We start from the raw sequence: 57,671 nt of genomic DNA on the forward strand, positions 1-57,671 counted from the left end.
GAACAACATGCCAATACAACCCCTCATCTCGAGCAAAAGAATAATAAAATAGTTGATATTGAAAACCTTCAAGAAGAAGAGCTTAGCATTAACGAACAACAAGTATCTTCAAATGAAATTGACAAGGAAGAAGAACAACATGTTAATACAGCTCTTCATCTAGAACAAAAGACAAGTAGTGAACAGTTCAAAGAAGAAATGACTAGTAATTCTTTTGTTGAAAATGAAAGGGGAAAAAAACAACAGACAATAATTGAATCATATGAACAGCCTAGAAACGAAGAGTCTAATGAAAATAATAATGCAAATGATGAAGTGATGGATCATAAAAATCAAGACAATTTAGACCCACAACAACTTCAAAATACTGAAAATATTGAGGATACAATTCATATTAATAATTCAACAGCTACTTCACAACCTGCTCTGAAATCTAATGAAAGTACAGACCAAGCTGAAAATACTGTTGGTACAACAACAAATCATAAGATCTATACTAGTAAAGAACAGTTTAAAGATCATGTTGATGAAATAGATCAAATACAAACGAGTCTTATCAATAAGGAACTAGTTAAAAGAAGGGAAGATAATCTATCAACTGACAACCCAAATAATAGCTCTCAAGAAAATCAAAACAAAAAATCTTGGTTTATTTCATTCTTAAAAAAAATAAAAATATATAACAAATAGTTTTTTAGATTGCCTCTTTGCCTTGCCATTCTTAATTTAATTAGAAAATTGTTTCTGAGACTGTACCATCCTCTTTTGCTACAGATGACAAGGTACCAAAATTACTATTAAGTTAGCTTTAAAAAATAAAGATAAAGCAAAGGTGAAATGAATGTTAACTGTATTTGAATTCGTTATATTATTTCTTGCAAGCTTTCGGCTTACAAGATTAATCATTTATGACACAATTACAGCATTTCTTCGTAAACCATTTCATGAGGTGGTCGAAGAAGAGCAACCAAATGGAGCTATTGTAACGTATTTGCAAGTGAAGGGGACTGGGTTACGAGCCTGGATAGGAGAGCTACTTAGTTGTTATTGGTGTAGCGGTATATGGTGTACGACCTTTTTTTATGTAGGTTATTTGTTCTGGCCTATTTTATTCGAACCTTTAATTTTTATTTTTGCCATTGCAGGCTGTGCTGCTATTATCGAAGTTATTATTTCGAGACTACTTGAGTAGAGAAAGAGTATTAAATACTCGTTTTCACTACAGCAGATTTATTTGTTAAGCATATAATATTACACAAAGAATTTGGAGGTGTTTTGGTGAAAAAAATCATAATGAAGCCAGTAAATAAACCAACACAAGGTAAATACGTAGCTTCCCCACCTCCTGCGACTCCTGTTTATAAAAAAACTGGTGGTTGTGGTTGTGGGAAGCGAAGATAGTCTGATAAAGCTTAACATAAAGTGTAGGAGTGAAAAAGGTAGAGTGAGCTCTAGCTTATTTAATAAATTTACGAAATGTTTTTAATATGTTGCTGTCGAATATGAGCTTTATTACTATTATTTCAAAATTCCCAAGAAAAAATGTGCTAAACGCTTGTTACTATAGGTGAGAAAAACAACGATCAAAGCAAAAACATTCAAAATATAAATTAGTTAGATCTGTTTAATTGAAAAGCCTATACACTAATATCATATATTGCATATGTTAGAAGCGAGTAAAGATTTTTTCTCAGGAGGGTAGAAAATGGCAGAAAAAAAACGGAAACCGAAAGAAATTCATGTAGAAAATTTAATCATTAAGGCAAATGAAGTAATTATCCAAGATGAAGGTAGTAAGTCGCAACAGCCACAGGAAGAAAGAAGGCCTTTCCGTGATCCTTGGGGATTTCGTCCAAGAAGACAACAAGAAGTAGCAACTGAAGAAGCAGATGAAACTACAAATGATACAGAAGAAGTTAATGAAGATGACCAAGGTACAGAAGAGGAAAATGTTGAGCAACCACAACAAAGAAGACCGTTTTCTTGGTTTTAATTTTGAAACAGAGCTCCTTACAAGAGCTCTGTTTTACTTTTTATATGAAGGCATGATGGTAAAAAAAGTTATTATAAAAAATGCGTAATCGATACAAGATAAGCAGTGAAAAGAAATTTCCAGCATAGGAGGATATTATTTTGACCGTTGCAACTCAAGTTAAGCAGACGATAGCTGGTTTAAAAAGTGCACAAGCGAGCTTTGAGCAATTTGCTCTACAAACTGAAAATCAACAAGCTAAACAATTATATGAGCAAGCTGCACAGCAGGCACAACAAATCGTAGACCTTGTCAATCCACGCATGCAAGAAATCGAACAAGAGGAACCTCAGTACAAACAATAAAGGTTGGTTAAATACCAGCCTTTTTAGGAAGAAGTGCTTGCACATACTAATTAAGCATTACATAAAGAATGGATTGGTTTTGAATGAGAAAAAGTAGACTGCTTTTTTTAATGATCATTACCATAATAGCATCAAGCTGTACAATGACGGAAAAAGAGTCAAACGAAGATAACCAAATGATAACAAAATTAAGTAGCACATCTAAGGAAAGACCTCCAGAACAAATTGTGATTGATCAAACAATTTCGCAAAGAGTTATGAAAGAAATAGTAAAACAGGATAGGATTACGCAAGCTATTGCTGTAAATATTGATGAAGAAGTTGTCGTTGCGTTCAAGGTAAAACATGTTCACAGATGGTTTTTAGCTGATATAGAAGATAAAGCTAAAAAAGCGTTAAAAAAAGAGTTTCCAGATTACAAAATTACCGTTTCTAGGGATTTAAAAATCTTCATTGAATTGACGCGGCTAAAAAAGAAAATTAATGAAGATAAGCTTGATAAAAAGAAAGCTGAAAAAGAATTAAATGACATAACATTATTATCAAAAGAAGAAGCTTAAAAGGTGGTGATATATGGTGGCAAATAAAAAACTAAAAAACTTGACACCGACACAACAGGAATATCAACAATTTGAGAAGGTAAGAGAGACGAAGCGTCCTATTTTGATGAATTGTATTAAAGCTTTTTTCGTAGGTGGCTTTATTTGTATCATTGGTCAAATGATTCAACTTTTTTATATTTACCAATTTAATTTTACCGAGCAAACCGCTGGACATCCTACAGTTGCAACTATGGTTTTTATATCGATGCTTTTAACGGGTTTCGGAGTTTATGATAGAATTGCACAGTTTGGAGGTGCCGGAAGTGCAGTTCCGGTTACGGGATTTGGTAATGCAGTTATTTCTGCGTGCATTGAGCATCGTACGGAAGGTTTTGTTCTTGGTGTAGGTGGGAATATGTTTAAGCTTGCAGGATCAGTTATTCTGTTTGGTACATTTTCCGCATTTGTCGTTGGGTTAATAAAAACGATTGTTACACAATGGGGTGGGCTATAAATGCTGAAAGGTCATCGTACATGGGTGTTTGATCATAAGCCTGTCATCATATCAACAGGTACAGTAGGTGGACCATTCGAAGCAAACGGGAAGATAGCGGATCATTTTGACTTATTACACGAAGATTTGTGGCTAGGTGAGGATTCTTATGAAAAAGCTCACAAAATATTATTTGAAGAAGCATGCTTTAAAACACTTGAAAAAGCTCATTTATCAAAGGACAAAGTACAGTTTGTTATAGGTGGTGATTTAATTAACCAAATGACTCCCACAACATTTGCAACACAGTCTATTGGTGCACCATACTTAGGTGTTTTTAGCGCTTGTGCAACTTCAATGGAAGCATTAGCATTAAGTGCTTTTCTTGTAAATTATCAAGGTGCAAATTACGTGTTAACCGGTGCTACTAGTCATAATTCTGCCGTTGAAAAACAATTCCGTTATCCTACTGAATATGGAGGACAAAAGCCTCCAACAGCACAGTGGACTGTAACTGCATCTGGTGCTGCATTAGTAAGTAAAGAGGGGAAAGGACCGCGAATTACTTCAGCTACGATAGGAAGAGTCGTCGACATGGGGTTAACTGATCCCTTTAATATGGGCGGAGCAATGGCACCTGCTGCTGTTGAAACGATAGAGGCTCATTTTCAGGATATGAACCTTAACCCAGATCATTATGATTTAATTATTACAGGTGATTTAGCACATATCGGAAGAGAGATTTCGCTGGATCTATTAAAAAAACATGGACTAGCTATCGAAGACCATAAGTTTCAAGATTGTGGGTTACTTATATACCGTGAAGGTCAACCTGTATTGGCAGGCGCAAGTGGGGCAGGCTGTTCAGCTTCTGTTACGTACGGTTATTTACTTAATCGTATGAAAGCAGGAGAACTGAAAAGAATACTAGTTATTGCTACAGGTGCATTACTATCTCCTCTTTCATTTCAACAAGGAGAAACGATTCCTTGTATAGCACATGCAGTAGCCATAGAGAATGGAGATGAGATGTGAATGATTGCAACTTTCTTTTGGGCCTTTGTGATTGGTGGCTTAATATGTGTTATCGGACAAATTATGTTTGATGTGTTTAAATTAACTCCTGCACATACTTTAAGTATTCTAGTTGTTGCTGGAGCTATACTTGATGGCATTGGTTTATACGAACCGTTCATTGATTTTGCAGGTGCAGGTGCAACTATTCCAATTACAAGTTTTGGTAATTCTCTCGTTCACGGTGCGTTACAAGAAGCAGAAAAACATGGCATCATTGGAGTGCTGACAGGTATGTTTGAAGTAACTAGTGCGGGGATTTCAGCAGCTATTATATTCGGATTTATCGGAGCTTTACTCTTTAAACCAAAAGGATAGGGGTGATAGATATGACCGTTGGATCACAAGTAAAGCAAAGCTTAGCAAGCTTAAAGGGTATTCATGCAGGATTACAAAGTTTAGCACTAACATCAGTAGAGGATGAGGCTAAACGTAATTTTCATGAAGCGATGCAATTAACTGAAGACATTATTAATGATATCAAAGTACGTGTAGGAGAGCTAGAAGGAGAAGAGCCTCAATATAGAGGTTTTTAATATTTACGAGAAGGAGCTAACACTATGCTTGATTGGATAGAGGTTGTCATCCGTTCTTTTTCAATCATTATTGGTTTATTTGTCATCACAAAAATACTAGGGAAAAAGCAATTATCCAAATTATCATTTTTTGAATATATTGTTGGGATTACAATTGGTGATATTGCCGGAACTCTTTCAATGGATCTTGGCCTAAACGTCATGCATGGATTAATAAGCATTTTTATTTGGTCAATGTTTCCTGTAGCTATTTCATTCCTATCTTTACATAATAAAAAGTTCAGAGATTTCGTAGAGGGAAACTCTACAGTTTTCATTAAGAACGGAAAAATCATGGAGGATAATTTAAAAAAGGAAAAATATACTCTAGATGAGCTATTAGAGCAACTTCGGAAGAAAGATGTCTTTAAATTTGCGGATGTTGAATTTGCTACATTAGAAACGAATGGAGATTTAAGCGTTTTACTAAAAAAGGAAAAGCAGCCACTTTCAGTCGAGGATGTTATTAATAATCCCCCTGCTATAAAGGAGCCCCAAACTGTTGTTATGGATGGACAAATCTTTGATGAGCCCCTTACTACGATAGGCTTAAATAGAAGGTGGTTAAAGGAAGAACTAGATAAAAAAGGAGTAGCTATAGAAAATGTGTTTCTTGCACAGGTCGACTCCTATGGGCAGCTTACCATAGATGTTTATGACGATAAAATAGAAATTCCTAAACCACAAGAAAAGCAATTGCTATTAGCCTCTATAAAAAAATGTGAAGCAGATTTTGAATTGTTTGCACTACAAACTGGAAATCGTACAGCAAAAGACATGTATGCTAGAAATGCACAAAAGCTTCAGGACATGCAGATAAAATTAACAGCATATTTAGAACACTAAAGCTGTAGGTCTGAGTTCATAATACACCAAATAATTTCACTCAAAAAAAAAGCGCCTTATGAAGTTAAGGTTTATGATGATAGGCGCTTGCACGATTCCGTTAATATTCTATATCTTCATAATCTTTAGGCTGTGGAGAAGGTTGTTTTGGGCTTTTTGTGTATGTTTGTTGAATGAATTGTTGTTCTTGGTCCACTTTACTGTTACTTTTTTTATTATCCTGATGTCGATCCATTATTTGAGCAACCTCCTTAGTAAGCATTACTTGTAGTATGAGAAGAACAACAAAATATATACTACAATAAAGCCACTGCATAAATCTGCAATGGCTCTACTCATTATTATTCATTTAGGAATTGTCTTACTTGTTCAGGTGTTTTAGCATTTGCACTATGCAGATGACTAAGTTTGTCACCGCTTTTAAATATTAGCAAACTTGGAATTCCCATTACATCATATTTTTCCGCCAGTTCAGGGAAATCATCTTTATTTATTTCGAACCAGTTTAATGAAGGATTTTCGTCAATAATTTCACCGATAAACATGTCCATACGTCTGCAATCTGGGCACCAATTTGTATAAAATTTGATGATTGATTTTTCATCCCTCGTTGTAATATCGTTGAACTGATCAAGTGATGTGATTTTCTCCATGTATGATCTCTCCCTTTCATAATTAAATGACTTATTCAATGTACCACAAATAGATAAGATAAAGAACAAATTTTATTTGTGTTTGTTCTTCCTCCAAAGTATATCCTTAGATAGGTGGAATGTATGTAAGCTGTCTTACTGAAAAAGAGTAATGATGTCATTAGAATTGACATTGTAAGGAGGGAATGACAGTTGACAACGGTTTTATATACAATGGATGGGTGTTCGTCTTGCCAGTATATAAGGAATTTTTTACGAAAGCAAAATATACAATTTACCGAAAAAAATATATTTCATCATAAAGAGTATTTACTTGAGTTACAACAACTCATTAATGATATAACATTACCAATATTACATCTAGATGATAAAGTGATTATAGGTAAAGACATTTTGAAAATGTTTCCTACAACGCAGGAGAGGTTTTAATAAATTGTTAATATATTCGTTATATATTCATAAGGTTCTTTTTTTAATCTTTTATTAAGGTTGTTGTCGTAAAAGATGTTGTTTTGTTAAATGTATTAGAACAACAATGCAAATTGTAAACAAATAAGATAATCTAGTAAAGAAAGATGCCACAAAGTTAGTAGTAAACGTGTTCAAGCCCTGCGCCTTATTCAGAGTAATAATAGTCAATGCGAAAACAACCTTTAACAAGGCTCTTGCCACAAAATTTTGTTACTATTTGCACTAAATTAGGGCAGTAAATAGTGATGTTATTCAATTGTTATCATTTTAATGGCTAAAAATAGAACTGGCTTTATACGTATTATTACCTTTATACGAAACAGCCGAAGAGAAAAGAGTCATTAACCATGGACTCTCAAGCATCAATTATAAAGCAGTAAATGTCATGTACAGCTACTCTAATATATTGAACAAATTGCAGAGAGTGGTAGTGTAAAAGCTAGACTCTTCTCGTAAACTTTGTTGCTATTGTTAACAAATTAGCACCATCCAACATGGTTTTATATGTTAGTCATCGTTGTAAAGAGGAAAAGCTGCCACGAACTCTAGTTATGTGCGTGTTTAATATTTAATACGAAAAACAATTATGTGAAAATAACCAAAAGATAACAGGAAAATCAGGGAGAATTCCGAGTAAAATCCTCCTTGAAAGTGAAGATATTATATTTTTCTAGGAGGACAATATATGAAAAAATTGAATATTTTGTCAATTATCTTTCTCTTTCTACTATCTGCATGTAACAACAATCAACCTAACCAACACGGAGCTGAAAATTTACTTCAGCAAGAATGGAAAGATATTATTGAACTTACCAGTGGAACAGAAGTGAATATATTTATGTGGGGTGGAGATGAGGGGATTAATTCTTACATTGATGATTGGGTTGCACCTAGATTACTTGAACAGCATGATATTATTTTAACCCGCACACCGATGGATACAGAGAATATCCTTCAAAAATTGTTAACTGAAAAAAAAGCAGGAAAAGATTCAGGAACAATTGATGTTATATGGGTTAACGGTGAAAACTTTAAAAATGCTAAAGAAAATGGGTTATTACTAGGAGCATTTTCTAATAAACTACCGAATGTCCAACAATATGTCGATTTAGAAAGCTTAGATGTGCAATATGATTTCGGTACACCGACAGAAAATATGGAAGCTCCATGGGGGAAAGTACAATTTGTATTAGCTTATAATTCAGCAAAAATAACTGAGCCACCAAGAACTTTTGAGGAACTAAAGGTGTGGGTGAAGGAGAACGAAGGAAAATTCACATATCCAGAAGCGAGTGACTTTACAGGTAATGCGTTTTTACGCCATTTAATGTATGAAGCAGCAGGTGGAGTAGATCAATTGTTATCTCGAAATTTTGATGAGCAATATATTAATAACCAAAGTCAAGAAATGTGGACTTATTTACGAGATATTAAACCTTTTTTATGGAGGTCAGGAGAAACTTACCCTCAAGACTTAGCTGCATTAGATCGATTGTACAGTGATGGTGAGGTATGGATGACAATGGGCTATAATGAAGCACGTGTTGAGAGCTTAATCGAGAAAGGCATCTTTCCAGATTCAACAAAAACTTTTGTGTTTGACTCTGGATCGATTGGGAATACACATTTTTTAACGATTCCATACAACAGTCCTAACAAGGGAGGAGCAATGGTCGCAATTAATTATTTATTATCACCTGAAGCACAACTAAAGAAAATGGAGCCTTCTATGTGGGGAGAGAATATGGCACTAGACCCTACAAAGCTATCGGGCGACTTACAAATGCAATTACGACAAGTCAACAGAGGGGATTCTGTACTATCTTCAGAAGTCTTGAAGAATCACTTATTACCAGAAGTAGATTCTCTATATGTGAATTGGGTGAAGGAGACATGGCAAAATGAAGTGGTACAAACGCCATAACAAGACATTATTATTATTTTTTCCTGTAACGGTGTTCTCAATTCTCTTGATATCGTACGGGGTTCTTCATGGATTTATCGAATCGTTACAGTCGACTGATGGTGGAGTATCACTGCACATATATCAAGACCTATTTAGCAATACAGTTTTTATACAATCAATCAAGTTCAGTTTAAGAATAACTATGGTATCAACTGTCATGTCATTAATCATTGGCCTTATTAGTGCAAAGTTCATTTATCATTTTTTGCAAAAAAGTCACTTAAAGTTACTCGTATGGATGCCGATGATTTTTCCGCATTTCGTAGCAGCTTATATGGTATATAGTCTATTTTCATCTAGTGGTATTATTGCTTCTATTTTTTACTCAGTTGAGCTCATTAGTGATCAAAGTCAATTTCCAGTATTGACGATGGATCGAGATGGTTTAGGTATAATGATGACTTATATATGGAAGGAAGTTCCCTTTGTTATTCTCATGCTCATTCCTGTTTTTTATGAAATTGACAATCGGTATGAGGATGTTGTACGTACTCTTGGTGGTAATAGTTGGAATGTATTTTGGACAGTCGAATGGAAATGGCTTCTCCCAGTTATCGTTGAGACATTTATTATCTTGTTTGCGTTTATTGTAGCAGCTTATGAAGTACCCTTTCTAGTCGGAGCAACAAACCCGAAAATGATTGCAATTATTGCTTATCAATGGTTTTTCGAAGGTGATTGGAGTAATCGTCCGCTTGCACTCGCTGCTTTTATTATTATAACTTTACTTATATTGCTCACAACAGCCGTAAGTTTTATGAGTATACAAAGGCTCAGAACTAGACTTATAAGAGGAAAAATATAATGACAAAGCTCACTAAAAATATCGGATTACTTATTATGATATCGCTTGTATGTTTACCGGTTTCCTTAGTTGTGTTAAACAGCTTTTCATACGGTTGGCGTTTTGGTCAAGTTGTACCTGAACATTTCTCAGCTAGAGGCTGGATGATTTTGTTTAAAGATCAAAAACTGATTGAGGCGCTTCAGACGACTATTAAAATTGGAATAGGTGTATTAATTCTAAACTTGATCATTGCGTTTCCTGCTGCTAAAGGACTAGCACAAAAGAGTTTTTTTGGTAAGTCAATTTTTGAAACACTGCTATTACTTCCTATTCTAATTCCAAGTTTAGCGGTTGCAATGGGATTACACATTACTTTTATTAAATTGGGGTTAGCCGACCATTGGTTAGGTGTAACGATTGTTCATTTAATTCCAACTGTTCCTTATACTGTTAGAATTTTAAGAGCTGGATATGAACGTATTGGAGTGAAATGGGAAGAACAAGCGAAATCGTTAGGTGCATCACCATTAAAAATATTTGCTACGATTACTTTACCATTACTATATCCTAGTGTACGTACCGCGTCATTTCTCATATTTGTCATTTCACTAAGTCAATACGTTTTAACAGCACTTATCGGAGGTGGTACGGTAGTGACGTTAGCGACGATTTACTACCCTTATTTTAATACAGTAGATGATGCGGTAATTGCTAGCTTTTCTATTCTATTTGCGATTCTCCCTATCGTGTTTATGTTATGTATTGAATTAGTCATAAGAACAGTTATATATGTTGCTAAAAGATAAAGAGGTGCTATGAAATGGATGAATCATTTGTATCTTGCATAAACGTGTCAATGCAGTATGGTAATACTTCAGTTATTGATGATATTAATTTTCAACTTGATCAAGGGGAGATACTTAGTTTAGTTGGGCCATCTGGTTCAGGGAAAACAACGATACTCCGTAGTATTGCGGGATTAGAGCAAGTATCTAAAGGAGAAATATGGGTAGATGGTATAAATGTAACTCATGCCAAAGCGGAAGATAGACCTATTGTAATGATGTTTCAGCAAGCGCTACTTTTCCCACATTTAACAGTACTTGATAACATCATGTACGGTGCAAAAAAGCTGTATAAACAAAGAAAAAGCCGTATGTATCATGCGAGACAACTTCTAGAAAAAATTGAATTAATGGATTATGAAAAGAAATATCCTTATGAATTGTCAGGTGGCCAACAACAGCGTGTAGCATTAGGACGGGCACTAATGACTAAACCGAAGCTGCTATTATTAGATGAACCATTTAGTAGCTTAGATCCTGAACTGCGTTCATCTATTAGAGAGTGGGTAGTTTCTTTATTGCAGAAAGAAAATATTACGACAATTTTTGTTACACATGATAAAGAAGAAGCGATGACAATTGGTAATCGGGTGGCGATTGTTATGGAAAATAAAATCCAGCAATTAGGTGCTCCACTAGATGTTTACACTCATCCTGTAAACGTGGAAGTAGCTAGATTTTTCAGTGATGGTCTTATCACAGATCATAACAAGTTTATACCTATCCAAGAATTGGAACTACTTCCGAGCAATAATCAAATTGATCATCACAAGCTAGCTTTTAGTGGAATGGTGATTAATAGATTTATCAAACATGGTCAACTTTTTGATCAAATAGAAGTAGATAAAATAAATAAAAGTGTAATAATTCCTTCAAATAGTCGTGTGAAAATAGGAGAAAAAGTAAAGCTAGTGACTAATCGAAGTAACGTACACACATTCCTTGCTTAGAAGTATATTTTTTATGCTGTTTTCGTATAGAATGTTGCTTTCGTACTAAGAAATAAACACGAACACAACTAGGTTTCGGAGTATCTTTTCTTAGGAACTATAGCAACAAAGTTTACAGACAAAGCTTTCTTTAAAAAACGAAATGAACGGAGGGAGCAAATGAAAAAGCAAACGATTGTAAAAATCATATTATTAATAGCTGTTCTTATTACTTTAATATGGATTAATAACAAATATTTAAATATTACTCCGACGTTAATAAGAGAATGGATATTATCATTTGGCCTGTTTGCGCCAGTTATTTATGTCATTTTATATACTGTACGTCCACTTATCCTTTTTCCAGCTTCTATTCTTTCGTTAGCTGCTGGATTGGCTTTTGGGGCTGTTAATGGCACCATTTATACAGTAGTAGGGGCAACATGTGGTGCCGCTTTATCATTTTGGGTTGCCCGTAAGCTAGGAAAGAATATTAGTAATAAAGAATGGACTGGAAAGGCGAAATCTATTCAAACTCAAATTGAAAAACAAGGATTTATATATGTCTTATTGTTACGCTTGTTGCCAATATTTAATTTCGACATGATTAGTTATATCTCAGGTATTTCAAAGGTTCGGTTTAAAGACTTTGTCTTAGCAACGTTTATTGGTATTATTCCCGGAACATTTGCTTATAACTTTTTAGGCTCAAGCTTTGCTCATGGAGATATGAAAATTGTTATTATTGCAGTGATCGTATTTCTACTCGCATTAATTATTCCGATTTTTACAAGTAAGAAACTTAAAAAAAGGTTAGGTTTAACGAAGTAATCAAATTCAATTAATGAATGGAGGTGTAATCATGCTTGATACACATGCGAGGAAGTACGTACAACCTATCTTTCAAAGATCGGCAAAAGGTTTGTTGAAAATAGGTTTGACTGCAAATCAAACAACAGTGATTTCGTTTGTAATTGGTATAACAACTGGTGTTTTCATTTATTTCGATTATACCGTATTAGCACTGATCGCTTTATGGATTTCTGGTTTTTTAGATGCAGTTGATGGCACAATGGCACGATTAACAAAACCATCGCCATTTGGTACAGTCCTAGATGTAACATTCGATCGCATTGTAGAGATTAGTGTTATTTTAGGTTTGGCACTTCGTTACCCAGATGCGATGTGGAGCCTTTTATTATTAAGTGTGTCAATCATTGTTGCAATGACAGTTTTTTTAACAGTCGGTGCAGTTACGGAGAAAGCAGGTATTAAATCTTTTTATTACCAACCTGGCTTAGCAGAGCGAACAGAAGGGTTTTTACTTTTTTCAGCAATGATGATATTTACGAATGTGCTTGTATGGTTGACATTACTTTTTCTAGTGGTTGAAATTTTTACAACAGCTCAGCGATTATTAGAAGCAAAAAGAATTTTATCATAAGGTGGGAAGAGCAGTGAAAAAATACGACCTAGTAGTTATTGGTGGCGGTGCAGGTGGACTAACAGTTGCAGCGGGTGCTAGTTCATTAGGAGCAAAAGTAGCGTTGATTGAAAAGGAAGAACAACCCGGTGGAGATTGCTTGCATTACGGCTGTGTTCCATCGAAAGCACTAATAGAGTCAGCTAAGATCGTTCATCATGCAAAAACGCAAACAGATCAATTTGGACTTCAATTACAAGGAAAACCATCGCTAGACGCAGCAATGACTAGAGTAAAAGTAGCAATTAATACGATAGCAAAACATGATGATGCCGATAGATTTCGGAGTATGGGAGTAGACGTATATATCGGTATCGGAAGCTTTCGATCTTCTCACGAAATCGAAATTAGTACAGGAGAAGTCGTGTACGGGAAGAGAATTATCATATCTACTGGATCAAGGCCATTTATTCCACCAATCAAAGGAATGAATGATATTGATTATATAACGAATGAAACAATTTTTTCTTTGAAGGAAGCTCCTGGTCGATTATTAGTCATTGGTGGAGGCCCTATTGGTTTAGAGCTTGCACAATCTTTGGCTCGCTTTGGTAGCAAGGTTACTGTAGTTGAGCGAAGTGAGATACTGTTATCAAAAGAAGATGAAGAAATCGTTCCGTATGTTCAAAAACATCTTGAAGATGAAATGACGATTTATACAAATGCATCAGTAGAAGAGGTTAGTAAACAGTCTGGACATATATCCGTTTCTATAAAAAAGGACGATAGTCAGGTACAATTACAAGTTGACCAAATTCTCATTGCCTCTGGAAGAATTCCAAATACAGCAAAGCTTAATTTATCAGCTGCAGGTGTACAAGTTGATCAACGCGGGACTGTTGTCGTAGACGATTATTTACGTACAAATATTAAACATATATTTGCGGTTGGGGATGTGAATGGAAGGTTTCCATTTACACATGTAGCCGGTATGGAAGGTAAGTTAATCGTACAAAATGCTGTGTTAGGAATTTCAAAAAAGGTCAATTATGATAACGTCCCATGGGTAACTTATACTGATCCAGAGGTTTTTCATCTAGGGTTAACTGAGAGGGAAGCAAAAGAAACATATGGGGATATTTCAGTATTCTCTCAACCTCTAGCTGATGTAGACAGATTCGTAAGTGACCATAATACAAATGGCATGGTTAAAATTATTGCAAATAACAAAGGTAAAATAATCGGTGCTCATGCAGTAGGTGTAGGTGCAGGAGATTGGATGCAAGAAATCGTGTACGCTAAGCAATATAATCAAAAAATTGGCTCAGTTTCTCAAGTCATACACCCTTATCCAAACCATGCTGCAGCAGTACAGCGAACAACTGATTTGTATTGGCGTGAAAAGCTGTTTAATAGCTCGTTACCGAAAATTACAGAAAAATATATAAAATGGTTTCGATAGTATTCATGAATACGTACAACTATGATTTGTTGAACAACCTGCATTCATCACGAATATATTATGGTAACTATATAGGAAATGAGTGATGAATGTGCCAGATTTTTGGAAGGAGTTAGGAAAATTTCTATCAGATATAACAGGAGAAGCTGAAACAAACGAAAAACCACCTCCTAAAGTTGATCAGTGGGCAAGGGAGCTTGATTCAGATTTAGGTAAACTTGACAATACAAGTGATTCTTTTTGGAGAAAATTTGAGAATATGATGGAAAAGGGAGAAAGGTACTTTGAACAGAAGCAAAATGACATAGATAGAAAGTTTTAAAAAGGCTATATCTCTTTCTCGTATATTTAGTATCTATTTTCACTACATTAGAACAGCTAATTGAGGCTTCTTCTGAATTTATTAATTGTAATGTCTCAGTGTAAAAACATCATAAAAGTGTAAACAGCCTAATTAAAGCCTCTTTTAATATTCCCCCTCCTTTACATTAACCTATAAAATTCCTAGACATCTCCGCGTTTATCCATATCGTTATTTGACTAGTCATCATACAGTAATAGTGATGATATACAGGGAGGTGTTAAAAGGGTATGTATTGCGGATCTGGTTGTTATGGATATCCTGGTTATGGATATGGTGGACCATACGGTGGGTCATCGTTTGTATTACTCGTAATATTGTTTATCCTATTAATAATCATAGGTGCGACCGTATTTATGTATTAGTTTGAAGGTTGGTACACATGAATGACATGTAAGTTCATTAGAAGCTACTCCTCTTTAGGCTACATGTAAGACGTAGCTTTATAGGAAGCGTAAAAACGGATGAGATTAAAAATCTCATCCGTCTATTATTATTTTGGAAACTTATTTTGCTCTTCCTCTTGCTAGAAAACAAATTGCTGTTTTCGTATGGAATGTTGTTTTCATTCTAAAAAATAATCGCGTGTACAACTAGGTTTCCGGGCTTCTTTTCTACAGACTAAAAAAATTATATCATCAGAAACCCAAATATAAGTAAATACAAAAATGTACCAAAATTTTAATTAGCTGTTTTTCGATTAAAGGATGAAGAAGAAAACACGAATACAACTATGTTGTTTTCTAATCTAGTTACAGTAGCAACAAATTCTAAAAAAATAATATTAGTACTCTTTAGTGCTGACTATGAATGTGTTTATTTACATTGTCGACATGAATTGCTAATGAGCGTATTCCTTTCTTAAGAAACCCTTCTTTTTTAAGCTGGCTTATGATTGTGCTTGTCGTCTCACGGGTTGATCCAACCATTGTAGCAATATCCTGGTGCGTAAGCTTCATTTCAATTGTTTGCCACTCATTTTTTCTTTTGCCGGATTTTTCACTAAGTTTCAGTAATAAATATAAGACACGATATTTTACATCGCCAAGTGCTATTTTTTCACTCATCTCGTAAATATCTTTTAACCGAGCAGAGAGTATTGAAATAAATTTTAAGGCAATTTTCGGATTTTTCTCGATAAATGATTCAAATTCTGATTTCCCCATCACACATAAATATGTGTCAGTCATTGCTTGTGCATATACTTGATCGTCTATAAGAGAGAGGGTAGATGTTTCTCCGAAAATATTTCCATCAGTTAAAATATCTAATGTAAACTCTTTTCCTTGTGCATTCATACGATAAAGGCGAACTTGCCCTTTTTTTAAAAAAAACAAAGCTTTTATCGGAAGATTAGGATCTATAATAATTGTTCCTTTTTTGACTGGCTTCATCGAACTTAATTCATCAATTACTTGCAACTCTTCATTCGATAATTCTTCTAACAAACTAATTTGAGATAAGAACAATAATTTATCCATTGTGAGTCCCACTTTCCTTTGAAAGTATATTTTATAGTATACAAAAATTTTGATGATACGAACAGAACATTTATAGTGACGGTCACACCTGTGCATATCAAGTCATATGATATATCACGTTAGGAGGCTTAGGGATGGATAATAATTTATTTAAAAATATTGAGAAGAAAACAGGAGTCAAAATGAAGGATGTTTTCGAACTAGCCAATTCAGTACAACATGCAAACTTCCAAGACGAAAAACAAGTTAGGCAAATTGTGAAAAGAGTAGCTGAGTTAGCTAGACGTGACGTTCCAAAAGAACTTGAGGACAAAATCGTCAGTTCTATTATTAATGATGGGAAAAAGATTGATTTTGGAACGATTGCAAATATGTTAAACAAAAAGTGACTTCCTTCAAGATAAACTAACTTTACGTATCAGGTGGAGAACAAGCTCCACCTGATTTCAAGCTGTAACAATGAAATAGATCCTCATCTATAATTAAACTCTTCCAGTTGGAAGTTTTTTTCTTTAAGGAGGGTGAAGTCAGAGGGAGGTAACGGATTTTTACTTTAATCGCATATAAGTTTTCGTTAAAGTTGCTACATCCTTTCCCAACTTATAGTATGAACTTTAGCGCTTATTAATAATTATAATTTAGTGATGACGAAAATTTTTGGCACACATAATTTTCATTTGCTACTGAGCACGTATGAGTATATTTTTATTTTAGTATCATTGATGTTTTTTTACTCCATTACAACACGAAGTAGTGCGTTATGTTTGTAAGCGTATCGTATAAAAAAAGATTATATTAGTATCCTTCTATGTATACTTATTTCCTAGTCAAGTATAAAAAGCCTTTATTTAGTTATTCTATCAAGCTAGAGTCTATTTGTATAACCTCACATATGCAGGTGTAGAATTTATTCCTTGTGTATTTCTCTACATGAAATTGTGAAAACCTGTGTCAACATCCCGATATTTGAATAAAATAGCATAGAAAAATATAAGGGAGGTATGAACTGTTGAATCATTATTATCCACATATGCATAATCAGATGCACAATCCAATGCATGGAAATGTCATGCCTTGGCATGGGAATATGATGCCTTGGAACGGTAACATGATGCCAGCGCATGAAAATGTAATGCCGATGTATGAGAACGTCATGCCAGCGCATGAAAATGTAATGCCGATGTATGAGAATGTCATGCCAGCTCATGAAAATGTAATGCCGATGTACGAGAACGTCATGCCAGCACAAGAAAATGTGATGCCGATGTACGAGAACGTCATGCCAGCACAAGAAAATGTGATGCCGATGTACGAGAACGTCATGCCAGCACAAGAAAATGTGATGCCGATGTACGAGAATGTCATGCCAGCACAAGAAAATGTGATGCCAATGCAAGAAAACGTTATGCCAGCACAAGAAAATGTGATGCCAATGCAAGAAAATGTCATGCCAGCACACGAGAAAGTAATGCCAGCTCACAGTCCCGAAGAAATGAAGGACTTCTGTAGAAAGTATAAGCACCACTTTGTCTGTGTGGAAATGAAAGATGGACGCCATTATGACGGAATAATTGTAGGTACGCAAGGAGATTCAGTAGTGATGTTAGTTCCAATGGGGGAAGTTGCGAACAGAGAAGAGCAACAACAATTTGTTAACGACCCTAATGGTGGATTTGGATACGGTTTTGGTGGTTTTGGTGGCTATCCACGTAGATTCCGTAGATTTGGTCGTTTTGGATTTCCTTTCTTTGGAATAAGACGCTTTGGTTTCCCATTCTTTTATTAACCCAGTGCTCACATAGTTTGGGACACATTAATGTCAAAGAGTGAGAAATAAATCTACCTTCGTCTAATTGTGTATATCTAGCTTAGTAATATTAATAAACATGTATATATAAGGTGGGAAACTAAGAGGACTACAAGACGAAGGTAATCAAGTGTATGTATAAAGAATGAAGAGCTAGGATAACTGCATCACTAGCTCTTTCTTGATTGTTTTCAAAATTATAAGCACTAAGATGACGATCAAATTTTACAGCTCCAAAGACTATCTCCTAAGTGTCAAGAAAAAAAATGCTTTATTAAATAGCTATAATGCGTTCAGTAGACGATTAAGCTGCTAAGAAGTATCGGTATTTGCTCAATATGTCTGGTTGTATTCACACTGGTAATTATTTTTCGTACTAAGATTCGTAGCTTGTTATTTTATATAGACCATGAAAACCGTCTAAAGTCTTGTTCACCGGTAGTCATTATATAAAAGTACAAAAAGAGTTCAAAAAGCTTACTATTTTATTATTGAAGCTAAGAAACGTGACCGCTTAGCTTTTTTACCACGTCGCATATGAGGTATAGACAAGTATAAAGAGTCTTGCGCACGTGTCATGGCAACATACAATAAGCGTCGCTCTTCCTCAAGGATACGAATATCTCCATTTCGAAACGATTCTAATGCATAATCGTGTGGAAGGCTACCGTCCACAGCTCCTAACACGTATACGTTTTTATACTCTAGCCCCTTCGCTCGATGGATTGTTGATAAAGTGATTGAGTTGCTATACCGCTTACTAAGCTCCTTCATTTCTTTATTCATTGCAATCATGTGATCAATGTGCTCAACGAATTGGGTAAGATTTTCAAATTTCTTTGCAACAACCTTTAAGTCGCGAACATCATCTGACCCTCTTTCAATGGCATTTCCTTCATTCCCTCTTTTTTTAACAAATTCAGCAAAGCCCATCTCTTGTTCGATTTTTTCTATAGCTTTGATTGGTTGTAGATTAGCTAAAGTTTTAAACAAAGGTACTATTTTTTGTAACTTTCTTTTTTGAAAAGGTTGGACATTTTGAAGAAATGCTAGGCCATCTACAAATGAACAATCTTCTAATATAGTAATTGCTTTCAAATCTTGATAGATTGATTGCTTTAAAAACTGTGCTGTTAAGATATCCCAAATAGCGTTGCTATTATTTGGGTCTAAACTTAAGCGTAAATGTGCGACTAAGCTTTTAACAGTTCTCCTTTGGTAAAAAGATTCACTATCCTGTTCAATAGTGAAAGGTAAGCTAGACTGTGTCAACCTCTCAAATAAAGCTCTAGAAGCGGAGTGTGTTCGATAAAAGATCGCAAAGTCATTTGGCTCTGCACCATTTGCGATTTTTTCTTTTAAATCAGTGACAATCATTGTAGCTTCCTCTTCTTCATCATAAGGATAAAAAACAGTTGGAACATGTTGGTTATTAATTTGAGATAGCATATTTTTTTGATGACGAATACTATTCTCTGATATAACCTTATTTGCACTTTGGACTATATGATGTGTAGAACGATAGTTTTCTGCTAAGATAACTGTTTTACAGTTAGGATAATCTGTAGAGAAATGTAAAATAAACGATGGATCACTTCCTCGAAAGGCATAAATAGATTGATCATCATCACCAACTACACAAAGGTTTTTCGTATGATTTGAGAGCAATTGAATGATCTTGTACTGGACTTTATTAATATCTTGAAATTCATCAATTAAAAAATAGTGGAAGCGTTGCTGATACTTTTTTAGCAGTTGATCATTATTTTTGAAAAACCGTAAGCAACCAACAAGCATATCGTCAAAGTCGAATAAAGATTTTTCTTGTTTCAATTGTTCGTAGCGTAAATATAAAAATGCTAGCTTTTCTTCCCATTCGTCTGCCGGTTTTATATCCATCGGTTCCAACAATGTGTTTTTCCAATAACTAATTTTTTGAAGGGCTTCGTCGTAAGCAAACTGCTTTTCATCTAAATTGATTTCCATTCCTGCTTGTTTAACAAGCTGTTCTCTTTGCCATTCCCATTTAATAAGTTTGTCGCTTTGCCATTGCTCAGGGGTGTGGTGTAGAAGTATTTTGTAAAAAATACTATGGAAAGTTCCTATTACCATGCGACTGATCGTTGATGATGATATCCCGTAAGAAAGTAGACGTTGTTTCATTTCTTTTGCCGCTTTAGTTGTAAATGTAACGAGTATCATACTAGCTGGATCTACTTTTTTATCTTTAATCATATAGAGTGTTCTTGTAGTTAAAACACGAGTCTTTCCACTCCCAGCACCAGCAAGAATAAGAAGTGGACCTTCTGTATGCTTTACCGCATCCCATTGTAATGAATCTAGCTGAATGTTGGTTGCGTATTTAACGTACTCTTTTGTTGTATCATTTTTAAATGTTTGGGTTGTTTTTACGGTTTTTGCAGGCTGCCATATCATTTGCTTTTCCAAGACGGTTGATGAAATAGTACGTGATTTTGGTATTCGAAATCCATTTTGTTCAACATAATTAATAGTGTTATCAGCTTCGATTTCTTTTGATTGCTGAACTGATAACGCCATGGTGTTTTGACAGGGTGTCGTTTTGTGATAAAAATGTGGTTGTTTTGACATACCTAGATATAATCGGACTTCTGCCCCGCAATCTTTACAAGTAATTTCTCCTCGAAGACTGTTTTCATAGAGGCGCTGGAGATTTTCTCTATGCTCAGAATCTAGTTCAATAAGGCGATCATGATGTATTGCACAGTCCATGAAGGACCCTCCTAATGGCTTGTATATTTTTAACCTTTCTATCATAACAAAATGATGAATGGAGGAAAAGTTGAATTGTAGAATTTGTTGATACTTCTGGTTTGCACAAACTATTTCTATGATTTTCCACATATTAAGTTAAGTGTTTTGGACCTAAAACTTTGTAAAACTAGGAGCATAATTATATAGATTTAGCATTCGTAGTAAACAGGTGTGGGATGCTTTAATTAGTGTCTCTTTTCGAAGAAAACTTTGTTACATTTGTAAACAATCGTGAGAAGTAGTTTTATACTCTTGCACGCTTTGTAGCAGAAAAGATGCATGAACATTTGAAGCATATGTATTTATATTCTTAGTGCGAAAAACAACAATCAATTGATTAGTGTTTAAGTGAGAAGTTTTGGAATATTATGAGTTATTACAGGAAAAAACTTGCATCTTATCGAATGTTTATATATAAAGGAAGGTGATAGCTATGACTTTAATTGCACCTATTAATCATGAGCAATACAGTTTATACGCACTTCGCACCATTCCGTTCAAGCAAGATATGATGAAATTTAATCCAGTTTATAAGTCTACAATAGATGCACGGCTACAAGAACAATCATTTCCAATTTCGATACTTCAAAAAAGAAAATACGAAGTGAAAGAAAATGAAGATAAACTATATTACGAAATTACTGGTAAAGGGAAATATATAAATGAATTAGTCTAAGTATTGGAGGCGTACTACTAAATGAAGTTATGCAACATTCAACACGATTGTTATTATTTTCATGCTGCAGTCAATATTGGTTATGTTAAAGCGGGTGACCAAGGGTTGTTAATTGACGCAGGTCTCGATAAGAGTACAATAAAAAAAGTAATTAAAGAGCTTGATAAAGAACAGTTACCACTTACTCACTTATTTATTACACATGCACATGCCGACCACTTTGGAGGTGCTGCGTATTTACAAAAAACAAAAGATGTATTTACGATGGCTCCTCCACTTGAGGAGGCGATTTTACGGTATCCTATTTTGGAGCCAATATATTTATTTCAAGGAAACCATCCATTACCAGAAATGAGAAATAAGTTCTTGGAAGGTGAAGCTATTAGAATTGACCAAGTACTAAATGAAGGTAACCATGAAATAGGCGCTTTTATGTTTGAATGTATCTCATTTCCAGGGCATAGTGAAAATCAAATGGGTATTAAAATCAATGAAATTTTATATTGTGGTGATGCTTATTTTAGTTTAGAGCAGCTTCAAAAACATAAAATTCCTTATATTGTAGATTGCCAACATACAATAAATACATTAGAGAAGTGTTTGGCAATCGATTGTTACGGGGCAGTACCTGGACACGGCGAATTTGAAACTGCTTATCAACGGACTATTAGAGGCAATATCGTATACCACCATCAAATATTAGATTGGATGAGTGACTATTTCAAGTGGAAAGAAGCCGGTGTTAGTCATGAAGAATTAGTTAGAGATGCATGTGAGGCCTGGGAGGTTTCTTTGCCATTCGTATCATCGTGGATGCTGTATCGTACAGCGATAACAGCGTACGCTACTAAGCTAGTAAAGGATGACCTAGTAGAGTTATCTATAAAAGACTTTGCGCTATCATTTAACTGGAAAAGCTAGCGAATGTTTGTATTAGTTTAATACATCCAGAATGCTAATATGTGCTTCGTCATTTGTTTTTTGTTGAAATTTCCAATCTATTTGTTATTAGCTGCTATGTATTAATGCAGCTAATATTTTTTTATGATGTGATAAATTTGAGTTGCTTTTTTTACTAGGCTCTTTTTGAAATTTATACAATTAACTTTGTTATAAATGAGAAATAACGCCACGAGTTTATACGTTTTATTTCTAATACGAAAAGTAACAATCAATGCGAAAACAACCTTAGAAAAACAGCAACAAGTAAAAAACGATCTTTTGACTACAAAAAAAGTCCAATAACTGTTGGACTCTAAGAGAGAGGTGTGTCTTAAATACCGTTCATAACAAATAAGATACATTAAAAAGATGAGAAAAATATGTGATGATGATGGGAAATTGTGTGAATGATTGACAGGTCTCCTTTTTAGTCAGAAATTAACTCAAACCCCAACTACCTTATCAATTGTATATTATTAGGCGTAAATATTCCAAATCGTGGAGAGATGTTCATATTACTCCTATCCATAGGACTTTGCTTTTTCTTGATTCAAAACGCACTATTATATTGGGTTGGCTATATGACAGTTCCAATTCTTATTCTCTTGTTCTTTTTTTCCTTACCTATTCTGTCAGTGGCGCCTGAACTTCTACCAGTAGTGACTATAAATTGGTTGTACTCATGGGTACCTTTCCGATTTATCGTCGAGTCCTTCAAAGATATACTCTTTTTTGGAAAGAAATCATTTGATCATGGCTTAGGTATATTAGGTTGGAGTGGAGTAGTAAGTTTGATGTTGATGTTTTTAGCTGTTTTGAAGTCGAAAAACGGTGTAAATGAAGCGGAAAGTCAGTTGAGTATAGATAGTCAAAAGTGAACAGAAAGTACTTGTTTTAAAAAGCCTAATAGAAAGGAGAGGCATTAATACTTCTGGACGTGTAATCCCTCTCCTTCTCTCCACTCTGCGTATAGTATTTCTGAAAACTTTGTTGCACCGTGAACTTGAATTTGCCCTTGAAGCCAATTTGTATCGAAGCCAACTTCCTCTAAATTTTCCCATAGTACTTCCCCATCACTAATTAGAGTATTTGATAGTACAACATTTTCTTTAGATAAATTCATATCATCACGTGTTGGAGCAGCATATTTGGATTTTTTAAGAACGTTAACAGTTCCATCTGTTTCAAGTAATGCGTATTCAACTTCCCGAATAGAGAATGCATCCTTTGTTCGTAGAAGGTGTTGTAATTGATTAATATCAAGTTTGTTTTTCTTTAATTCATTATAATTAATTTGTCCCTTGTTAATAACAATTGATGGTTTACCTTCAAGAAAAGCTCTCGTTCTCTTCCATTTTTGAGTTATCATCTCCATCGTGTAAATTAATAATCCCCAAATTGCAACCGAATAAATTATTTGCCCTAACCCTGTATTTTCATCGAATAAAGCGTTTCCGACTAATTCACCGAGTACAAGTGCAGATATGAAATCAAAAGTAGTAATTTGTGTGATTTGTGATTTCCCTAACATTTTTGTGACCAAAAATAACGCAATAAAGCCAAAAAAAATCTCGATTGTAATATGATAATAATCCATGTTATGCACACCTTTATAAATGAATCAAAAAATATGCTGCTTTTAGTTAACTAGGTTTTATGCAATTGCTATTAGTGTAAATGGTTTTTTTATAAATTTTGTTACTAACGTGAAAATATTAGAGCAACAAAAAATTATTTGTTAGCCAGTTGACATTATTTTTTGTAGATATGTTAATGATTAAGTACGAAAAACAACAATTAATGCGAAAACAGCTTTATAAAAAAGAAAAATTGTTATTTCTTAAGTACGATACAGCGTTACAAAATGACAAGGTTATGTACGAATGATTATTAAGAACGTCGCTTTAGCTATTCCTATAAGTTCATTATTATGATGTACAGACAGGAATTTTTTATTATCTTTTCAAGGGCTTTATTTTGTAGTGGCCGAATAGTAAGGCACTTTTCTTAAGTAAATTATGTAAAAATGAACAGGGACATAAAGACTTTATCTGGTTCAAAATGTTTAGGTGTTTATATTTATGTACGAAAATCAACTAGAAAATAGTCTTTATTAAATTTGTTGCTAATTTACTATAATTAGTCCAAGAAAATTGAATTAGGGGTGATTGTCGTCGATATATTGAAGTAGAGTCATTTGGGTAGGAAAGAGTAGCCTAATTATATCCTCATCGTCTAGAATTGCTAAACAAAACTTGTAGTAATAATACAATAACAAAACGAATATATGTTCTTGTTGTTATACTTGTGATAAAATATAAAGAAAATAAGGAGCACAAAAAGACTATGGATAAAATTGATTGCATTGAGTTAAAACATTTTTCGGATGAATATTTGGAAAACTTATCTTCTTTTAAACTCCCCGAAGAACAAGTGAAGTTTACTGCATTGCCTAGTAAGGTTTTGGAGGTGACAGAAGGACAACATAGAATTATGATTGTTAATAATAATGTACCTGTAGGTTTCTTTTTATTACATTCGACTGAACGAGTAAAGGAGTATTCAGTTAACCCGAAAGCTATGTTGTTAACCGCATTATCTGTTGATCATGTGCATCAAGGAAAAGGTTATGCCAAACAAGGTATGATCGTCTTAAGCGATTTTGTTAAAGCTGAATTTCCTAATTGTAATGAAATTGTTTTGGCTGTCAATCATAAAAATGTTCCTGCTCAACAGCTTTATGCAACTGTAGGATTTGAAGACACAGGTAGGAGAAAAAGCGGTCCAATTGGGGAACAGTTTGTTATGAAATTATCGCTGTAATATACATGATTTGTTATAAAATGTTATTCAACAATTCGAGTTTTTCTGTAATAAATCAAATAGCTTTTTTCAATGGCTTTATTAATATTGAGAAATAATATTAATTTATTAACATATCTATAAAATCATTGGTAAAAAAATATCCAAAAGGGAGAATTTCTTTTTTTGAAGCATTAACGAAAGTTGGATCAGAAGGAACGTTATATAGTTTGGTTAGTAATAAAACATCAGTAACATAGGTAAAACCAAACACAAAGACATAAATGAATGTCAATGAAAATATCGCTATTTTTGATGACGATAAATAAAAAAGCGCTAATAACTATTTTTCGTTATTAGCGTAATGTACACTGTATTTTATAGACGTTATGTTAATTGTTTGACCATTGTAACGTGAGGAATTCCTGCATCCATAAAAACTTCAGAGACTGTTTCATACCCAAGTTTTTTATAAAATTGTTCTGCGTGGGTTTGAGAGTTTAACTTTAATTTATCAATTCCTTGATCAATAGCATATTGTTCAATTTTGTCCATAATCATTTTCCCACTACCTTTTTTTCGGCTAGTTGAAAGAACACAAATACGCTCTACTTTACCCGTGTTTTCAAGTTGGCGAATGCGACCGGCACCAATTGGCTGATTATGATCATACAAAACAAAGTGTGTTGCTTCATTTTCTAAGTTGTCTATTTCTTCTTCTTCAGAAACTTGTTGTTCTTCGATAAAGACCTGTCTGCGGACCAATAATGCATCGTTATATTCATCGTTAGTAGTAGCTATTTTTACTTTCAAACAGTTAACAATCCTTTCCAAACTGAAATGTTTCATAAACAGTCCATTGTCCATTGTCTAATTGATATAATAAATGGAAACGGTCAATTTTTTCTTCAAAATTTACATTTGTCATTTTTAATCTACCAAAAACGTCAGAATGTTCATCATTCGATAGTTTTTGTCCTATCGTAATATGAGGTACAAATGCATATTCAGGTTCGTCTGCAAATAAGCCAGAATGAAGCATTTCATGTAAATTTAATAATTCAGGTGTAGGGTTAACCTTTAAATAAATGACGTTATTGACAGGTGAAAACGAGCTAAATTTATACACGTGTAGATTAAACGGCTGAACTTTTTCAGTTATATCCTTTAATTGTTCAACCATCTCTTTCATATCGTTATCGTCTGATTCAAATGACGCTTTGAGCGTAATGTGTGGCGGAATAAGTGAATAATTAGGGTCATATCTCTTTCGGTATGAGTTCGCTTTATCCTGAAGTTGTTTTGAAGGGAATAATACAATTCCGTATTTCATGATTTCAGCTCCTTTTCTTAAAGTGTTTTTCTTTAATTATACTCATCTTTTACACATATGTTTGTACATCGGCAGGCTCCGAAACAACCAATTAGAATAAATGCATCTACCTCTTTGACTACATGCTATTAAAATGTTTGAATATAATAATTTCTATTATAGCAAAATAAGTGAAAATTATATATTAGCTATTTAAAGAATTATCTTGTCATAGACAGCATCATTTTAAGCGCGCGACTAAGATCAGGTTGCCAATAAGTCCACGTATGGTCCCCATCAAATTCATTATAAAAAACCGGATAGGATTTCTTCTTCATTACGTCATGTAATTCTCTGTTCGGTTTTATAAAATCCTTTATTTGTCCATCGGTTGTCTTTACTTCTGTTTCTTGTTTTCCAATTACGTGATAAAGCTCTAATTGATGAGGAAGTTTGAAATCTTTTACCTTATCAATTACATGGTTGTTCACATATGGGGATTGCATAATGATTTTTCCAAATGTATGTGGATATGTTAGTGCAGCTAACAACGATACAGTTCCACCTAATGAATCACCTAAAAGTATACGCCCCATACCCATATTGAATGTTGGATATTCTTTATCGATATATGGTGTTAACTCATTTGCTAGAAAGCGTATATATTGCTGATGTTTTTCTCCATTTGGATGATACTTTTCTTTTCGGTCCTTCACATCCTTATAAGGTATAGCTACTATAATCGTGTTATCTATTTGTTTTTTAGAGAGTAGATGATCTGCCACTCTGGCGATTTTTCCTAGATTTAAGTAATCCTGGCCATCCTGTGCGATTAATACGTGATACTTATACAGTGGTGAAAAATTCACAGGTTCATATATGAGAATTTGTACTTCTTCATTAAGGGCTTCACTCATTAAAGTCACTTCTTTAATTTTACCTTTCATACCGTTCATGTGATAAACCTCCTACAGCTGTCATAGTACGTTAATATCATCAAATTGTACCATAAACAACGGTATAATGCTGTTATTAAAATGATAGGAGGGTGTGAGAGATCATAAATGATAGAATAAAGTTAAAGGAAGTAAAAAGGCAAGCGGAAAGGAACACCATCGCTATGCCCACTTAAATGACATGTGTATGACGGTGTGTAATTGAAGTAGTTGCTGTCATTAATTGGCTTCTTTAAAGCTGGTAGTATTTTGTAAATAGCGATCAATGAGTGAATCTAAGTTTTTGATTTTCATTAGCGCCAGCTTTTTCTCAATTGTTCGATAGTGGTGTTCACCATTTGGTTCTTCGTCAGCCTCATCAGCTAATTTTACAACCTGTTGTAAGTCATCTGTATTTAGCTTGCCTTCAGGAAGGTAAGAATCTGTGTGCAGCAATACTGCTAATGCAATTTGCTTCGCATTCGTAGGTTTTTCTCCTAATCGGATTAATAGTTTATGTGCACGTTCGGCTCCTTTGATCGCATGTATATCATTTTGACGATATTGCTCAAAGTCCCATTTGCCGTCTTGATACCACTCATAATGGCCGATATCATGTAAGAGTGCTGCTTTTGTAGCTAAATCTACATCAACTTTATACTGTATTGCTAAATGAAAGGCATGGTAGGAGGTGGAAATTGCATGAGCGACTCCAGAACGATTGAGGTATTTTTGTGCAATCGGGTGTAAAAATAGGTCTGTTAAGGTCACTTCTCTCATAGGTGCTCTCCTCCATTCTATTGTAGTTAAATAAAAAAGTGTTTCTTTTTAGAATAACAAAAAAACACGGTGATTGGAATAGTTATTTTGTATTAATTACAAATTTTACGGTGCTTTCACATTGTTTAGTTGTGTTGCACACTTATACAACTCTTCTATTTTGGCTTTCTTCGTAAACTTTCGTGTTATGGTTCTTAAAATAGAAGGTTACTTAGCAGTTCTAGTTATAATTTTATAGAAGGAAAAATGCCCCGAAACCTAGTTGTATACGTGAATATTTTTTAGTAGAGAAAACAAATTTCTATAAGATAACAGCATATTACGAAAAGCAACAATTGATGCGAAAGCAGCCTCTAATTTAAAAGATAAAAGTTATATATATAAATTAATGATGTTCACCTACTACGAAACGAGCCTTATTTTCATTGTGAAACTGGGATTGCCGATAAAATATTTGCTAAATTAAATGTTCGTTGTTCATGACGTAACATACAATACGCTTTCACATAACTCGGTGTTACTTGTTCAACCCGTAAAATCCTTTGTGTTATTTGACCAGATTTAGACATGTATATGACTTCTATCGGTTGCTTTAGCTCTAAACATCTTAAAAATAATCGATACAAGATGTAACAACCCCTTATAGATTAATTAACTGTTTTAGATAAAATCTCAAAAAGCTTCTTTTTATATAGGAGAAAAAATCCAGAAAATATATTCTTTGTTACTTTATTATTGTCAATTTTCTGTCAATATATAATTTGACAGTGCTATTAGTGGAAAAATTGTATTGTAGCTATGGTATTGTGTGTGAAATTGACCGGGTAATCCGGTGCCTGTAGGGTAGGTGAGTTGCGTAGAAGAATAGTTATTTGTAATTAAAAATTGTATTCCAGTTTGAATCGACCTTTCCATTTTTGAATCAGAAGTGAGCAATGCATCTAAAGCCCATGCAGTTTGAGAAGGTGTACTAAATTGCAAAGGTACAAAACGTTCGACTTCAGCACTACGACAAGACTCTCCCCATCCACCATCATTATTTTGAATATTTTTAAGCCAACGAATTGCCTTACGTATACAAGGATGATTTGCTTGGATACCAACTGCCCTCAAACCTGTAATAGCAGCCCATGTTCCATAAATGTAACAAATACCCCATTTTCCATACCAAGAGCCATTCTCTTCTTGGTTGTTAATTAACCAATTCACTGCTTCTTTTACTTGTGGCTGTTCTTTGTCATAGCCAGCAAAGTTTCCCAGATATTCAAGTGTACGTCCTGTTAAATCAGCTGTTGATGAGTCACGCAATGTAAAATTAGCGTTTTCGATTGGTACCGTAGCTAACCATTTTTGGTCAACGTTTTTTTCAAATGATGGCCAGCCACCATCATTATTTTGCATAGACAGAAGCCACTTCTGCCCTTTCAATAATGCGACTTGAAAATGGTGTTGTGTTTGAGCAGTAGATGTGATAGCTCTTAGTGCTACGGTTGTATCATCAATATCTGGAATAATGGTGTTTATATCTGAGAAACCCCATCCACCTGGTTCTGCATTGGGATTGTGTACTGCCCAGTCTCCATATTTTTTATGCTGACGGGACAGTAGGTATTCATTAGCACGTTGTATCATTGAAACATCTGCACTAACTCCTGCTTTTTGGAGCGCATAACTTAATAAGGCTGTATCCCATACAGTTGAGGGTGAGTTTTGAATATGAACTTGGTTGTCAACTTGGCAACTGAGAGATTTCAACCCTTTAATTGCTTTTTGGATAACCGGTGAATCTTTCGTGTATCCCAATGCTAATAGTGCAAAAACCATGACGACAGTTGAGGCAGCATAACTATACAAAGTTCCATTACTTTCAATTCTGTCTAGTAAAAACTTTTCAGCTTTTTTTAATCCTTGTTCATGGATATGTAGCGGATAGCTAGCAAGTTTTTTAAGCTGTGTTAAGAACTCATGTGATAGTCTACTTTCTCTAATCCAGCTTTGTGTGAATAAAGAAGGAGGTGTGGTGAATAGATGACTTATATCTGGTGTATGATTAGAGCGAAGTGAAAGGCGTTTGTTTCCACAAATAGCCATAGGAATAAAATGAATACGGGCATAATTACTAATTGAATAAATGCTAAGTGGCGATAATTTTGGAAGCATTAATATTGACATAGGAATATAAAATGCTGTAGGCCAAGGATATTGGCCACATACAGAGAGAATAAACTTAGTAGTAAAATGAGCCTTAGTCAACCCACCTTGTGATTTAATGTATCGTTCTGCTTTCTTCATATTTGCATCACTTTTTTTCACAGCTTTTGAGCATAATAAGGCGAAGTAACATTGAATGGTCGCCGATAAATTTCCATCTTGCTCATCTTCATACAGTTTCCAAGTACCATTTTCACTTTGTATACTCAATAATCGATTTGCAAGTTTTGATGTTAATGATTCATCAACTATACCAAGGCAATGTAACAAAATAATAGTATAACAATCCGTTAATGGAGGACCTTCAAAGCAAAATCGCCAAGTCCCATCTGTATATTGTATTTCATGGAGGTCATGAACCATAGTTGTAATTTCTTCACGAATTTCTTCGTTTGAAAACAAAATAATCACTCCTTATAAAGTGGTTAGCCTGGTAAAAGGGTTGATCAGCTTTTTAAAACAACCTTCTTACTATATATTCATGTATGCTTGTACATATTGACGTGACAGGAAAACAATACTATAAAAAAATCATTTAAATACTGAGAATAGATATGTGTGAGTAAGAAATGAAAGAAACTGTACATGCATTTTCACACGATCTACTTCTATTACAGTTATTAAGTAAAATCAGTCAATCAGAAAGCCTCTTTTTATAAACGTTGTTGCTACAGTTCCTAAAATAGAAGATAAAGATGTTGCTTCATTCAACAGTTATCGTTTTATAGAAGAAAGATTCCCGAAAACTAGTTAAATACGTGTTTATTTTTTTAGTACGAAACACTACATTCTATACGAAAACAGCAATTAGTAAAAGATGTTTACCATCATTAGTTGAGGAGATGATTGTTTGAAATAATCGTAATAGTACAAGAGGGGAGAGTTTTGTATAAACTTTGTAGCAAATTGACTTCGATTAGAACATTAAAAGAATTTAAGGTAAAAAATGTAAAAATGTGGAATGTTGAACTTGTCATTAAGTTTAGGTGTATACGTGTTAGTTCCTTGTAGGATAAATAATTTTAATTGTGAGGTGCGTAACAATGAAATGGGTTCGTATTTTATGTAGCATGCTAGTATTTGTACTTCTGTTATGTCAAATGGAATCCCCTGTATTTGCTTATAATATGTCGAGTGGAAAAATGATCAAATTTTCAAGCAATAGTTATGTTCAAGATAGAATAAAAGTAGCTAATTTACCTGAAGCTAATGTTACATTGCAAGCGATTAAAGAAGACGAGTGGTTTAAATATTTTCAACTTACGGTAGGAAAACGAAACAAAGAATTTGTGCATTGGATGAATGTCACAGATCATGATTTTCAACCAAAATTGTACTCTATTGATGTAACAAATACCGGTCAGGAGGAGATTATTGTTGTCCTCACCACAGACCGAGACAAAGGTGTTTATATAAATGAAGCACATGTTTTAGAAAGAACATTAGTTGACAAAACAGATGTCGTAAAAGAAATTTATATAGAGAATCCACGAACCATCGCAGCTCAAAAAGTTAATATGAAGAGAACGAAGAGAGGAGTAGTTTTAGTAGTAGATGGTAAAAGTACATTCATCCCAAATAATAAGCTAGATTCTAAAGAAGAGTTACCCCAACTATCAATGGACCATTTTGTCAAATTTACGATAGAAGACAATACACTTAAGGCTATATTATTGGTAGAAGAAAAACCAAATCATTATTATGGTAACATTGTCATTACATACGAATATGATAATGGCATCATGAAAGCTGAAAAAGTAGAGCTTCGATTAGGGTAACAAAAGTACGAATTAGAATGGCAATAAAGATTAAATAAACATCATTTAATTATGTTAAACCTACATATTTCCATGGAGGTAATACATATAGATAGATGTTTTTATGGGTAGGGAAGGGAAAAAATAACACAAGAAAAATTTTACCCAGTACATGATTAGATGCATCTATAAATAATGAGAAGTCAGGAAACTTCAAACATTTAATCTATCGGATGGATATTCAGCAAATTTATAAATACGTCTAATAGATTAACTTTCTAAGTCATCTGTTGGATATTCAACACTACAATTCACTATCTTAGCTATATAATTTATTAGCATTCATTCGTAAAAAAGTGTTGTTTGATTTTTTGGAAGTGTCATTCACATGAAGGAAGAACAAATGCCAGGTGTTTATTTCTGAGCAAGAAAAACAACCTTTAGATTTAATTTGATACTGAGAATGTAGTATTGAATACAAATCAAAAAAGAAACTACAATGCAAACCTACTTCGCAAAGTAGTTCACGTATACAATCTATTATGCACACATTGCAAACTATGAAGAGCTTTTGCAATTACAAGATGGCATACCAGGTACAACTCCACTTGATGGTGATATTCTCTTTTGGCTACATTGCTCTTCAAGAGCTGAAATAAGAAGGTTCTGGACTATAATTGATTCTGGAGTTTCGAAGGCAGGGTTAGCTAGGTTTTTTTCTTCTAACGGATCATTAGTAAGGTTGTATAGTTCAAATTGATCAGGAACTGGATTATACTTTGTTTTCGTTAAGCAAAGGTAGCATTGCTCATTCGAAGTTGTATTAATCGCAGAGCTCTGGACAGTTGTGTTATCCTCACACCCAGGATCACTCCAAAATTGTGGATTATCATAATAACGACTAAGCTTCCATCTCTCTCTTTTTTTATCCATACCAGTAGGTAACATCGTAATAATCGCTTCAATATGATTCGGCTGGACGACTGATTCATACGGTTCTCCTGATAATGTGACTTGATTCAATCCCTTTGTCACATCATCATCACTCATAAAATAAATCGGTTCATCGTCACGGTAAAAATCCTTTCTTCCTTTTAACAGGGGGGTAAGGTCACGACCAACTAGAGGATGTACTTCAGTATGATCTGGCCTCAGCTTCTCTTGGATTTCCATTGGATTAATACCAGCTAAGCCTAGCATAGTTGGTAGAACATCAACGTGACTCGTTATCCGATCTGTACTTTGTCGACCAGAGAACAGCTTAGGACTGTGAATAATCATAGGGACATGAATAGATTCTTCGTAGGTGTTATACCACTTTTGAAATAATCCACCGTGTGCACCTAGTAATTCTCCATGGTCAGATAAGAAAATGACAATTGTATTTTCATAAAAATTAGTTTTTTGAAGTGCTTGAAATACTTTCAACATTTCTTGATCGGCTTCTTTTTGTAAAGAATAATACAACTGGCGATAAAAGAGTGTGTCTCTTAGAGGCTGCAATGCTTTCTGATAAGTAACTCGATAGCTCTCTTGTGCAATGGGTTTTGTATATAATGATTCCTTTGCAGTTGGAGCAGGAGGAATGAACGGAACAGAAGGGTCTACTTTAAAATTATACAGTGCACTTAATTCTGTAACGATTCCGAATAATGCGATATCATGTGGATTTACAAATGAGCTCATTATCAACCATGGTGCATCATTTTCTTCTTGTAATTCGAGAGACTGAATCAATGCAACAACTTCTGCAGAATAGACAATATCTCGTCCACTGACGCCTATGGCTGCTGAACATCCTGAATTTCGAGGAGCTGAACCATGAGGCTCAGGACCCACCCAGCCCGAGAACCCAAACTTATCCAATTGATCAGCGTTCAAATATTTTCGAACCTTCTCTTCATCAGGTATTCCTGTCAATGTATAGCTTGGGTAAGCATCTTTCGTACCAGGAATGAGAATATCTTCATCAGAAGCATGCCACTTCCCTTTCCAAAAAGTGCGGTACCCAGCAGCTCGAAAATAGTCACCCATCGTTGGAACGCTATTTGGGTCTAACCAGAATAAATCTGGGTCAAACGCAGTTTTCGCTACACCGCTCGTTTGAGTTACCCCATGTAGGGAAGGGTATTGTCCAGTATACAATGTCGCACGACTTGGTGAGCAAGCTGTACTCCCAGCATAATGATTGTTAAACTCAAATCCATTCTCACGTAAAAGCTCTTGCGCAATAATATTTTCTTTTCTCCATAATTTGAGTTCTTCATTTTCATAAATTGATGGAAATCTTTCTTGGTCAACCATTAAAATAAGAAAGTTTGGCTTATCTTTTTGGGCATTTTTGCGGTCTGAACTTGTTGTCAACTCGTGATCCACTAAGCATAACCTCCATATATTGTGATCAGGGTAAAAGGTACTCTCATATACTTTAATTCATCTTCACTATATGTTAGTTATAAAGTTATCATTCTAGAATCATTGTGAATAAGCTGTTTAACATTCCATGACCTAATGCTTGGTGAGAGATATTTTTCACTCTTTCGAAAACGTATCATTTCTTCATTTAGCACCCTCGATTGACAAAGAATAAACACCGTTATTAAAAAGTGAGGGTTGTATTGAGCGTAATAAACAATATATATCGAAAAAATCGAAATATTGATAAAATAATTGTTAAATAGTTGTATTGGAGGATAATAATTAAAAATAAAGTGACAGGTGTTTTACGATTTTTAGGCGTATTTACTATTTGTATAGGGATAATTATAGGTGCTTGGTTGGCAAATGATACACAACTATTATCTTTTGGAGGGGCTTTTTTAATTGCCTGTGTTATAAATAGTTTTTTGTTATTTGGTCTTGCTGAGGTAATGAATGTGGTATTCAAGATCTACGAAAATATGGGTGGTTCGACACTCAAAAAACTTGATATATCTGGCTCACTATAAAATGTACAAGCAAATAGTAAAACAAAACGAGTCAGTATAAGCGATAGAAAGACGATTGAAATGTTTTATGTTGATTCATATAGTCAAACAGCAATTGAGATAGTAGGCACCCCATTTGAGGATTTCTTTTTGGTGAGAAACAGTGACGGAGGAATAGATATAGTAGAATTAGGTGGTTTTAAGCCGCAAATACTAAGCGTAGAAAGTATAATAAATAATCATCAATTAAAGGATTGGTATGAGTCATTATAGATAAAAAAACAGTTATTGAATAGAAGTAATATCTCAGATTCTTCAAATATCGTCATATAAAATCAGATAAGACAATAGAAAGTAAGTTTCAACTATAGTATAGGTACGAAATAGTTACATATCTTTGTTTCTAGTAAACTTTCACTAAATTAAATAGTCATTGTTAATCGTGGATGTTCTAAATTATTTGAAAATCAATATATTTTATAAATAGGCTCATTGCGAAGTCTTGATTACATTTTTATTAATCATGAACAGTAACATGTGGTTTTATCCGAACTCCAAAAAAATTAAATATAAAGATGCGGTGAACTTAAAAGAAGCCTAATATAAAATCAATAATCTGTGCGAAAAACCAACAAACAAAAAAATTGTTATGTATTCACTTGAAATGCCTTAAGATAATGTCACAATCCTTTAATAATACCTCATCATGGAGGATCTCGTAAGTGGTTAGTCCGTTATACAAGAACCATTTTACAGTTTAGCTATTATCCTGTCATGAAACCAAAAAAGGAGTGAAAGCATTGTTAACGAAAGAGGAACAAATTATACTTGATGAACTAAAAGTTATTTTTAAAAATGAAGGCAAAGCAGCAGTTGAATTCAATAGACGAGAATTAGTAGAACATTTTTCAGACATCAATGTTCCAGTTGTTATAAAATCTCTAGTGCTGAATGGCTACTTAAGTATTGAACATCTGCCAAAAGGGAAACTCTTGCTAACCATCTTGTAGATTAAGAATAAAAGTTAAAGCCATGACGTATCAATGGGGAAAGTGTCTATTTGAAGGATGCCAAAAAACACAAAGAAAACAAAGAGTAACGGATACATAAATAACTATTGTTGTATATGTATCCGTTACTTATCGCTAACACTCATAGTTAGCAAACAGTCTCCATTAGATTAGAACAAATACATATCTCCATTACGTTATCGTTGTTCATCATTAACGATGTAATATTAAAATGATCTTGTTTGGGTGAACCTTGTTTCTAAAACTATTGTATGAAAAATGACGAGCCACTTGAAAGATTATAGGATTCGTAGATGAGTCCTATAATAATTAAGTATGTTGGCTGGTTTTTTTGTTGTGAATGAATAATATTGATTTTTGGATAGTCGGTTGAGTATAGATTGTTAAAACTAATTCGAAAAAGGTTTTCTTTTGGTTACATAGGTTGTTTTTGCAAGGATTGTTGCTTTTCGTTCTACGTTTTAAGCACTTATACATCTAGCCTTTGGGGCACCTTTTCTACTTTTACATTTTTTGAGTTCTCATAAAACTTATCATATTATTCAAGATTAGTATAAATAACAGCATAGTTTACGAAAAGAGCCTTTTCATGTGTAAGATCCATTTATAAAATTTTCTTTTTTAGGTACTTGTATTTCACATTCCAAATGTTGTTGAGACTTAACAACTATTTTATTTGAATCCAAAATCTCCATAAAAACTTTAAAATTTCATTTTATAATAACTCTGTTGAACTAACTAAAAGGGTTGCTACAAGAATAACCTTTTATTAATTATTGGGGTGTGAAAATTGAAAAAGGTGGTTCAGTGTAAACTACATAAAATGGATGAGTTCAGTGTTGAGTAATATGCGTAAAAAAGAAAATAAAATAATATTTATTACTAAAGGGTATGCTGTGACAATACCAAAGAAACTTAGAGATTATTGTAATATGGAACCTGGGAACGTAGTGGATGTTTACTATAGTGATATGTGTATAGAAATAACGAGCAATAGAAGAAATGGAAGCTTAGAAAATCAAGTAGTGATTGGTTCCAGAGGTTCAATATATATACCAAAAGAAATACGGAAATTTACGAATATTAATGAAAGCACTAAATTTAAAATTTGTATTAATGAAAGTTTAAAATCAATCAAACTAATACCTTTTGTTTAGGGCAATAGACTTGGACTTTGGTGTACATAGGTTTATTACATCATTCATCAAACTAAGTTTTAACAAAAAATACATTATTTCTTCAAAAAAAATCCTTTAAATCTGCATATTCCCTCGATATTTTTAGAATGTAATAAAAATATCTTCATAGAGGAGTTAGGGATGTTAAAGAAAGTATCAGCATTTAGCCTACTCGTAGTGTTACTAAGTATAGGGATAGTCGTATATGCAGATGGAGGAGATGCGGGAAATGATGAAGACATTGCATCAGTTATTAACGGCTTTAGAGGAGAAAGTACTTTAATAGAACAAAAAAATCAACTCTTTGAACAATCCGATGGTCATGCTCACGGTGAAGAGATTGTAAATGTAGATTCTCCAAATTATGTTGTATTAGGAATATTTGGGACAATTATCTTCTTGCTTTTAGTGTTAGGTCTCACTTTAAAATTACATAAGAGAAAAACGGAAGAAGCATATATTCAAAGAATACAAATGAAGAACTTGTTGTCTCATCCCATTATAAGCAGTTTTCTTAAAAGTAAATGGTATCCTGGGATTTTTCAATGGACAGCTATTGTTGTGTTTTCAGTCATTGTATTTCAGTTAGTTGCTGGTACAACAAATGGTCATAAGAATTTTGGAACGACGATGACATGGGTTCTTTGGTGGCCTATTATTCCGCTTTTATTTATCTTGTTTGGAAGGTTTTGGTGTGCAGTTTGTCCATTCGGTAAAATAAGTGACATTGTTCGAAAATACTTTGGTAGTGAATTCCCCGTTCCAAAATTTCTAAAACAGTATGGTATTTGGTTAATTGACATATTTTTTATTTTAATTACATGGAGTGATCACGTTTTTGGTATTGTCGATTCACCTAGAGGATCTGGGTATTTATTATTAATCTTGTTGACAATGGTCGTCATCACATCTGTTGTTTACGAAAGAAGAACTTTTTGTAAGACACTATGCTTTCTAGGTGGTCTTGCAGGTAATTATTCTAGAGCTGGTATTGTTGAATTAAAAGGGACAGAAGAAATTTGTAAAAGCTGTAAAACTCAATCATGTTATCGGGGTAACAGCAAAGTTGAAGGTTGTCCTATGTTTCAATTTCCAAGAACAATGGATACAAGTGCGGATTGTAACTTATGTGCGAATTGCATTAAAGCTTGTCCTAATGATTCGATTCAAGTTTCAATTCGTAAACCTACTAGTGAGTTATGGGGTATAAAAAAGCCAAGGTTAGAGCATACCGCATTAGCAGCTATCATTATGGGAATCGTATTTGTTCAAAATATAACGATGTTGTCTGTATGGGAAGATATTCTACAATACATAAGTCAATTAACGAGAACAACGAGCTATGCAATTAATTTTACAGTTGCATTTATAATATCAATGGTTATTCCATTATTCCTTTTGTGGTTTGCTTCTTTTATATCATCTATTAAAAAGGACATGCAAACAATTAAAGAGTATTTTGTAATTTTTGGTTATGCAATTATTCCACTGGATTTGGCAGGGCATATTGCACATAATTTATTTCATATTTTGACCGAGGGGAAAGCAATTTGGTACAATACGCTCCAGTTGTTTGGTATTAAAGCGAGTGGTGATTTAGCTATTAGTTCAAGTTTAACAGTACAAATATTACAGTTTGCAATTATTGTTTTAGGATTGCTTGGCTCGATTTATGCCGTATATCGTATCGGGAACTATAATGGTATTCAGAAGAAGCTACCTTTTTATGTGTTAATGATAGTATTTACAGTAGTCAATATTTATCTGTTTGCATTGCCAATGGATCACCGAGTGCATTAAATTTTTTTCTAGAAGGAGACTAATATATATGAAAATGTTAAAGACAATTGCTCCAATTTTATTAGTAGGAGTAGTACTTGTTGGCTGTAATTCCAATGAACAAACTACAGAACCTTCAAAAATAGAAGGTGGCAAAAAAATTGAACATATGCACGGGTTATCATATCAGGATGATACGATCTTTGTTGCTACACATGAAGGAATGATTTCCACTAGTGATAAAGGAGAATCATGGTATGCTGTTAGCTCTCATGATAATGATTTTATGGGTTATCATGCACTATCGAATGGTGAAATGATAACAAGCGGTCATCCAGGGAAGTCATCAAACCTTCCAGATCCTCTAGGACTTTTAAAAAGTACTGATAATGGAATTACATGGGAAGAAGTATCGTTACAAGGCAAGATTGATTTTCACATTTTAGATGCAAATTATTCAAATACTGATATTATATATGGTTTGAATCAAATGGGTAGTGGCAAATATGGGGCAGGTATTTTTAAATCAATTGATGGTGGCGAAAATTGGGATAAAATTGAGCCAGTTGGCTTACCAGATGACCTTCATAAAATTTACACATTAATCTCACTGCCGAATAATGATAGTGTACTATTGGCTGGAACACAAAATGGTGTCATGCGTTCTGAAGATAGTGGAAAGACATGGGAGTTATTAGATGGAAACCGCTTAATTACTGCAATTACAGTTATGCCAAATGAAAGCAAGGACTTAGTGAGCTACTCAATTACACAAAATGAAGCAGGTATTATGAAAAGTAACGACAATGGCGAGACTTGGGATTACATTGGTCTAGACTTGGGAGAGGATGCAGTCAATAATATATCTATAAATGCGGATAATAATAACTTAATGTCAGGAACAACATTTAACAACTCTGTGTATGTGACTGAAGACGGTGGGGAAAATTGGAAGCAGACGATAGATGCTGGAACTATTAAATAACAGCTATAGAAGAGACTCGACATATTAGTTGGGTCTTTTCTATATTTAAGAAATGTTGAGTATTACATATTTGAAATTAACAAAATGCTTTAAGAATCTGCAAAATTTCTCTATTAATTTCGAAGATAGTAACGATAAATAACATAAGCTGGTTGCATAAACTTTGTTGCTACTAGTCCTTCACTATTAGCAACATAAACGTATTGAACATAAGAAAATGAAAGTTATGAATGAAGTTCAATAAATCTGCAAAAATTCTTGCTAATATAAGAGCAAACGAATGGAGTGAACTGATCATGATGGGATGGCTCGATAGCTGCTCTGGTTTTCAAGGAGGAAGTATGATGATGCTAGGGATGTTTATTTTTTGGGGAGGCTTACTTTTCTTGGGGTTTTATCTTTTGAAAAAATATCTGAATGGCAATAACCATTCATACCAACATCCGATAAATATTTTAAATGAAAGGTTTGCAAAGGGTGAAATTTCTGAAAAAGAATATGACCATTTAAAAGCAAAAATAAGAAGTAAATAACAGAAACTGCTTCTATCTTTTTTAAGTAGTTGAGCTTAACAAGTTTAAGTTGACAACTGAGTATTGTGGAAAATCAATGGAAGATTAGTAGATAATGAACTTAACCAAAGGGGTGAAAGGTTTGGGGAAGTTTCGGTTATTGACACTTATAATTGGGGGAATTTCTTTCATATTAGTTGGGTGTCAACAAACAACTTCAAATGACAATTCAACATCTATAAATATATTAGATATACCAAAGGAAACTCCAAATGAAGAGGAGGTTGTTACATTTGATATTATTGCTCAATCAACTGTTTGGGAAATAAAAGGTACACGATTTGAAGCTTGGACTTATAATAACGAAATTCCTGGAGAGGAGATACGTGTAACCGAGGGAGATTTCATACGTGTTAATTTAAAGAACAACCTTGATGATCCAGTAACGATTCATTGGCACGGCATGGTTCTCCCTAACATGATGGACGGTGTAGCTGGTGTGACACAAAATGCAGTGCAGCCTGGTGAGGAATATACCTATGAGTTTGAGGCAATAGAAGCAGGGACGTATTGGTATCATTCTCACCAAGATAGTGGTAATCAAGTAGATAGAGGTTTATATGGCGCGCTAATCGTTGAACCTATGGAGAAATCTTATGACCAAGATGTTGTACTAATGGTAGATGAATGGTCTATAGGTGAAAGTGGTGGAATGATGGGCCATATGTCCGGTGGCACACCTGGAGAGATGGACTCACAGATGACCTATGGAACCTTTACTGTGAATGGTAAAAGTGCCCCAAATATCGACCCTATTGTTGCTGATTTTGGGGAAAGAGTAAGACTGCGTCTAGTGAATGCTGGATATCAAAAACACTATTTTTATTTACAAGGGAACTCTTACAATTTAGTTGCAAATGACGGTAAAGAAGTAATTGGGGCACCGCTAACTTCTGATGTAATTGAGATAGCTCCTGGTGAGCGGCTAGACATTGAGTTTAACGCTAATCAGAGTAATAATTGGTATATTACTAGCGTGAATAATGTGGAAGGTGCCAACGATATAAGAATTCCTATCATCTTAAATCACGTTGAAAAGCAAGTGGAAGATATAGATCCTGTTGTAGAAGGAAAAAAGGAGTTATCACTTATTGATTTTACAAACATTGGTGAAATGGAGTCGATTATTAGCTCAGAAGCCGAGCCAGACCTGATATACGAAATGGATTTGAACGTTGGGATGGGTATGATGGCAGGTGGTATGACTTACAAGATTAATGGGAAAACATTTCCTAATACTGATCCTATTAAAGTTCAGAAAGGTGACGTAGTAAAATTAACGATTACAAATAATAGTATGTTAGACCATCCGATGCATTTACACGGCCACTACTTTCAAGTGATAACGAGAAATGGAGAGACGTTAAAAAATCCATTAGTAAAAGACTTAATTAATGTTAAACCACATGAACAATATGAGATCTTATTTACTGCTGATAACCCAGGAGAATGGGTCTTTCATTGCCATGACCTTGTCCATGCTGGAAATGGGATGGTAACAGTTGTTAAATACAATGGATATTATTCACCATTTGAATTAGAAGGAGAGTACCTCAATAAACCCGAATAAGTTTATGTCATATAACGAGTTTCTTATTTTTCTATACTTTCTTTATAATTATGGCTCTTTTCATAAACTTTACTCAACAGTCATCGTTTTATAGAAGAATAGTTACCTAAAGCCTAGTTGTATACGTGTTTGTTATATCGTACGAAAAACAACATTCTATACGAAAACAGTCATAATTATTGTATTTAGTGAGCATTAAAGTTTTAACTTGAAAATTAAAGGTGGTTTTGTTGTGTATGCTTTATTTAGTCAGATAAGTAACTTTTTTAGTCAGCCTTTTATGAATATTGCATATAGCGTTGAAGGTATTCCGCTGGCATCTGCATTTATTTTAGGCATTGTTGGTGCAATGGCACCTTGTCAATTTACAGGGAATATTGGGGCAATTACTCTTTACGGGAATCGTTCTATGCAAGAAAAACTTGCATGGAAAGAAGTGATCTATTTCATTATCGGGAAAATAACTGCATTTTCTTTACTAGGATTATTAGTATGGTTGCTAGGACGTGAGTTTCAGCAAAGTCTAACCTTATATTTTCCTTGGTTTAGGAAAGTAATTGGGCCAATTTTAATATTAATGGGTATTTATTTAATGGGGTTTTTCAAAATGACTTGGAATCTGCAGCTAATTAAAATACCAGACAGTTATTTTAAAAAAAGTAAATTTGGCTCATTTCTAATGGGATTAAGCTTCTCCTTAGCATTCTGCCCAACGATGTTCATCTTATTTTTTGTTACATTAATGCCTATCGTTCTATCTACTTCTTATGGAGTTGTTTTACCAACTATTTTTGCTTTAGGTACGTCTATCCCTGTTCTAATAGCGATGTTTATAATATGGTATTTTGGCTTAGGTGGTTCATTAATGAAAAAAGGTAGAAAACTAGGGAAACGAATTCAAATGATTGCTGGTATTATCATTATTATAATAGGTATCTTTGATACAATAACTTATTGGGCTTAATCTATAGTCATAGCAGCAACAGACTGCTATGACTATTTTATTTGGGACATGTTTTAGAGGAAGTTATGTCATATGGTCAAAATAAAAGATAATTACAATATTTAAGTTGACAATTACCATAGGGGGGTATAGTATAAAAGTAAGGAAACAAAATAAGGTTATTAATTAAGAGTAAGCGCTAAAGGATATTCAAATTTTACTTTAAGAGAAATTCCAATTATGGAAAGGGCGGGTTATTGATGATGAAAGGTAAAAAGACTCATCAAAATGTGGGTAATCCTGAAAGACATATACATCAAGAACATGATGACCATAAACAACATGGACATGTAGGACATAATCACCTGGAACATAATAGTCATAATCATAACGAACACGATGGTCATAAGCACCCAGAACATAATAGTCATAATCATAACGAGCACGATGGTCATAATCATCAAGAACATAATAGTCATAATCACCAAGGCCATGGAGGGCATAATCATGGGCATATGATTGCTGACTTTAAGAGGAGATTCTATATTTCTTTAATAGTAACAATACCAATATTAATTTTTTCTCCTATGATCCAATCGATTTTAGGGTATGAATTAAGTTTTTATGGAGTAAATTATGCTCTGTTTATTTTAGCAACATTCATCTTTTTCTATGGGGGAAAGCCTTTTTTAACAGGTTCTTACGATGAGCTGAAACAAAAGAGTCCTGGAATGATGACCTTAATAGCACTTGCGATTGTAGTGGCGTATATATATAGTGCATTGACTGTCTTTGGTTTATCAGGAAATAATTTCTTCTGGGAATTAGCCACCCTCATTGACATTATGTTATTAGGGCACTGGATAGAAATGCGATCAGTAATGGGAGCTTCTAATGCTCTGGAAGAATTAGCGAAAATGATTCCTTCAGAGGCTCATCTGATAGATGAAAATGGAGAAATAACAGATGTTAACATTAGTCATTTAACCCAAGGAAATAAAGTTCTAGTAAAACCTGGTGAAAAGGTCCCTGTTGACGGAACTATTATTAAGGGGAACTCTTCCATCAACGAATCTATGCTGACAGGTGAATCAGTACCAGTTGAAAAAACAATAGACGATGGGGTGATTGCAGGATCCATAAATGGAGAAGGATCTTTAACCATACAAGTAGAAAAAACGGGAGAAGATAGCTATCTTTCCCAAGTAGTAAAGATGGTCAAAGAAGCCCAAGAGTCAAGATCCAAAACACAGGATTTAGCTAATCGTGCTGCTAAATGGTTATTTTATCTAGCACTAATTGCTGGGTTCGTCACATTGGTAACATGGTTATTGCTGGGGTACCCTTTTGTTTATGCGTTAGAACGTATGGTAACTGTAATGGTAATTGCTTGTCCGCATGCGTTAGGTTTAGCAGCTCCATTAGTTGTAGCTAGGTCTACAGCATTAGCCGCAAAGCAAGGATTATTAATCAGAAACCGTGCTAACTTTGAAGAAGCAAGAAATATTCAATCCATTGTCTTTGATAAAACGGGTACTTTAACCGAGGGTGAATTTGGTGTAACTGATATCATGACTGAAAATGGCTATGAAAAGAAGGATATTTTACAACTTGCAGCTTCTCTAGAAGTATTGTCTGAACACCCGATTGCTAAAGGGATAGTTGGAGAAGCAAAAGCTCAAAAATTAACTTTTTATCAGCCAGATGAGTTTGAATCGATGACAGGTAAAGGGCTAAAGGGAATTGTAAAAGGTAAAGAGATTTTACTAGTCAGCCCTGGTTTTGTTAAAGCAAATAATATAAGGTTTCAACAAGACACGTTTGAGAGATTATCTGAGCAAGGAAAAACTGTAATCTTTGTATTAATTAATAGTGAAGTAGCAGGAATGATTGCACTTGCTGATAAAGTTAGAGAAAGTGCTGAACGTGCAATCGCACGTTTGAAGAATATCAATGTCCAATCGCTGATGTTAACTGGAGATAATTACAAAGTAGCTCAATGGGTTGGAAAGCAATTGAATCTAGATGATGTAGTTGCAGAGGTATTACCACATGAAAAAGCAGACAAGATAAAAGAACTAAAAGCAACCGGTTTAAAGATAGCAATGACAGGGGATGGGGTCAATGATGCACCTGCTTTGGCAAACGCTGATCTCGGAATAGCTGTAGGAGCAGGTACTGATGTTGCAATGGAGACTGCAGATGTTATTTTAGTAAAAAGTAATCCTGAAGATGTTGTGTCCATCCTTGAGCTTTCAAAATCAACGTATAGAAAAATGATTCAGAATCTATGGTGGGCAACAGGGTATAACATTGTCGCGATTCCACTGGCAGCTGGAATTCTATCACCAATAGGAATCGTCTTAAGTCCAGCAGTTGGAGCTGTATTAATGTCACTCAGTACTGTAATTGTTGCAATAAACGCACGATTGTTCAAAGGTTAAGATTTGAAGAATTCTTGATATTAAAAATATTAATAAGTTATAAAACACCACTAAAGACTAAATAGTTTTGAGGTGGTGTTTTTGTTTTTTGTAGGTGAAAAATTACCCAACACTTTTCTTTCGAAAAACTTTATAGTAAATTCCAATCTTCATAAAAAATCTATAATTTTTTATTATAATAGCGCTGTATTCGAAGGAGGGACATATTTTAGGCTGTTTTCGCATTGATAGTTGTTTTACGTGCTAAGAAATAAATACGGTACAACTTTAGTGAGTGGTGGTACCTTTCTGCTATAAAACCAGATAAAACTGGTTAGCAAAAATAACATCAAAGATTTGGAAACGGACCTTTATTTAAGCAAGTAAGACGGGTTAGGATGATTAGAAATAATTTAATGAAGAGAGGAAGTTTTGATGAAACCTTTATTTAGTATAGGTCCGCTTTCATTATATTTTTTTGGTTTAATGATAGCTATTGGTGTAATGGCAGGTTTAGCAATATTAATTAAAGAAGCAAAGAGTAGGGGACTTAATCATAAATTATTGATGGATGGAGCAATCTACTCTTTCATTGGTGGAGTAATAGGAGCTCGTATTATATATGTGTTCATGTACGATCCTATTTATTTTATTAATAATCCATTAGAAATAATATTCATTCATAACGGCGGACTCTCAATACATGGTGGTATTTTAGGTGGTCTTGCTGTTGGGTATATATTTTTGAAGCGTCACAAAATGCCGATTTGGGAAACATTAGATATTGTCGCTCCAGCATTAATATTAGCTCAAGGGATTAGTAGAATTGGTTGTGATGTATTTGGTGGTCCAATTTCACAGGCATTACCATGGGGAATAGAAGTAAATGGAGAGTACCTTCATCCATCTCAAGCATACGAATTTTTATTAGATTACTTATTATTTGGGTACCTATGGTTACGCTTGAAAAAATCATCTTATCATGGACAAATCTTTATTCATTATTTAATTGGTTATATGATCATACGAGCAATTGTGGAATTCTCAAGAATTAACCCAATGATATTAGGTACGATATCCGTTAGTCATTTAATGAGTATTGTAGGTATAATCATCGGAATACTCTTAATGAAATATTTGAAATCAAGAAGCACTATAAATAATGATAATGTAATAACAGCAAAAGATTATTATAAAACAATATTTACAGTAATTGTATTAATGCTTTTATCGGTCATTATTTATGTTGGGGTACAGGGGTGAACATCAGCTTAATAGTTGAAAAAACACCTTTCACACAGTTGAGAACATATATGCATTTTATCTGCAGAAAAAACAATTAGAAAAAATAGAAAAGGAGCCACTAACACCAGTTAGTATGCACATTTAGTTTTAAGTAAAAAAAATAACACCGTTCAAAATTTACAGTCATTTGACATATGACTACTTTATTAAAATTGATCTATGGGAGGTATAAATGATGGAATGGATTTTACTTTTACTGCTTCTTTTATGTCCATTATCAATGGTCTTTATGATGAAAGGTCATAATCATGGAAAACATCAACATGGTCATAGTCATGGAAAACATCAATTTGGTCATAACTCTACTGTAAAAAGTGATTTACCGAGTGAAGAAGAACAGTCTTCTAGATTAGACAGCTATAAAGTTAAGCAATTAGAAGGTGAACTTACTAGTTTAAGAGAACAACATGAATTGCTTAAAGAAAAATTTGAAGACTCTATCGAAAGCAATGCAAAGAATAAGTAAAGCTGAAGAAGGAGTCAACAGGATGAAGAGTTCTAATGATGTAGTTAAATAAATCGAACTACAAAGGAGATCATAGTAAACAAAGAAGCTCATGAAATCTCATATGAGGACAGCATTGTAGAAAAGCATGAAGGAATTAATTATCCATTTAATAAACAAGAAACATTAATTGTGAAAACTCATGTCAATCACATACAAAGTGTTGGATGTAATTAATGTGGAAGCTATTAACCTTATATATGATGTTAAATTAAATGATTGCAAGTTGATATTGATTTACTACTCTTTCAGGTGATTTGACCGAATTAAAGCTAGATAAGAATATTTTTTTGAGTAGATAATTAGCACAAAGTATGTGTTAGAAATTTTGTTATCCTAAGGTCGCTGCCAAAGGTCAATTCAAGATTTTATCTTCAAATAGATAACTTTTATATAAATACTGTAATTTTGGATTCCACATCTAGGTGATTTGAGTAGAATTATGTGATGTTTGTAGGGATATCTGTACTAGTTGCAATAGTAAATGCATATATTGATGTACATGCTATTAAACTAGGATGTGATAAATTTGATTATGTCAAAAGCGTTATTAATGACAATTATAACACCACTCTTATTAACCTTTTATATTTCCTTATGCTTGGTAATACAAAGAAAAAACATAACAAGTATGACTAGTATGACGATTACAATGACAGTCGGTATGATGAATGGTTTGTTAAGTGGAGTGATCTTTGGGGTTTTTTTAAATGGAAATCTCTTTTTATCTACTGTCTTAGGAATGGGTGTTGGGTTTATATGCGGAAGTATGGTTGGGCTACTGAATGGAATCATACCAGTATTAAATGGAATGTTGTCAGGTTTAATGGGAGGAATGATGGGAGCAATGTTAGGTGAGATGGTAATGGTTCAATATCAGGAATCAACCATTAAAATTTTTTTTACATTAGTGACTGTTTCTCTCATTCTAGCTTTAAATTTGTTGAATGATGAAACGCAAAAACCTTTCACTCAGCCCTTCAATAAAATGCTTGAACATCCAATAGCTTCAGCTATTATCCTTATTGGATTTTTCTATATATACAATAATATGGGACTAATAGTTAACACTGAGTCGTTACAAGTTGATTTAGATATAGAACATAATCACATAATTGATAATAGTGGAAATGTAGATTGAAAACGGAAGGAGAGCAGCTTAGTCATGCTGGTCTCTTTTCAATATAGGATTATACTTATCTGCCTATTGATCTTAAACCTTTTGAAAAACGGGAGATACTAATTTATATTTTAGGGAAAAATGCTGAATAGGGTGATCAAATGAAAAAACAAATTCTAGTTGTTGATGATGAAATTAATATGAGAAACCTTATTAAGATTCACTTGAGTAAGGATTATGAAGTGTACGAAGCAGATAATGGTTATGAGGGTTTATCGGTGGTAAAAAGAAAACACCAAATGCTTGACTTGCTCATTTTGGATATTATGATGCCACAATTAGATGGATGGGAAGTTTGTAAAGAAATTAGACAAAATCTAAATATATCAATTCCAGTTTTAATGTTAACTGCAAGAGATGAAGTAGCTGACCGAGTAAAAGGCTTAGAAATAGGAGCAGATGATTATTTAAGTAAACCTTTCGCTCCAGAAGAACTTCAAGCAAGAGTTAATGCATTGATACGTCGCTCTAGTGTATCCCGACATGAAAATAATTCCGAAGGCTTCCTAATCTTTGGGAACGGTATCCTGACAATTGACTCAACTAGTAGAGAAGTTCGGATTAATAATGTTTTAATTGATTTAACTCCGAAAGAATTTGAGCTTATTCATCTATTGGCATTACATCCAAACAAAGTGTATACACGAGATATTCTGTTAGATACTGTGTGGGGGTATAATGAACCAACTGAACTAAGAACGGTTGATACACACATTAAAAATATAAGGGTAAAGATGAAGAAACTACAGATTAGTTTTAATCCGATTAAAACGGTTTGGGGAGTAGGGTACCGGTTGAATAACCCTGACGAGAGTGCATGAAGAATTTTAACAGCATTACTTGGAAGCTTGGCTCTGTAATTATTATATTATTTATTATTATAGCAATTCCCCTCGTCTACGTAATCGATCGTTTATTTACTGACTTTTATTATAAACAAGTACATGACAATATTCACGAGCTTTCTATACGTTATGCGTCTTCTCTTAATAACATTCAGGATGAGACAATCATTGAATTACTTCAACAGTTATCATTTCTAACAAATACTGAGATCATTGTTGTTGATGAAAATGGACAAGTTATCTTTAGTTCTTTAGAGACTGTAGCACTCATTGGGGGGGGGGATCTATCAACCGATGAATTATCAACACTTCGTGATGGTTATGATACAGATATAGAATATCGGAATGATAATACTCATTTTTTAGCATCTGGGAGTCCTGTTTTTTCAAATGATCTATTTTTGGGAGGTGTTTTTGTGCTATCTTCTGTTGATGATATACATAAATCCATTTCTCAAGTCCGTTCATTATTGTTTATCGCACTTCTCGGAGCAATATTAATAGGTATAGGAATTACTTATTTTGTCACTCGAAAATTATCTAATCCGCTTCTATTAATGGAAAAAGCTACGAGAGAAATAGCCAAAGGGAAGCTAAAGACACGAGTCAATGTACATTCATCTGATGAAATTGGTAAATTATCATCAGCCATTAATGACCTTGCAACTGAACTGGATTCATTTAGAACAAACAGAAGAGAATTCTTTGCAAATATAGCTCATGAGCTTCGTACACCGCTATCTTATTTACATGGGTATTCCCAAGCATTAAAAAATAATCTATACATGGATGAACACGAAAGAAATGAATATTTATCAATTATAGAAGTAGAGACAACTAGGTTAACAAGACTTGTTGAGGATTTATTTGACCTTTCAAAAATGGAATTAGGAAAAGTAGACGTATACACTGAATGGGTTGATATAGAGGAAATAGTTGAGTCTGCAGTTTATAAAACAAGCATTCACGCAAAGAAAAAAGATTTATTAGTTAAAACATTTTTCAACGAGCATACGCCTCTTATATATTCAGATGGAGGCAAGCTAGAACAGCTGTTTATTAATCTTCTAGACAACGCCATCCGCTACACAAATCAAGGTGAGATTGAAGTAATTGTTAAAACTGAACCTGATAAATGTTTGGTTGATGTTAAGGATACAGGTATTGGTATCCCAGAAGCGGATATTCCATTTATATTTGATAGATTTTATAGAGTGGATAAATCGCGTTCACGTACTATGGGTGGAACAGGTCTTGGGTTAGCGATCGTAAAAAATATTATTGAATTGTTGAACGGAGAGGTTAAGGTAACAAGCGAAATAAACAAGGGCACAACTATTAGTATTTCGTTGCCGATAGAGATTGAAAGGGATAGCGCTTCATGAAGAAGAACTTAATTATACCTGGAGTATTAATTTTATTAGGAATTATTTGTTTTTCCATTGTAGTAACAACTTTAATTAAGCCGACAAGTATTCTTGATTATTTTAAGACATTATTTGAAATTTGTTTAATTGTGTTATGTCCTCTCATGATTTTTTCCGTATTTATAGTAATAAAATCAAAGTAAAAGTATTTCCTTATAATGTGGATTGTATGGGGAATTCGAAATTGTAGAGACTCTTATTTTTGTTTAGGACCTTTCACATGCTCATAGTCACAGGGGAGGAAAATAACCAATGACAATTGTCAATTTTTTTAATGGAAGTAACGAATGAGAAAGAAGCATTAAGAATGACTATAAATAAACGAAAAAAAAGTAATCTAAAAGCGCTGTTATATACAGCGTTTTTTTTTCTTATATTCATAAAATCTTTAAATTTTATTGGTACATTACAATAACGAGCAAGGTAATAAACAGGAGGTTGTTTATGGTAGGAAAGTTATGTGAGTGTGGGGAGCAAAATCAGGTAGGAACAGAGCTTTGTAGTCGATGTGGGAATCCATTAAAAGAGAGCGCAACAGATTTGATTAATATGCGATACGAAGGAACGGCAAGAAGGTCACAAGTCTATAATAAAACACGAATAGATAAAGCCTGGCAGTTCTTTTCTTCCGTGAAAGTTGGGGTTTGGTTAATCATACTTTTGCTTCTCGCATCAATAATAGGAACCATTTTCCCTCAAGAAATATACATACCACCTAATTTACCACCTTCAGATTTTTACAAACAAGAGTATGGGGTTTTAGGAGACGTATATTACCAGTTGGGCTTTAATAATCTATATAATTCATGGTGGTACCTACTGTTAATTGGTTTGTTAAGTATTTCTCTTACTGTAGCAAGTATAGATAGAGTAATCCCATTATATAAACAATTAAAAAATCAAAGAGTGACAAAGCATGTGAAGTTTTTAGAAAAGCAAAGGTTATTGGGCATTACTTATATAGAAGAAAAGGATGTTGATTATACGCATGTTCTAGAACGTTTACAATCATCACGTTATACAGTTAGAAAAGATGGGGATAATTTTCTTGCAGAAAAAGGTAGGTTTTCTCGTTGGGGTCCGTATGTTAATCATTTAGGATTATTTATCGTATTATTTGGGGGGATGCTTCGTTTTGTCCCTGGCTTTTATTTAGACGAAGTAGTTTGGCTACGTGATGGCGAAACAAAAGAAGTGCCTGGAACAAATGGAGAGTATTATATTAAAAATGAGAAATTTATTCTTGAATTTTATGATGAGAATGATCCGAAATATAAAGAAGCGATAAACAATGCAGGAGGAGTAGTTCCAAAAAACTATCAAACGAATGCTATTTTGTTCAAGAATACTGGTTCTAGTATACCAGGTGTGGAACCCGATTTAGAGGAAATTAGGCGTGAACAAATTCGAGTTAATTATCCTCTTGAAATAGATAACTATGCACTATATCAAGTAAGCTATAAGCAAAATGAGTTTGAAAGCTTTGACTTTGCCGTAACTGAAAAAGCATCTGGTGAATCCTTTGGAAAATTTACTGTAGACTTAGTAAACCCAATAACTAAGTATCAGATTAATGAAACAATAGCTGTAGAGCTTATGAGTTATTTACCTGATTATGAGCTTGGTGAAAATGGCCCAATCACAAAATCAAAGGTCCCGAATAATCCTGCTTTTGCTTTTAATGTTATTGGTCCTAATTCATCCGAAGACGAGGTAAGTTTCCTATCCATTGGTCAAAACCTTGAACCGTTAGGTGAAAATAACTATAAAATTGAACTTGCGGGGGTTAAGACTAGGAATGTTACCGCACTTACAATCCGTAAAGATTTAACATTAGGTATTATTGGCTTAGGTGGATTTATTTTTATGGTTGGACTTGTTCAAGGTAGTTATTGGCAGCATCGAAGAATATGGATTCAACGATTCGATGATGAAGTATGGGTTGCTGGTCATACGAATAAAGGGTGGTTTAGCTTTCAGAAAGAGCTACGAAATGCATTTCAAAATACAGGCATTTCAGTTCCAATAGATCAATTAGAAAAAAGGACAAGAGGGAAGAACGGGGAGGAAGAGAATGTTTCAGCTAAGTAGTCAATTATTAGGAATCTCGTTTTTTATATTCTTTATCGCAACTATTTTATTTTCTGCATCTTTTAAAACTCGTAAAAATAAGGATACAAAATTATCAAAAATAGAAAAAATGGCATTTATATTGACTATTTTTGGTTTCTTATTACAGGTTTCATATTTTGTCTTGAGGTGGATTGCTTCTGGGTATGCCCCAGTTAGCAACATGTTTGAGTATATGACGTTTTTTGGGATAACGATAGTTTTAGCATTCATTATTATATACCTAGTATATAAAACAAGTATATTAGGCGTTTTTGCTTTACCTATTGCTATGATCATCATCGCTTATGCCAGTGTTTTTCCTGATAACATGCAGCCGCTTGTACCAGCCTTGCAAAGCTACTGGTTAAAAATACATGTGACAACTGCTGCGTTAGGTGAAGGTGTTTTAGCGATTAGTTTCGTGGCAGGTGTGATTTTTCTAATAAAAACAGTTAATCAACAGAAGACGACAAAAGAAACAGTATTCTTAGAGCTAGTCATGTATGCTTTACTAAGTACAGTTGGTTTCGCTGGTGTTACTTTAATATTTAATACAATGAACTATGAAACTAACTATAGTTGGGTCAGCGAAACAGATATAGAAACAACGATTACATATACGATGCCAGCGATCGTAGGCCCTCCAAACGGAACCCTTGAAGAATCTAACAATTCATATGGTGCTTTAGCTAAGGCTCCTTCTTGGATGAATGGGGTAAATGCACCAAGAAAGTTGAATTCCTTATTGTGGGCATTATTAAGTGGATTAAGTCTATATATTATAACAAGATTAGTATTAAGGAAAAGAATAGGTGCCTTCATTCAACCAAAGCTAAAGAATGTCCGTGATGACATTCTGGATGAAATAGGATACCGTTCTGTATTAATAGGATTTCCAATTTTTACGCTAGGTGCCTTAATATTCGCGATGATTTGGGCACAAGAAGCATGGACTAGGTTCTGGGGGTGGGACCCAAAAGAAGTATGGGCCTTAATTACATGGTTATTCTATGCAGCATACTTACACTTAAGATTATCAAAAGGGTGGCAAGGGAAGAAATCGGCTTGGTTAGCAGTTATCGGTTTTATTATCATCATGCTGAATCTAGTTGTAGTAAATCTAGTCATTGCAGGTTTACATTCATATGCATAAATCTGTGAGGAGGTAACTGCGATGAACAAGCGTATAAGGACTATTTTACGAGGGTTAATTTTGTTAGGGTTTGTGTTAGCTATCGGGTATGTGTTGTACTCCAATTTTTCTAGTGAAAAAGGAGAGATTGCTATTATAGGTAAGAGAGCACCAGATTTTAAATTGGTCACATTGGAAGGAGACTATGTACAGCTTAGCGAGTTAACAGGTAAAGGAGTATTTCTAAACTTCTGGGCTACATATTGCCCACCATGCAAAAAAGAAATGCCTTTTATTGAAAATTCTTATCAATATTATAAAGGCAACAGTGTAGAAGTGCTAGCAGTAGATGTAGGAGAGCCGAAATTAACAGTTCAATCTTTTGTTGATCAATACAATTTAACATTTCCAATTTTATTAGATAAAGATGAACAGGTGCTTAACGCCTACAATGTTGGACCTATTCCAGTAACTTTTTTAATAGACAAAGATGGAATTGTAATAGATAAAATAGTTGGAGAAATGACTCAACAGGATGTTGATAATTACATGAAAAGAATCCAACCTTAAAAAGGAGTGATAGAATGAACCAAAAGAGAATCAGATTGATACTGATAATGCTGTTTGTTTTAGTTATTTTAGGAACTGTTGGGGATTTTTTATTTAATTCTAAAAATGAAAACATTGAGGTAAATAATACAAGCGAACTTTCCTGGAATTCATTATCCCAAGAGCAGGTAGTTAATGCTATGGAAAAGGACGATGTTATTCTAGTTGACCTGCGTGAAGTAGAGCTTTATCAAAACAATCATATACCAGGATCCATCAATATACCTTTTAACGACATTAGGAATCGTTACACAGAACTAGATGCAAACAAAGAGATTATTTTTATTTGTCACTCTGGACGCATGGGAGCAGACAGCAGTCAGTTTTTGATAGATAAAGGTTATAAACAGGTAGGGAATTTAAATGGTGGTATGAACCAATGGTCTGGTCCTTTGGAAAGTGGACAACAATAATTATTGGGAAATTTTAATAGCTCAGTTTACCAATTGTTTTAGCATTATTGATCAGTTATAGTAATAATAAAAGGCTTTTTGCTTTCATAATAGGTTTTATATTTTTAGTAGTTAGTCTAAGTAAGAAGAAAAGAATACACAAATTAAATGCTTTTTTATTAGTACAAAAACAACAATATGTGAAAACAGCCTAAAAAGGGGAAGGAAAATTGAAGAGCTACTCAAGGTTTAAAATTTCTTTTATAGCTATTACAAGCTCCCTAATCGTAATTTATGAACTAATCCGTCATAAATTTATCATACATCGATTATCCTATTATGCAGATATAGTCATTTCTTCATCTATCTTTATAATGGGAATTGTTTTAATATCCATATATTTTTTTAATAACCTATCCAAACTTGAGAAAAAGAAATATGAAAAAGAAAAAGAAGCAAAAGCTCTTTATGATAGTAGTATAGATGGTATTTTCCTGTTCAATGAACAAATGCGGTTGGAACATATGAATCAAGGTGCAATAACTATGAGTGGAAGGGAAACAATCGAACCTTTACATCTAAACGACTTGATTTGGATTGAAGAAGGTATAATTGATAACTTCAATAAATTGTATGATGGAAAGCTAATAAAAAAGAATGGCGATCAAATCCCCATAAGTATTTCAGCATCTAAAATATATAGCGATCATTCATTAAGGAATAAAATTGCTTTAACAGTAAGAGACTTATCTTCTCAAAAAGAATTAGAGGCAACAATAATAGCTTTATATACAGAAACAGCTAAAAAACAATACCAATCTGAGAAGTTATTTAAGCTATCGAAGATAATTATATCTTTAGGACGTTTAACATCGAATAAACATGTTGTTCTTCAAAATGCACTAACAATTGTTAATAATTTATTGGGTTGTAATAGTAGTAGTTTACTTATTGTCAATTACAATGATCTATCAAACCCAACTGTAGTATCCACAGGAAAAGTTGATAAAAATTCTATCCTATCTTTGTACCGAGAAAAAGTAGAAGTTACAAAAAATAGTGATTCTTCTTTAATGTTTTTAAAGCTGCAAACAAAAGATAAATCAGAAATCATTGGATACCTCATATTACAGAATTCTGATACTCCTAAAAATGAAGTGTTAACTAATGTTCTACATACTTTGTCTATTTCCTTGGAAAATGTCTTTCAATATGAAAAAATAAAGGAAATTGCAATTGTTGAAGAGAGAGAACGATTATCCAGAGAGATGCATGATGGATTAGCCCAAGCAATTAGTAGTATGAAAATATTACTTGAATATATTAAAGCTAAAACGTCAGAAGATCATTTAAATAAAGATCAATTTTCCTCAAGTTTATATCAATTGGATGAACTAGTTAATTCCACCTATAATGAAATTAGACAGTACTTATTTGAACTTCGCTTATCAAAAGATACCGAATTGTCCTTATTTAAACTAATAGATTTGTATAGAAGAAAATACATGGAACAATTAGGGGTAGATGTTCAGTTTGAACAAATTGGGATTTCAAAAGATGTAAAATATGTAACCCCACTTGTGAAAATGCATATCCTACGTATTTTACAAGAAGTGTTCAATAATATTAATAAACATGCTCAAGCAACAAGTGTAAAAGTGAGCTTACTTAAAATTAATGAAGAAATACACATTCAAATCAATGATAATGGGATAGGTTTTGAAAATCTTGGGGAGAGGGATAAAAAGTACGGTTTAAAAACGATTCATGAACGTGCAACATTAATTCAAGGAAATATAAAAGTTGATTCAAAATTAAACCAAGGTACTTCTGTGGAATTAATTATACCAATAGATAGGTGATTCAATGAAAAAAATTAAAATATTAGTGTGTGATGATTATGAAGTATTAAGAAAAGGACTTGTCCAATTACTGCACATACAACCTGAGTTTGAGGTAGTAGGTGAAGCAGGCGATGGGTTGGAAGTCATTTCATTGACACGAAAATTGAATCCTGATGTAATACTGATGGACATCCAAATGCCAGAAAAAAACGGCATAGAAGCCTCGAAACAAATTCGAACATTCAATAGTAACGTAAGAATTATTATGCTAACAATATCCGATGAAGAGCATGATTTATTTAATGCTATAAAAAATGGTGCAAATGGTTATTTGTTAAAAAACCTCAACATGGAAGAATTATTTTCTTATATCAAATCGGCATACGAAGGATATCCTCCTTTTACCAAAGGGTTGGCTGATAAAATATTACAAGAGTTTTCGATTATTTCAACTAAAGTTGAAGCTTCATCAGAAATAAATAATTTAAGCGACCGAGAAAAGGAAATTTTAGAACTTGTTTCGAAAGGGTATACAAATAAAGATATTGGTAATTTCCTTTATATAAGCCCCCATACAGTGAAAAAACATTTGCAAAATGTACTCGCTAAATTACATGTCACTAATCGAGCTCAAGCCGTTGCTAAAGCAGCT

61 protein-coding genes (2 of these 61 cut by a window edge) are annotated in these 57,671 nt (G+C 33.8%); 49 read left to right on the forward strand and 12 right to left on the reverse strand.

All coding sequences use genetic code 11. The annotated features are described in order from the left end of the window. From ACSVDA_RS01965 to ACSVDA_RS02015, 11 genes are all read left to right on the forward strand, one after another. Positions 1-690, forward strand: the final stretch of a protein-coding gene (locus ACSVDA_RS01965; RefSeq protein ID WP_485880403.1) for a hypothetical protein. Its footprint begins 1,878 nt before the window's first position; 690 of the gene's 2,568 nt are visible here — the last part of the coding sequence; the start codon falls outside the window, past its left edge; it ends in the stop codon at positions 688-690. 151 nt (positions 691-841) lie between these two features. Beyond that, positions 842-1,192 carry a DUF1360 domain-containing protein gene (locus ACSVDA_RS01970; protein WP_485880404.1) on the forward strand — a complete coding sequence of 117 codons (351 nt, stop codon included), beginning with the start codon at positions 842-844 and terminating at the stop codon, positions 1,190-1,192. An 86-nt stretch (positions 1,193-1,278) separates the two neighbouring features. Next, entirely contained in the window at positions 1,279-1,401 is a 123-nt protein-coding gene (locus ACSVDA_RS01975) for a hypothetical protein (protein WP_485880405.1), read from the forward strand. Positions 1,402-1,705: 304 nt separating this feature from the next. Then, positions 1,706-1,993, forward strand: coding sequence for a hypothetical protein (locus ACSVDA_RS01980; protein ID WP_485880406.1), 288 nt, complete (start codon positions 1,706-1,708; stop codon positions 1,991-1,993). Between the two features lie 140 nt (positions 1,994-2,133). Next, on the forward strand, positions 2,134-2,337 hold the full coding sequence (locus ACSVDA_RS01985) for a DUF1657 domain-containing protein (RefSeq protein WP_320208078.1): 204 nt from the start codon (positions 2,134-2,136) through the stop codon (positions 2,335-2,337). Positions 2,338-2,420: 83 nt separating this feature from the next. Further along, entirely contained in the window at positions 2,421-2,897 is a 477-nt protein-coding gene (locus tag ACSVDA_RS01990; RefSeq protein WP_485880407.1) for a YhcN/YlaJ family sporulation lipoprotein, read from the forward strand. A gap of 13 nt (positions 2,898-2,910) precedes the next feature. Then, positions 2,911-3,393, forward strand: a complete 483-nt coding sequence (spoVAC, locus tag ACSVDA_RS01995; protein ID WP_485880408.1) for a stage V sporulation protein AC — start codon at positions 2,911-2,913, stop codon at positions 3,391-3,393. After that, on the forward strand, positions 3,394-4,407 hold the full coding sequence (spoVAD, locus tag ACSVDA_RS02000) for a stage V sporulation protein AD (protein ID WP_485880409.1): 1,014 nt from the start codon (positions 3,394-3,396) through the stop codon (positions 4,405-4,407). Beyond that, the gene (gene spoVAE, locus ACSVDA_RS02005; RefSeq protein ID WP_485880411.1) at positions 4,408-4,764 is read left to right on the forward strand and encodes a stage V sporulation protein AE; all 357 of its coding nucleotides are present in this window, start codon (positions 4,408-4,410) and stop codon (positions 4,762-4,764) included. It begins immediately after the preceding gene. 11 nt (positions 4,765-4,775) lie between these two features. Continuing rightward, positions 4,776-4,982 carry a DUF1657 domain-containing protein gene (locus ACSVDA_RS02010; RefSeq protein ID WP_485880413.1) on the forward strand — a complete coding sequence of 69 codons (207 nt, stop codon included), beginning with the start codon at positions 4,776-4,778 and terminating at the stop codon, positions 4,980-4,982. 24 nt (positions 4,983-5,006) lie between these two features. Next, a complete protein-coding gene (locus ACSVDA_RS02015; RefSeq protein WP_485880415.1) occupies positions 5,007-5,867 on the forward strand; it encodes a DUF421 domain-containing protein in 861 nt (286 codons plus the stop codon). Positions 5,868-5,967: 100 nt separating this feature from the next. Here the strand turns inward: ACSVDA_RS02015 and ACSVDA_RS02020 are convergent, their stop codons facing one another. Together ACSVDA_RS02020 and ACSVDA_RS02025 are read right to left on the reverse strand one after the other, a co-directional pair. Continuing rightward, positions 5,968-6,102, reverse strand: coding sequence for a hypothetical protein (locus ACSVDA_RS02020; protein WP_485880416.1), 135 nt, complete (start codon positions 6,100-6,102; stop codon positions 5,968-5,970). A 106-nt stretch (positions 6,103-6,208) separates the two neighbouring features. Beyond that, positions 6,209-6,520 (reverse strand): thioredoxin family protein, encoded by a 312-nt coding sequence (locus ACSVDA_RS02025; protein WP_485880417.1) that lies wholly within the window; start codon positions 6,518-6,520, stop codon positions 6,209-6,211. A gap of 192 nt (positions 6,521-6,712) precedes the next feature. Between ACSVDA_RS02025 and ACSVDA_RS02030 the strand changes: the two genes are divergently transcribed. The 10 genes from ACSVDA_RS02030 to ACSVDA_RS02075 all read left to right on the forward strand — a co-directional run bounded on the left by ACSVDA_RS02030 (position 6,713) and on the right by ACSVDA_RS02075 (position 15,129). Next, positions 6,713-6,949: a glutaredoxin family protein gene (locus ACSVDA_RS02030; protein ID WP_485880418.1), complete on the forward strand. Its 237-nt coding sequence runs from the start codon at positions 6,713-6,715 to the stop codon at positions 6,947-6,949. 727 nt (positions 6,950-7,676) lie between these two features. Further along, positions 7,677-8,915 (forward strand): ABC transporter substrate-binding protein, encoded by a 1,239-nt coding sequence (locus ACSVDA_RS02035; RefSeq protein WP_485880420.1) that lies wholly within the window; start codon positions 7,677-7,679, stop codon positions 8,913-8,915. Further along, positions 8,893-9,762, forward strand: coding sequence for an ABC transporter permease (locus tag ACSVDA_RS02040; RefSeq protein WP_485880422.1), 870 nt, complete (start codon positions 8,893-8,895; stop codon positions 9,760-9,762). Before ACSVDA_RS02035 ends, ACSVDA_RS02040 begins: the two co-directional genes overlap by 23 nt. After that, positions 9,762-10,550: an ABC transporter permease gene (locus ACSVDA_RS02045; RefSeq protein WP_485880424.1), complete on the forward strand. Its 789-nt coding sequence runs from the start codon at positions 9,762-9,764 to the stop codon at positions 10,548-10,550. Before ACSVDA_RS02040 ends, ACSVDA_RS02045 begins: the two co-directional genes overlap by 1 nt. Positions 10,551-10,564: 14 nt before the next feature. Then, the gene (locus ACSVDA_RS02050; protein ID WP_485880425.1) at positions 10,565-11,539 is read left to right on the forward strand and encodes an ABC transporter ATP-binding protein; all 975 of its coding nucleotides are present in this window, start codon (positions 10,565-10,567) and stop codon (positions 11,537-11,539) included. A gap of 159 nt (positions 11,540-11,698) precedes the next feature. Continuing rightward, positions 11,699-12,349 carry a TVP38/TMEM64 family protein gene (locus tag ACSVDA_RS02055; RefSeq protein WP_485880427.1) on the forward strand — a complete coding sequence of 217 codons (651 nt, stop codon included), beginning with the start codon at positions 11,699-11,701 and terminating at the stop codon, positions 12,347-12,349. A gap of 31 nt (positions 12,350-12,380) precedes the next feature. Beyond that, positions 12,381-12,962 (forward strand): CDP-alcohol phosphatidyltransferase family protein, encoded by a 582-nt coding sequence (locus tag ACSVDA_RS02060; protein WP_485880429.1) that lies wholly within the window; start codon positions 12,381-12,383, stop codon positions 12,960-12,962. Positions 12,963-12,975: 13 nt separating this feature from the next. Then, complete coding sequence (locus ACSVDA_RS02065; RefSeq protein ID WP_485880431.1) at positions 12,976-14,403, forward strand: dihydrolipoyl dehydrogenase family protein; 1,428 nt, start codon at positions 12,976-12,978, stop codon at positions 14,401-14,403. Between the two features lie 91 nt (positions 14,404-14,494). Continuing rightward, on the forward strand, positions 14,495-14,725 hold the full coding sequence (locus tag ACSVDA_RS02070) for a hypothetical protein (protein ID WP_485880433.1): 231 nt from the start codon (positions 14,495-14,497) through the stop codon (positions 14,723-14,725). A gap of 269 nt (positions 14,726-14,994) precedes the next feature. Then, positions 14,995-15,129 (forward strand): YjcZ family sporulation protein, encoded by a 135-nt coding sequence (locus ACSVDA_RS02075; RefSeq protein WP_485880435.1) that lies wholly within the window; start codon positions 14,995-14,997, stop codon positions 15,127-15,129. A gap of 429 nt (positions 15,130-15,558) precedes the next feature. Here the strand turns inward: ACSVDA_RS02075 and ACSVDA_RS02080 are convergent, their stop codons facing one another. Continuing rightward, positions 15,559-16,245 (reverse strand): Crp/Fnr family transcriptional regulator, encoded by a 687-nt coding sequence (locus ACSVDA_RS02080; protein WP_485880437.1) that lies wholly within the window; start codon positions 16,243-16,245, stop codon positions 15,559-15,561. Between the two features lie 134 nt (positions 16,246-16,379). On the opposite strand from ACSVDA_RS02080, the gene spoVIF reads away from it, so the two are divergent. Together spoVIF and ACSVDA_RS02090 are read left to right on the forward strand one after the other, a co-directional pair. Further along, positions 16,380-16,634 carry a sporulation-specific transcription regulator SpoVIF gene (spoVIF, locus tag ACSVDA_RS02085; protein WP_214483339.1) on the forward strand — a complete coding sequence of 85 codons (255 nt, stop codon included), beginning with the start codon at positions 16,380-16,382 and terminating at the stop codon, positions 16,632-16,634. A gap of 620 nt (positions 16,635-17,254) precedes the next feature. Further along, positions 17,255-18,031 carry a hypothetical protein gene (locus ACSVDA_RS02090; RefSeq protein ID WP_485880439.1) on the forward strand — a complete coding sequence of 259 codons (777 nt, stop codon included), beginning with the start codon at positions 17,255-17,257 and terminating at the stop codon, positions 18,029-18,031. Positions 18,032-18,532: 501 nt separating this feature from the next. Here ACSVDA_RS02090 and ACSVDA_RS02095 read toward each other — a convergent pair. Next, positions 18,533-20,803, reverse strand: a complete 2,271-nt coding sequence (locus tag ACSVDA_RS02095) for a UvrD-helicase domain-containing protein (protein WP_485880441.1) — start codon at positions 20,801-20,803, stop codon at positions 18,533-18,535. 475 nt (positions 20,804-21,278) lie between these two features. On the opposite strand from ACSVDA_RS02095, the gene ACSVDA_RS02100 reads away from it, so the two are divergent. The 3 genes from ACSVDA_RS02100 to ACSVDA_RS02110 all read left to right on the forward strand — a co-directional run bounded on the left by ACSVDA_RS02100 (position 21,279) and on the right by ACSVDA_RS02110 (position 23,341). Continuing rightward, positions 21,279-21,521, forward strand: a complete 243-nt coding sequence (locus ACSVDA_RS02100; protein ID WP_485880443.1) for a hypothetical protein — start codon at positions 21,279-21,281, stop codon at positions 21,519-21,521. Positions 21,522-21,542: 21 nt separating this feature from the next. Beyond that, positions 21,543-22,442 (forward strand): MBL fold metallo-hydrolase, encoded by a 900-nt coding sequence (locus ACSVDA_RS02105; RefSeq protein WP_485880445.1) that lies wholly within the window; start codon positions 21,543-21,545, stop codon positions 22,440-22,442. A 602-nt stretch (positions 22,443-23,044) separates the two neighbouring features. After that, positions 23,045-23,341 carry a hypothetical protein gene (locus ACSVDA_RS02110; RefSeq protein WP_485880447.1) on the forward strand — a complete coding sequence of 99 codons (297 nt, stop codon included), beginning with the start codon at positions 23,045-23,047 and terminating at the stop codon, positions 23,339-23,341. Between the two features lie 44 nt (positions 23,342-23,385). On the opposite strand, the gene ACSVDA_RS02115 is transcribed toward ACSVDA_RS02110, so the two are convergent. Next, a complete protein-coding gene (locus ACSVDA_RS02115; protein ID WP_485880449.1) occupies positions 23,386-24,060 on the reverse strand; it encodes a DUF421 domain-containing protein in 675 nt (224 codons plus the stop codon). Between the two features lie 749 nt (positions 24,061-24,809). Between ACSVDA_RS02115 and ACSVDA_RS02120 the strand changes: the two genes are divergently transcribed. Continuing rightward, complete coding sequence (locus ACSVDA_RS02120; RefSeq protein ID WP_485880450.1) at positions 24,810-25,286, forward strand: GNAT family N-acetyltransferase; 477 nt, start codon at positions 24,810-24,812, stop codon at positions 25,284-25,286. A 366-nt stretch (positions 25,287-25,652) separates the two neighbouring features. On the opposite strand, the gene ACSVDA_RS02125 is transcribed toward ACSVDA_RS02120, so the two are convergent. From ACSVDA_RS02125 to shc, 6 genes are all read right to left on the reverse strand, one after another. Continuing rightward, the gene (locus tag ACSVDA_RS02125; RefSeq protein WP_485880452.1) at positions 25,653-26,078 is read right to left on the reverse strand and encodes a GNAT family N-acetyltransferase; all 426 of its coding nucleotides are present in this window, start codon (positions 26,076-26,078) and stop codon (positions 25,653-25,655) included. A 4-nt stretch (positions 26,079-26,082) separates the two neighbouring features. Then, on the reverse strand, positions 26,083-26,598 hold the full coding sequence (locus ACSVDA_RS02130; protein WP_485880453.1) for a YjcG family protein: 516 nt from the start codon (positions 26,596-26,598) through the stop codon (positions 26,083-26,085). Positions 26,599-26,798: 200 nt separating this feature from the next. Continuing rightward, positions 26,799-27,533 (reverse strand): alpha/beta hydrolase, encoded by a 735-nt coding sequence (locus tag ACSVDA_RS02135; protein ID WP_485880455.1) that lies wholly within the window; start codon positions 27,531-27,533, stop codon positions 26,799-26,801. A 219-nt stretch (positions 27,534-27,752) separates the two neighbouring features. Then, the gene (locus ACSVDA_RS02140; protein ID WP_485880457.1) at positions 27,753-28,292 is read right to left on the reverse strand and encodes an HD domain-containing protein; all 540 of its coding nucleotides are present in this window, start codon (positions 28,290-28,292) and stop codon (positions 27,753-27,755) included. Between the two features lie 422 nt (positions 28,293-28,714). After that, the gene (locus ACSVDA_RS02145) at positions 28,715-28,918 is read right to left on the reverse strand and encodes a hypothetical protein (RefSeq protein ID WP_485880459.1); all 204 of its coding nucleotides are present in this window, start codon (positions 28,916-28,918) and stop codon (positions 28,715-28,717) included. Positions 28,919-29,030: 112 nt separating this feature from the next. Then, on the reverse strand, positions 29,031-30,914 hold the full coding sequence (gene shc, locus ACSVDA_RS02150) for a squalene--hopene cyclase (RefSeq protein ID WP_485880461.1): 1,884 nt from the start codon (positions 30,912-30,914) through the stop codon (positions 29,031-29,033). 632 nt (positions 30,915-31,546) lie between these two features. On the opposite strand from shc, the gene ACSVDA_RS02155 reads away from it, so the two are divergent. Then, positions 31,547-32,281 carry a hypothetical protein gene (locus ACSVDA_RS02155; RefSeq protein ID WP_485880463.1) on the forward strand — a complete coding sequence of 245 codons (735 nt, stop codon included), beginning with the start codon at positions 31,547-31,549 and terminating at the stop codon, positions 32,279-32,281. Positions 32,282-32,818: 537 nt separating this feature from the next. Here ACSVDA_RS02155 and ACSVDA_RS02160 read toward each other — a convergent pair. Further along, positions 32,819-34,636, reverse strand: a complete 1,818-nt coding sequence (locus ACSVDA_RS02160; protein WP_485880464.1) for a sulfatase family protein — start codon at positions 34,634-34,636, stop codon at positions 32,819-32,821. Positions 34,637-34,971: 335 nt separating this feature from the next. Between ACSVDA_RS02160 and ACSVDA_RS02165 the strand changes: the two genes are divergently transcribed. The 21 genes from ACSVDA_RS02165 to ACSVDA_RS02265 form a co-directional block, all read left to right on the forward strand. After that, the gene (locus ACSVDA_RS02165) at positions 34,972-35,208 is read left to right on the forward strand and encodes a hypothetical protein (protein WP_485880466.1); all 237 of its coding nucleotides are present in this window, start codon (positions 34,972-34,974) and stop codon (positions 35,206-35,208) included. Positions 35,209-35,268: 60 nt separating this feature from the next. Beyond that, the gene (locus ACSVDA_RS02170; protein WP_485880467.1) at positions 35,269-35,460 is read left to right on the forward strand and encodes a hypothetical protein; all 192 of its coding nucleotides are present in this window, start codon (positions 35,269-35,271) and stop codon (positions 35,458-35,460) included. 527 nt (positions 35,461-35,987) lie between these two features. Beyond that, positions 35,988-36,197, forward strand: a complete 210-nt coding sequence (locus tag ACSVDA_RS02175; RefSeq protein ID WP_485880468.1) for a hypothetical protein — start codon at positions 35,988-35,990, stop codon at positions 36,195-36,197. 848 nt (positions 36,198-37,045) lie between these two features. Next, entirely contained in the window at positions 37,046-37,375 is a 330-nt protein-coding gene (locus ACSVDA_RS02180) for a hypothetical protein (RefSeq protein WP_485880469.1), read from the forward strand. A 162-nt stretch (positions 37,376-37,537) separates the two neighbouring features. Then, positions 37,538-39,196, forward strand: a complete 1,659-nt coding sequence (locus ACSVDA_RS02185; protein WP_485880470.1) for a 4Fe-4S binding protein — start codon at positions 37,538-37,540, stop codon at positions 39,194-39,196. A 28-nt stretch (positions 39,197-39,224) separates the two neighbouring features. Next, positions 39,225-40,160 carry a F510_1955 family glycosylhydrolase gene (locus ACSVDA_RS02190; protein ID WP_485880472.1) on the forward strand — a complete coding sequence of 312 codons (936 nt, stop codon included), beginning with the start codon at positions 39,225-39,227 and terminating at the stop codon, positions 40,158-40,160. Between the two features lie 230 nt (positions 40,161-40,390). After that, a complete protein-coding gene (locus ACSVDA_RS02195; RefSeq protein WP_320210283.1) occupies positions 40,391-40,693 on the forward strand; it encodes an SHOCT domain-containing protein in 303 nt (100 codons plus the stop codon). A gap of 121 nt (positions 40,694-40,814) precedes the next feature. After that, positions 40,815-42,302, forward strand: a complete 1,488-nt coding sequence (locus ACSVDA_RS02200) for a multicopper oxidase family protein (RefSeq protein WP_485880474.1) — start codon at positions 40,815-40,817, stop codon at positions 42,300-42,302. Positions 42,303-42,534: 232 nt separating this feature from the next. Beyond that, positions 42,535-43,266: an urease accessory protein UreH domain-containing protein gene (locus tag ACSVDA_RS02205; protein ID WP_485880476.1), complete on the forward strand. Its 732-nt coding sequence runs from the start codon at positions 42,535-42,537 to the stop codon at positions 43,264-43,266. Positions 43,267-43,505: 239 nt separating this feature from the next. Continuing rightward, the gene (locus ACSVDA_RS02210) at positions 43,506-45,689 is read left to right on the forward strand and encodes a heavy metal translocating P-type ATPase (protein WP_485880477.1); all 2,184 of its coding nucleotides are present in this window, start codon (positions 43,506-43,508) and stop codon (positions 45,687-45,689) included. Between the two features lie 414 nt (positions 45,690-46,103). Then, a complete protein-coding gene (gene lgt, locus ACSVDA_RS02215) occupies positions 46,104-46,931 on the forward strand; it encodes a prolipoprotein diacylglyceryl transferase (RefSeq protein WP_485880479.1) in 828 nt (275 codons plus the stop codon). A gap of 217 nt (positions 46,932-47,148) precedes the next feature. Beyond that, positions 47,149-47,439: a hypothetical protein gene (locus ACSVDA_RS02220; RefSeq protein ID WP_485880481.1), complete on the forward strand. Its 291-nt coding sequence runs from the start codon at positions 47,149-47,151 to the stop codon at positions 47,437-47,439. A 568-nt stretch (positions 47,440-48,007) separates the two neighbouring features. Beyond that, complete coding sequence (locus ACSVDA_RS02225) at positions 48,008-48,619, forward strand: hypothetical protein (RefSeq protein ID WP_485880483.1); 612 nt, start codon at positions 48,008-48,010, stop codon at positions 48,617-48,619. A gap of 140 nt (positions 48,620-48,759) precedes the next feature. Next, complete coding sequence (locus ACSVDA_RS02230; RefSeq protein WP_485880485.1) at positions 48,760-49,479, forward strand: response regulator transcription factor; 720 nt, start codon at positions 48,760-48,762, stop codon at positions 49,477-49,479. After that, the gene (locus tag ACSVDA_RS02235) at positions 49,476-50,888 is read left to right on the forward strand and encodes a sensor histidine kinase (RefSeq protein ID WP_485880487.1); all 1,413 of its coding nucleotides are present in this window, start codon (positions 49,476-49,478) and stop codon (positions 50,886-50,888) included. Before ACSVDA_RS02230 ends, ACSVDA_RS02235 begins: the two co-directional genes overlap by 4 nt. A gap of 486 nt (positions 50,889-51,374) precedes the next feature. Next, on the forward strand, positions 51,375-53,021 hold the full coding sequence (gene resB, locus ACSVDA_RS02240) for a cytochrome c biogenesis protein ResB (RefSeq protein ID WP_485880489.1): 1,647 nt from the start codon (positions 51,375-51,377) through the stop codon (positions 53,019-53,021). Then, entirely contained in the window at positions 53,005-54,195 is a 1,191-nt protein-coding gene (ccsB, locus tag ACSVDA_RS02245) for a c-type cytochrome biogenesis protein CcsB (protein WP_485880491.1), read from the forward strand. The genes resB and ccsB overlap by 17 nt, the downstream gene beginning before the upstream one ends. 21 nt (positions 54,196-54,216) lie before the next feature. Further along, positions 54,217-54,744 (forward strand): thiol-disulfide oxidoreductase ResA, encoded by a 528-nt coding sequence (resA, locus tag ACSVDA_RS02250; protein ID WP_485880493.1) that lies wholly within the window; start codon positions 54,217-54,219, stop codon positions 54,742-54,744. 14 nt (positions 54,745-54,758) lie between these two features. Beyond that, a complete protein-coding gene (locus ACSVDA_RS02255; protein ID WP_485880495.1) occupies positions 54,759-55,196 on the forward strand; it encodes a rhodanese-like domain-containing protein in 438 nt (145 codons plus the stop codon). A gap of 209 nt (positions 55,197-55,405) precedes the next feature. Then, the gene (locus tag ACSVDA_RS02260; protein ID WP_485880497.1) at positions 55,406-57,037 is read left to right on the forward strand and encodes a sensor histidine kinase; all 1,632 of its coding nucleotides are present in this window, start codon (positions 55,406-55,408) and stop codon (positions 57,035-57,037) included. Between the two features lie 4 nt (positions 57,038-57,041). Then, on the forward strand, positions 57,042-57,671 hold the 5' portion of the coding sequence (locus ACSVDA_RS02265) for a response regulator (protein WP_485880499.1). Its footprint extends 27 nt past the window's final position; the window shows 630 of its 657 coding nt (coding positions 1-630); the start codon lies at positions 57,042-57,044; its stop codon lies beyond the right edge, outside the window.

This window comes from Cytobacillus sp. Hm23 (assembly GCF_051842895.1).
Lineage (GTDB): Bacteria > Bacillota > Bacilli > Bacillales > SM2101 > Nanhaiella.

Excerpts from the sequence above, each read along its gene's own strand:
- ACSVDA_RS02055 (WP_485880427.1), top strand. The coding sequence starts at position 11,699 with ATGAAAAAGCAAACGATTGTAAAAATCATATTATTAATAGCTGTTCTT.
- ACSVDA_RS02180 (WP_485880469.1), top strand. The coding sequence starts at position 37,046 with ATGAGTTCAGTGTTGAGTAATATGCGTAAAAAAGAAAATAAAATAATA.
- ACSVDA_RS02010 (WP_485880413.1), top strand. The coding sequence starts at position 4,776 with ATGACCGTTGGATCACAAGTAAAGCAAAGCTTAGCAAGCTTAAAGGGT.
- ACSVDA_RS02130 (WP_485880453.1), bottom strand. The coding sequence starts at position 26,598 with ATGAAATACGGAATTGTATTATTCCCTTCAAAACAACTTCAGGATAAA.
- ACSVDA_RS02035 (WP_485880420.1), top strand. The coding sequence starts at position 7,677 with ATGAAAAAATTGAATATTTTGTCAATTATCTTTCTCTTTCTACTATCT.
- resA (WP_485880493.1), top strand. The coding sequence starts at position 54,217 with ATGAACAAGCGTATAAGGACTATTTTACGAGGGTTAATTTTGTTAGGG.
- ACSVDA_RS02235 (WP_485880487.1), top strand. The coding sequence starts at position 49,476 with ATGAAGAATTTTAACAGCATTACTTGGAAGCTTGGCTCTGTAATTATT.
- ACSVDA_RS02230 (WP_485880485.1), top strand. The coding sequence starts at position 48,760 with ATGAAAAAACAAATTCTAGTTGTTGATGATGAAATTAATATGAGAAAC.
- ACSVDA_RS02040 (WP_485880422.1), top strand. The coding sequence starts at position 8,893 with ATGAAGTGGTACAAACGCCATAACAAGACATTATTATTATTTTTTCCT.
- ACSVDA_RS02195 (WP_320210283.1), top strand. The coding sequence starts at position 40,391 with ATGAAGTTCAATAAATCTGCAAAAATTCTTGCTAATATAAGAGCAAAC.
- ACSVDA_RS01970 (WP_485880404.1), top strand. The coding sequence starts at position 842 with ATGTTAACTGTATTTGAATTCGTTATATTATTTCTTGCAAGCTTTCGG.
- ACSVDA_RS01980 (WP_485880406.1), top strand. The coding sequence starts at position 1,706 with ATGGCAGAAAAAAAACGGAAACCGAAAGAAATTCATGTAGAAAATTTA.
- ACSVDA_RS02120 (WP_485880450.1), top strand. The coding sequence starts at position 24,810 with ATGGATAAAATTGATTGCATTGAGTTAAAACATTTTTCGGATGAATAT.
- ACSVDA_RS02155 (WP_485880463.1), top strand. The coding sequence starts at position 31,547 with ATGAAATGGGTTCGTATTTTATGTAGCATGCTAGTATTTGTACTTCTG.
- ACSVDA_RS02080 (WP_485880437.1), bottom strand. The coding sequence starts at position 16,245 with ATGGATAAATTATTGTTCTTATCTCAAATTAGTTTGTTAGAAGAATTA.
- ACSVDA_RS02220 (WP_485880481.1), top strand. The coding sequence starts at position 47,149 with ATGGAATGGATTTTACTTTTACTGCTTCTTTTATGTCCATTATCAATG.
- ACSVDA_RS02210 (WP_485880477.1), top strand. The coding sequence starts at position 43,506 with ATGATGAAAGGTAAAAAGACTCATCAAAATGTGGGTAATCCTGAAAGA.
- ACSVDA_RS02110 (WP_485880447.1), top strand. The coding sequence starts at position 23,045 with ATGACAGTTCCAATTCTTATTCTCTTGTTCTTTTTTTCCTTACCTATT.
- ACSVDA_RS02050 (WP_485880425.1), top strand. The coding sequence starts at position 10,565 with ATGGATGAATCATTTGTATCTTGCATAAACGTGTCAATGCAGTATGGT.
- ACSVDA_RS02025 (WP_485880417.1), bottom strand. The coding sequence starts at position 6,520 with ATGGAGAAAATCACATCACTTGATCAGTTCAACGATATTACAACGAGG.
- ACSVDA_RS02255 (WP_485880495.1), top strand. The coding sequence starts at position 54,759 with ATGAACCAAAAGAGAATCAGATTGATACTGATAATGCTGTTTGTTTTA.
- ACSVDA_RS02190 (WP_485880472.1), top strand. The coding sequence starts at position 39,225 with ATGAAAATGTTAAAGACAATTGCTCCAATTTTATTAGTAGGAGTAGTA.
- lgt (WP_485880479.1), top strand. The coding sequence starts at position 46,104 with ATGAAACCTTTATTTAGTATAGGTCCGCTTTCATTATATTTTTTTGGT.
- ACSVDA_RS02015 (WP_485880415.1), top strand. The coding sequence starts at position 5,007 with ATGCTTGATTGGATAGAGGTTGTCATCCGTTCTTTTTCAATCATTATT.
- ACSVDA_RS02135 (WP_485880455.1), bottom strand. The coding sequence starts at position 27,533 with ATGAACGGTATGAAAGGTAAAATTAAAGAAGTGACTTTAATGAGTGAA.
- ACSVDA_RS02045 (WP_485880424.1), top strand. The coding sequence starts at position 9,762 with ATGACAAAGCTCACTAAAAATATCGGATTACTTATTATGATATCGCTT.
- ACSVDA_RS02170 (WP_485880467.1), top strand. The coding sequence starts at position 35,269 with ATGTTTTATGTTGATTCATATAGTCAAACAGCAATTGAGATAGTAGGC.
- ACSVDA_RS01990 (WP_485880407.1), top strand. The coding sequence starts at position 2,421 with ATGAGAAAAAGTAGACTGCTTTTTTTAATGATCATTACCATAATAGCA.
- spoVIF (WP_214483339.1), top strand. The coding sequence starts at position 16,380 with ATGGATAATAATTTATTTAAAAATATTGAGAAGAAAACAGGAGTCAAA.
- ACSVDA_RS02185 (WP_485880470.1), top strand. The coding sequence starts at position 37,538 with ATGTTAAAGAAAGTATCAGCATTTAGCCTACTCGTAGTGTTACTAAGT.
- spoVAC (WP_485880408.1), top strand. The coding sequence starts at position 2,911 with ATGGTGGCAAATAAAAAACTAAAAAACTTGACACCGACACAACAGGAA.
- ACSVDA_RS02095 (WP_485880441.1), bottom strand. The coding sequence starts at position 20,803 with ATGGACTGTGCAATACATCATGATCGCCTTATTGAACTAGATTCTGAG.
- spoVAE (WP_485880411.1), top strand. The coding sequence starts at position 4,408 with ATGATTGCAACTTTCTTTTGGGCCTTTGTGATTGGTGGCTTAATATGT.
- ACSVDA_RS02105 (WP_485880445.1), top strand. The coding sequence starts at position 21,543 with ATGAAGTTATGCAACATTCAACACGATTGTTATTATTTTCATGCTGCA.
- ACSVDA_RS02075 (WP_485880435.1), top strand. The coding sequence starts at position 14,995 with ATGTATTGCGGATCTGGTTGTTATGGATATCCTGGTTATGGATATGGT.
- ACSVDA_RS02100 (WP_485880443.1), top strand. The coding sequence starts at position 21,279 with ATGACTTTAATTGCACCTATTAATCATGAGCAATACAGTTTATACGCA.
- resB (WP_485880489.1), top strand. The coding sequence starts at position 51,375 with ATGGTAGGAAAGTTATGTGAGTGTGGGGAGCAAAATCAGGTAGGAACA.
- ccsB (WP_485880491.1), top strand. The coding sequence starts at position 53,005 with ATGTTTCAGCTAAGTAGTCAATTATTAGGAATCTCGTTTTTTATATTC.
- ACSVDA_RS02115 (WP_485880449.1), bottom strand. The coding sequence starts at position 24,060 with ATGGATTATTATCATATTACAATCGAGATTTTTTTTGGCTTTATTGCG.
- ACSVDA_RS02140 (WP_485880457.1), bottom strand. The coding sequence starts at position 28,292 with ATGAGAGAAGTGACCTTAACAGACCTATTTTTACACCCGATTGCACAA.
- ACSVDA_RS02060 (WP_485880429.1), top strand. The coding sequence starts at position 12,381 with ATGCTTGATACACATGCGAGGAAGTACGTACAACCTATCTTTCAAAGA.
- spoVAD (WP_485880409.1), top strand. The coding sequence starts at position 3,394 with ATGCTGAAAGGTCATCGTACATGGGTGTTTGATCATAAGCCTGTCATC.
- ACSVDA_RS02020 (WP_485880416.1), bottom strand. The coding sequence starts at position 6,102 with ATGGATCGACATCAGGATAATAAAAAAAGTAACAGTAAAGTGGACCAA.